45 protein-coding genes and 4 tRNA genes (2 of these 49 running past the window's edge) are annotated in these 57,671 nt (G+C 69.9%); 21 read left to right on the top strand and 28 right to left on the bottom strand.

Annotated features, from left to right (window positions below):
* Positions 1-775, top strand: the 3' portion of a protein-coding gene (locus ASF40_RS06060) for a hypothetical protein (protein WP_056367308.1). It extends 683 nt beyond the left edge of the window; only the last 775 of its 1,458 coding nucleotides appear in the window; its start codon lies off the left edge, out of view; the stop codon is at positions 773-775.
* Positions 776-816: 41 nt separating this feature from the next.
* Here the strand turns inward: ASF40_RS06060 and ASF40_RS06065 are convergent, their stop codons facing one another.
* From ASF40_RS06065 to ASF40_RS06080, 4 genes are read right to left on the bottom strand one after another with little or no spacing between them, the layout of a single operon-like run.
* Positions 817-1,701, bottom strand: coding sequence for an alpha/beta hydrolase (locus tag ASF40_RS06065; RefSeq protein ID WP_162239845.1), 885 nt, complete (start codon positions 1,699-1,701; stop codon positions 817-819).
* 16 nt (positions 1,702-1,717) lie between these two features.
* Positions 1,718-3,061, bottom strand: coding sequence for a cytochrome P450 (locus tag ASF40_RS06070; protein ID WP_056367310.1), 1,344 nt, complete (start codon positions 3,059-3,061; stop codon positions 1,718-1,720).
* Positions 3,062-3,063: 2 nt separating this feature from the next.
* The gene (locus tag ASF40_RS06075) at positions 3,064-3,534 is read right to left on the bottom strand and encodes a nuclear transport factor 2 family protein (RefSeq protein ID WP_056367311.1); all 471 of its coding nucleotides are present in this window, start codon (positions 3,532-3,534) and stop codon (positions 3,064-3,066) included.
* 12 nt (positions 3,535-3,546) lie between these two features.
* Positions 3,547-5,376, bottom strand: a complete 1,830-nt coding sequence (locus ASF40_RS06080) for a peroxidase family protein (RefSeq protein ID WP_200919439.1) — start codon at positions 5,374-5,376, stop codon at positions 3,547-3,549.
* A 366-nt stretch (positions 5,377-5,742) separates the two neighbouring features.
* On the opposite strand from ASF40_RS06080, the gene ASF40_RS06085 reads away from it, so the two are divergent.
* Together ASF40_RS06085 and ASF40_RS06090 are read left to right on the top strand one after the other, a co-directional pair.
* Positions 5,743-8,163 (top strand): GMC oxidoreductase, encoded by a 2,421-nt coding sequence (locus tag ASF40_RS06085; protein ID WP_082496899.1) that lies wholly within the window; start codon positions 5,743-5,745, stop codon positions 8,161-8,163.
* Positions 8,160-9,200, top strand: coding sequence for an alpha/beta fold hydrolase (locus ASF40_RS06090; protein WP_235560149.1), 1,041 nt, complete (start codon positions 8,160-8,162; stop codon positions 9,198-9,200). The genes ASF40_RS06085 and ASF40_RS06090 overlap by 4 nt, the downstream gene beginning before the upstream one ends.
* 84 nt (positions 9,201-9,284) lie before the next feature.
* On the opposite strand, the gene ASF40_RS06095 is transcribed toward ASF40_RS06090, so the two are convergent.
* From ASF40_RS06095 to ASF40_RS06105, 3 genes are all read right to left on the bottom strand, one after another.
* A tRNA-Val gene (locus ASF40_RS06095) sits at positions 9,285-9,359 on the bottom strand.
* A gap of 24 nt (positions 9,360-9,383) precedes the next feature.
* Positions 9,384-9,457: transfer RNA gene (locus ASF40_RS06100), tRNA-Cys, on the bottom strand.
* Between the two features lie 56 nt (positions 9,458-9,513).
* Positions 9,514-9,586, bottom strand: a tRNA-Gly gene (locus ASF40_RS06105).
* Between the two features lie 155 nt (positions 9,587-9,741).
* On the opposite strand from ASF40_RS06105, the gene ASF40_RS06110 reads away from it, so the two are divergent.
* Positions 9,742-9,817, top strand: a tRNA-Val gene (locus ASF40_RS06110).
* A gap of 42 nt (positions 9,818-9,859) precedes the next feature.
* Here the strand turns inward: ASF40_RS06110 and ASF40_RS06115 are convergent.
* The 3 genes from ASF40_RS06115 to zapE all read right to left on the bottom strand — a co-directional run bounded on the left by ASF40_RS06115 (position 9,860) and on the right by zapE (position 12,945).
* On the bottom strand, positions 9,860-10,381 hold the full coding sequence (locus ASF40_RS06115; RefSeq protein ID WP_082496900.1) for a type II toxin-antitoxin system PemK/MazF family toxin: 522 nt from the start codon (positions 10,379-10,381) through the stop codon (positions 9,860-9,862).
* A gap of 84 nt (positions 10,382-10,465) precedes the next feature.
* On the bottom strand, positions 10,466-11,707 hold the full coding sequence (locus ASF40_RS06120) for an ammonium transporter (RefSeq protein WP_056367312.1): 1,242 nt from the start codon (positions 11,705-11,707) through the stop codon (positions 10,466-10,468).
* 209 nt (positions 11,708-11,916) lie between these two features.
* On the bottom strand, positions 11,917-12,945 hold the full coding sequence (gene zapE, locus ASF40_RS06125; RefSeq protein WP_056367313.1) for a cell division protein ZapE: 1,029 nt from the start codon (positions 12,943-12,945) through the stop codon (positions 11,917-11,919).
* A gap of 161 nt (positions 12,946-13,106) precedes the next feature.
* Between zapE and ASF40_RS06130 the strand changes: the two genes are divergently transcribed.
* Positions 13,107-14,012, top strand: a complete 906-nt coding sequence (locus ASF40_RS06130; protein WP_056367314.1) for a sulfurtransferase — start codon at positions 13,107-13,109, stop codon at positions 14,010-14,012.
* A 33-nt stretch (positions 14,013-14,045) separates the two neighbouring features.
* Positions 14,046-14,486 carry a SufE family protein gene (locus tag ASF40_RS06135; RefSeq protein WP_056367315.1) on the top strand — a complete coding sequence of 147 codons (441 nt, stop codon included), beginning with the start codon at positions 14,046-14,048 and terminating at the stop codon, positions 14,484-14,486.
* A gap of 15 nt (positions 14,487-14,501) precedes the next feature.
* On the opposite strand, the gene ASF40_RS06140 is transcribed toward ASF40_RS06135, so the two are convergent.
* The gene (locus ASF40_RS06140) at positions 14,502-15,755 is read right to left on the bottom strand and encodes an alpha/beta hydrolase (RefSeq protein ID WP_082496901.1); all 1,254 of its coding nucleotides are present in this window, start codon (positions 15,753-15,755) and stop codon (positions 14,502-14,504) included.
* A gap of 25 nt (positions 15,756-15,780) precedes the next feature.
* Between ASF40_RS06140 and ASF40_RS06145 the strand changes: the two genes are divergently transcribed.
* The 4 genes from ASF40_RS06145 to ASF40_RS06160 all read left to right on the top strand — a co-directional run bounded on the left by ASF40_RS06145 (position 15,781) and on the right by ASF40_RS06160 (position 20,992).
* Positions 15,781-16,371 (top strand): DUF3000 domain-containing protein, encoded by a 591-nt coding sequence (locus ASF40_RS06145; protein ID WP_056367317.1) that lies wholly within the window; start codon positions 15,781-15,783, stop codon positions 16,369-16,371.
* The gene (locus ASF40_RS06150) at positions 16,364-17,563 is read left to right on the top strand and encodes a ribonuclease D (protein WP_056367318.1); all 1,200 of its coding nucleotides are present in this window, start codon (positions 16,364-16,366) and stop codon (positions 17,561-17,563) included. The genes ASF40_RS06145 and ASF40_RS06150 overlap by 8 nt, the downstream gene beginning before the upstream one ends.
* Before the next feature lie 72 nt (positions 17,564-17,635).
* A complete protein-coding gene (locus ASF40_RS06155; protein ID WP_056367319.1) occupies positions 17,636-18,841 on the top strand; it encodes a thiolase family protein in 1,206 nt (401 codons plus the stop codon).
* A gap of 6 nt (positions 18,842-18,847) precedes the next feature.
* Complete coding sequence (locus tag ASF40_RS06160) at positions 18,848-20,992, top strand: 3-hydroxyacyl-CoA dehydrogenase NAD-binding domain-containing protein (RefSeq protein ID WP_056367320.1); 2,145 nt, start codon at positions 18,848-18,850, stop codon at positions 20,990-20,992.
* Between the two features lie 176 nt (positions 20,993-21,168).
* Here ASF40_RS06160 and pepN read toward each other — a convergent pair whose 3' ends face one another.
* The 6 genes from pepN to dut all read right to left on the bottom strand — a co-directional run bounded on the left by pepN (position 21,169) and on the right by dut (position 30,600).
* Positions 21,169-23,676, bottom strand: coding sequence for an aminopeptidase N (gene pepN, locus ASF40_RS06165; protein ID WP_056367321.1), 2,508 nt, complete (start codon positions 23,674-23,676; stop codon positions 21,169-21,171).
* 74 nt (positions 23,677-23,750) lie between these two features.
* On the bottom strand, positions 23,751-25,709 hold the full coding sequence (gene dxs, locus ASF40_RS06170) for a 1-deoxy-D-xylulose-5-phosphate synthase (protein WP_056367322.1): 1,959 nt from the start codon (positions 25,707-25,709) through the stop codon (positions 23,751-23,753).
* A gap of 98 nt (positions 25,710-25,807) precedes the next feature.
* On the bottom strand, positions 25,808-28,636 hold the full coding sequence (gene acnA, locus ASF40_RS06175) for an aconitate hydratase AcnA (protein ID WP_056368268.1): 2,829 nt from the start codon (positions 28,634-28,636) through the stop codon (positions 25,808-25,810).
* Between the two features lie 133 nt (positions 28,637-28,769).
* Positions 28,770-29,555 (bottom strand): DUF3159 domain-containing protein, encoded by a 786-nt coding sequence (locus ASF40_RS06180; protein WP_056367323.1) that lies wholly within the window; start codon positions 29,553-29,555, stop codon positions 28,770-28,772.
* Complete coding sequence (locus tag ASF40_RS06185; protein WP_056367324.1) at positions 29,552-30,151, bottom strand: DUF3710 domain-containing protein; 600 nt, start codon at positions 30,149-30,151, stop codon at positions 29,552-29,554. The genes ASF40_RS06180 and ASF40_RS06185 overlap by 4 nt, the downstream gene beginning before the upstream one ends.
* On the bottom strand, positions 30,148-30,600 hold the full coding sequence (gene dut, locus ASF40_RS06190; protein WP_200919441.1) for a dUTP diphosphatase: 453 nt from the start codon (positions 30,598-30,600) through the stop codon (positions 30,148-30,150). The genes ASF40_RS06185 and dut overlap by 4 nt, the downstream gene beginning before the upstream one ends.
* A gap of 12 nt (positions 30,601-30,612) precedes the next feature.
* Between dut and ASF40_RS06195 the strand changes: the two genes are divergently transcribed.
* Positions 30,613-31,116 carry a DUF3093 domain-containing protein gene (locus ASF40_RS06195; RefSeq protein WP_056367326.1) on the top strand — a complete coding sequence of 168 codons (504 nt, stop codon included), beginning with the start codon at positions 30,613-30,615 and terminating at the stop codon, positions 31,114-31,116.
* On the opposite strand, the gene ASF40_RS06200 is transcribed toward ASF40_RS06195, so the two are convergent.
* The gene (locus ASF40_RS06200) at positions 31,091-31,384 is read right to left on the bottom strand and encodes a DUF4193 domain-containing protein (protein ID WP_045302586.1); all 294 of its coding nucleotides are present in this window, start codon (positions 31,382-31,384) and stop codon (positions 31,091-31,093) included. The two genes, ASF40_RS06195 and ASF40_RS06200, sit on opposite strands and share 26 nt — an antisense overlap.
* 262 nt (positions 31,385-31,646) lie before the next feature.
* Between ASF40_RS06200 and sepH the strand changes: the two genes are divergently transcribed.
* Positions 31,647-32,690 (top strand): septation protein SepH, encoded by a 1,044-nt coding sequence (gene sepH / locus ASF40_RS06205; protein ID WP_056367327.1) that lies wholly within the window; start codon positions 31,647-31,649, stop codon positions 32,688-32,690.
* A gap of 9 nt (positions 32,691-32,699) precedes the next feature.
* On the opposite strand, the gene ASF40_RS06210 is transcribed toward sepH, so the two are convergent.
* Positions 32,700-33,821 (bottom strand): alkaline phosphatase family protein, encoded by a 1,122-nt coding sequence (locus ASF40_RS06210; protein WP_200919442.1) that lies wholly within the window; start codon positions 33,819-33,821, stop codon positions 32,700-32,702.
* A 69-nt stretch (positions 33,822-33,890) separates the two neighbouring features.
* Here ASF40_RS06210 and ASF40_RS06215 point away from each other — a divergent pair, with 69 nt between their 5' ends.
* On the top strand, positions 33,891-36,350 hold the full coding sequence (locus tag ASF40_RS06215; protein WP_056367329.1) for a DNA gyrase/topoisomerase IV subunit A: 2,460 nt from the start codon (positions 33,891-33,893) through the stop codon (positions 36,348-36,350).
* A 64-nt stretch (positions 36,351-36,414) separates the two neighbouring features.
* Here the strand turns inward: ASF40_RS06215 and ASF40_RS06220 are convergent, their stop codons facing one another.
* The gene (locus ASF40_RS06220; RefSeq protein ID WP_056367330.1) at positions 36,415-38,496 is read right to left on the bottom strand and encodes a DNA gyrase/topoisomerase IV subunit B; all 2,082 of its coding nucleotides are present in this window, start codon (positions 38,494-38,496) and stop codon (positions 36,415-36,417) included.
* Between the two features lie 168 nt (positions 38,497-38,664).
* Between ASF40_RS06220 and ASF40_RS06225 the strand changes: the two genes are divergently transcribed.
* Positions 38,665-38,883 (top strand): DUF7455 domain-containing protein, encoded by a 219-nt coding sequence (locus ASF40_RS06225; protein WP_056367331.1) that lies wholly within the window; start codon positions 38,665-38,667, stop codon positions 38,881-38,883.
* Between the two features lie 31 nt (positions 38,884-38,914).
* On the opposite strand, the gene ASF40_RS06230 is transcribed toward ASF40_RS06225, so the two are convergent.
* Complete coding sequence (locus tag ASF40_RS06230; RefSeq protein WP_056367332.1) at positions 38,915-39,964, bottom strand: alanine racemase; 1,050 nt, start codon at positions 39,962-39,964, stop codon at positions 38,915-38,917.
* On the bottom strand, positions 39,961-40,686 hold the full coding sequence (locus ASF40_RS06235; RefSeq protein WP_056367333.1) for an alanine racemase C-terminal domain-containing protein: 726 nt from the start codon (positions 40,684-40,686) through the stop codon (positions 39,961-39,963). Before ASF40_RS06235 ends, ASF40_RS06230 begins: the two co-directional genes overlap by 4 nt.
* A 43-nt stretch (positions 40,687-40,729) precedes the next feature.
* Here ASF40_RS06235 and ASF40_RS06240 point away from each other — a divergent pair, with 43 nt between their 5' ends.
* Positions 40,730-41,752, top strand: coding sequence for a sugar-transfer associated ATP-grasp domain-containing protein (locus tag ASF40_RS06240; RefSeq protein WP_056367334.1), 1,023 nt, complete (start codon positions 40,730-40,732; stop codon positions 41,750-41,752).
* Positions 41,753-41,819: 67 nt separating this feature from the next.
* On the opposite strand, the gene ASF40_RS06245 is transcribed toward ASF40_RS06240, so the two are convergent.
* The 3 genes from ASF40_RS06245 to ASF40_RS06255 all read right to left on the bottom strand — a co-directional run bounded on the left by ASF40_RS06245 (position 41,820) and on the right by ASF40_RS06255 (position 45,022).
* Positions 41,820-42,515 carry a coenzyme F420-0:L-glutamate ligase gene (locus ASF40_RS06245; RefSeq protein ID WP_056367335.1) on the bottom strand — a complete coding sequence of 232 codons (696 nt, stop codon included), beginning with the start codon at positions 42,513-42,515 and terminating at the stop codon, positions 41,820-41,822.
* Positions 42,512-43,852 (bottom strand): RNA polymerase sigma factor, encoded by a 1,341-nt coding sequence (locus ASF40_RS06250; protein ID WP_056367336.1) that lies wholly within the window; start codon positions 43,850-43,852, stop codon positions 42,512-42,514. The genes ASF40_RS06245 and ASF40_RS06250 overlap by 4 nt, the downstream gene beginning before the upstream one ends.
* Before the next feature lie 249 nt (positions 43,853-44,101).
* A complete protein-coding gene (locus ASF40_RS06255) occupies positions 44,102-45,022 on the bottom strand; it encodes a proteasome assembly chaperone family protein (protein WP_056367337.1) in 921 nt (306 codons plus the stop codon).
* 85 nt (positions 45,023-45,107) lie between these two features.
* Between ASF40_RS06255 and ASF40_RS06260 the strand changes: the two genes are divergently transcribed.
* The 3 genes from ASF40_RS06260 (at position 45,108) to sucB (ending at position 49,812) form a co-directional block, all read left to right on the top strand.
* A complete protein-coding gene (locus ASF40_RS06260) occupies positions 45,108-46,595 on the top strand; it encodes a leucyl aminopeptidase (protein WP_056367338.1) in 1,488 nt (495 codons plus the stop codon).
* Positions 46,592-47,965, top strand: coding sequence for a dihydrolipoyl dehydrogenase (lpdA, locus tag ASF40_RS06265; protein WP_056367339.1), 1,374 nt, complete (start codon positions 46,592-46,594; stop codon positions 47,963-47,965). The genes ASF40_RS06260 and lpdA overlap by 4 nt, the downstream gene beginning before the upstream one ends.
* Positions 47,966-48,027: 62 nt before the next feature.
* On the top strand, positions 48,028-49,812 hold the full coding sequence (gene sucB / locus ASF40_RS06270; RefSeq protein ID WP_056367340.1) for a 2-oxoglutarate dehydrogenase, E2 component, dihydrolipoamide succinyltransferase: 1,785 nt from the start codon (positions 48,028-48,030) through the stop codon (positions 49,810-49,812).
* A 19-nt stretch (positions 49,813-49,831) separates the two neighbouring features.
* Here the strand turns inward: sucB and ASF40_RS06275 are convergent, their stop codons facing one another.
* Positions 49,832-51,145, bottom strand: coding sequence for a hypothetical protein (locus tag ASF40_RS06275; protein ID WP_056367341.1), 1,314 nt, complete (start codon positions 51,143-51,145; stop codon positions 49,832-49,834).
* Between the two features lie 124 nt (positions 51,146-51,269).
* Between ASF40_RS06275 and ASF40_RS06280 the strand changes: the two genes are divergently transcribed.
* Entirely contained in the window at positions 51,270-51,980 is a 711-nt protein-coding gene (locus tag ASF40_RS06280) for a DUF4191 family protein (RefSeq protein ID WP_056367342.1), read from the top strand.
* Positions 51,981-52,034: 54 nt separating this feature from the next.
* Here ASF40_RS06280 and ASF40_RS06285 read toward each other — a convergent pair whose 3' ends face one another.
* Positions 52,035-52,427: an RDD family protein gene (locus tag ASF40_RS06285; protein WP_235560150.1), complete on the bottom strand. Its 393-nt coding sequence runs from the start codon at positions 52,425-52,427 to the stop codon at positions 52,035-52,037.
* Positions 52,428-52,559: 132 nt separating this feature from the next.
* Here ASF40_RS06285 and glnA point away from each other — a divergent pair, with 132 nt between their 5' ends.
* Both glnA and ASF40_RS06295 read left to right on the top strand, forming a co-directional pair.
* The gene (gene glnA / locus ASF40_RS06290; RefSeq protein WP_056367344.1) at positions 52,560-53,984 is read left to right on the top strand and encodes a type I glutamate--ammonia ligase; all 1,425 of its coding nucleotides are present in this window, start codon (positions 52,560-52,562) and stop codon (positions 53,982-53,984) included.
* A 147-nt stretch (positions 53,985-54,131) separates the two neighbouring features.
* Positions 54,132-54,869, top strand: coding sequence for a hypothetical protein (locus tag ASF40_RS06295; RefSeq protein ID WP_056368270.1), 738 nt, complete (start codon positions 54,132-54,134; stop codon positions 54,867-54,869).
* Positions 54,870-54,894: 25 nt separating this feature from the next.
* On the opposite strand, the gene ASF40_RS06300 is transcribed toward ASF40_RS06295, so the two are convergent.
* Positions 54,895-57,671, bottom strand: partial view of a bifunctional [glutamine synthetase] adenylyltransferase/[glutamine synthetase]-adenylyl-L-tyrosine phosphorylase gene (locus ASF40_RS06300; protein ID WP_056367345.1) — the 3' portion only. It continues 226 nt past the right edge of the window; only the last 2,777 of its 3,003 coding nucleotides appear in the window; its start codon lies off the right edge, out of view — the gene reads right to left on this strand; the stop codon is at positions 54,895-54,897.

Consider the following 57,671-nt stretch of genomic DNA (forward strand, 5'->3'; position numbering starts at 1 on the left):
CGACTGGCGCACCTTCCACCCGAAGAACGCAGTGGAATGGATTGCCAAGATCGGCAGCGGCCTCGGGATCGGCCCCAAGATCCCCTACCACCCGATCGGCGGGCTGGACCGTGTGCGCAGCGGCTACGTCAACAAGGCGAGTCAGGCACCCCTCGGCTTCGGCGGAGCGCTGCGCACCGACTACGAGTCCTTCTTCTACTTCCAGAACCTGATGCTGCTGGGCCAGTCGATGGGGCTGGGCGGGTGGATCCACGGCTCGGTGTTCCCGCCGTACATCTGGCAGCAGGACGACGCCAAAGGGTGGCACGGGCTCGGGTTCCGGCTCGAGGAGCCGAAGAAGCACCACAAGTGGCCACCGGTGCCGGCGTCTCAGGCCAACCCGGTCGGGATCGACGGCATCCTCGAAGGCCTCACTCCCCCGTACGTGTCGTCGATGGACGAGGCCGTCGACCGCGTGGTCGAGTCCAAGTACAGCGCCACCGGGCCGGCGTACGGCAACGAGAAGGTCTTCTCGAGCCCCTACCGCAACTCCGACGACGCGCGCGCGTTCCTTGAGAAGGGGACGCGGTTCGGGCCCGACGAGATCGCGTACACGAAGGAGATCTGCAACTACATCTGGGACACCTACGGACGCTTCCCCGCGCACGTGGACGCCTTTTACACGCCCGGCATGTGGCTGCAGTTCTCGCATCTCGAGATGGAGTACTACGACCGCTTCTTCGACCCGCGACAGTACACCCGCCAGGCGGCCCACGACGGTCTCTGGCACCGCTGAGACGGGGAGCGGATGCCGGGCTGTCGGCATCCGCTCTGCCGTCATCCGTTCGCCGCGAAGAACGCCGCGACGGCGGCGGCTTCGTTGCTCACGTACTGGTAGCCCTCGTAGCGTCCGGTGGACGGATAGGCGAGCACTCCGAGCGAGCGCGGTGTGAGCGACGAGAACTCCTCGACGATCGCCATGTCGCCCCAGGGGTCACCGGTTCCCTGCACGTACTGGACGACGGTGGCCCCGAGGAGAGGGGCGACGTCCGCGGGGTTGTGACGGCTCGGAAGGGGCGCTCGGAGCAGGACGTAGAGGAGATCCGTGCTGCGCGCCGCCGCGGGGCCCAGCGGGCCGAGCACCTCTCGGGCGAAGTTGCGGTTGAACACGGGCAGGCGCGTGGGCTGGACCGCGAGCAGCGCTTTCACCGGCGGGCTGTCCGGGATCGCGTACATCACCGTGTTCGCGCCCGCCGACGTGCCGAGCGCACTGATGCGGTCGGGGTCGACGTCCTTCCGTGCTCGCAGGTAGGCCACGGCGCCCTGGAAGTCGCGGGCTTCCCACCGGCCCATCGTGAGGGGCGGGCGCTTGCCGCTTGCGCCATGGTTCGAGAGGTCGAGCAGCAGCACATGGAACCCGGCGTCGTGAAGTGCCTTCGTGGCCGGCAGGAAGTCCACGTCACGGTCGACGAACGGCACGCGGCCGGCAGTGTTGCCCGCGCGGTTCCAGAGCCAGCCGGGCACGACGACCACCGCGGGGCCGCGCTCGGCGCCGGAGGGCACGTACCAGGCTTTCAGCTCGACACCGTCGGTGGCGGCGAAGCCGACGTCCTCGAAAGCGAGGCCGTGCTCGGCGGGAGTGCGGGTGATCGGCTGCCGGTCGCCGTAGACCATGAGCTTCGTCAGGCGGAGCAGCTTCCGGATGCCGCGCTCCCCGCTCATCGGCACGGCATCGCCGTCAGAGCGCGACCGGGACATGCTGACGGAACTCCACCCGCAGGCCGCTCGCGGGCAGCGGGAACAGCTCGTTCGTGAGGCTGAGATCCTGTTCGGGGATCGACCACTCGGCCCTGCGCAGCAGCAGCGTCAGGTACATCTTGACCGCGACCGTCACGATGTTCTCGCCCGGGCATCGGTGGTGAGTGCTCTGGCCGTCGCCGTGCGGGACGTAGCTTCCCGGAGGGAGTGCCGCCTCGTGCTTCGCCTCGAAGCGATCAGGGTCGAAGCGATCCGGATCGGGGAAGACATCGGGGTTGCGCATGTTGATGTGGATGCCGCCCATCGCTCCCCAGCCCTTGGGGATGCGGTAGCCGCCCACCTCCATGTCGGCCTGGACGCGGCCGAAGAAGGTCGCAGAGTTCATCGCGAAGTACCGGCGCACCTCTTTCGAGATCTGCTCGAGGTACTCCATCTGCTCGATCTGCTCCATCGTGACGGGGCCTTCGGGCGACACGGCGAGGACCTCGGCGCGGGCGCGCTCCATGATGTCGGGGTGCTGGCCGACGATCATCGTGGTGAGGGTGAGCGGCACGAAGTAGCCGCCCTGCCCCGCGAAGATGAGGTGACGGATGTCGCCGCGCAGCGCGTCGACCGGGACGTCGGCGTCGTTCGCTGCGGCGATCATCCGCGACACGATGTCGTCGTAGCCGCCCTGCTGGTGCGTGGCGAGCGCCTCGCCGACGATCTCGTCCATGCGCTTGCGGCCGGCGATCGCCTTGCCGTACTTGGTGCCGGGGATCGGCACGGGCAGCGTCATGAACGCGTCGCGCATGTTCGCAAGGTGCCGATCGAGCTCGGCCGCGTGCTCCTCACTGCGGTCGCCTGTGTAGAGCGCGCCGGTGAGGCGGGCTGCGAAGCGCTGCAGATCGGCGCGCAGGTCGTGAGCGGTGCCGCGGGCGAGCCACGGGTCGATCGAGCGTTCGAGCAGCTCCTGCATCGTCGGCAGATACGACGCGATCGCCGATCGGAAGCCGACCGCTCGCAGCATGACCGCCTTGCGCGTGTGATGCTCCACGCCGTCGATCAGCGCGAGCGAGCTCATGAAGATCTGCTCCGCCGAGATCGGGTCGGCGTCGCCGCGCACGATGCGCTCGTCGATCGCGAAGGTGTGGAACGCCTCGTGACCGGAGAAGACCACGAAGCTGTTGCCGAACAGCCGCGTCTTGAAGATCGGGCCGTACTTGTCGAGGCGTTCCTTGTAGAACTCGTGGTTGTTGCGGAGGATCGACAGGGTCTCGCCCAGCCAGGGCAGCCCGAATCGTCCGGGCGGGAGCGGCTTCTGGTTCGTCTTCGATTTCGCCATCGTCACTTCGTCGTCTTCTTCTTGGGAAGCAGCTTCATCGTCCATCCGAACCAGCGTGACGAGCGGAAGACCCAGTTGATCATCTGCTGGTTCCACTCGTGAAGCCAGTACTCCTTGATCCGGTGGTTCTCGTCGAGGATGAAGATGCCCGTGGCGCGGCCGTGGAGCGTCTTGATCGGCATCCGGATCTCGTATTTCAGGATGACGGTCGTGAAGGTCTCGCCCGCGGTGATGTCCAGGACCTCGCCCACGAACATCCCGTCCTTGATGAACTGGGTGAGCCGGGTGTACAGACCGACGATGTCGTCGGTCGTCGTGTAGTCGCCCGACATGTGGTTCTGGCCCGGGTAGTGGATGACCGCATCGGGGGCGAGCAGGTCGCGGAAGGCGACCATGTCCGCGGCCATGAGCACGTCCCAGTAGGTGCGGATCAGGTTGAACCGCGCTTCGCGGTCCGTCTCGGTGATCGTCATGACGCTCCCTCCCTATCCCGCGGCGCTCGCCGCGGCCGATGCTGTGCTGGTGGCGTCTGCGGTCGCGGGGCCGACGACGTTCCACGGGGCGAATGCGTTCTTCACGCCCTCGAGCGACGGCGCGAGCTGCGGGTAGTGGCGATGGAGCACCGACGCCATCGTGTTGTCGGCGACCCACTGCATGCCGGTCTTCGTGTAGTACTCCTCGGTGTAGCAGTCGGTGATGAACCGGTCGCTCTTGAGCCGGCGGCTGGCCATGAGGATGAACACGCGGAACGCGGTGTCGCTGAAGCCGAATCCCGGCGGAGGCGTCTCGGCGTGCATGCCCACCTGCAGATCGACCTTCTCGACGTCGCCGTACATGTCCTCGAGTTCCCGAGCCCACGTCGGGTTGTCGGTGAGCTCATCGAACGTCGCGGCGGGCTTCAGGTGCAGCTGGCGGCGGAACTCGTTGTACCGCGGGACGCCGCGTTCGCGATCGCGCATGACGTCGAGGGCGGCAAGGTCGAGGCGCAGCCCGTCGGGCAGCGTGATGTCCTGCATCCAGCGCGGGAAGTTGTGCAGCTGGACGGCCCCCGGATGCTGCACCCCGAAGGAGTACCAGAGGTCCTGGACCTTCGCGCCCGAGGTGAGCACGCGGTGGGCGTTGAGCAGGATGATCTCCTGGAACTCCATGCTGTCCACCAGCGAGCCGTCGTCGAGCGCGTGGACCTCGAGGGTGTCGGGCAGAAGCGGGTGGAGACGGTACACCGCCGCGAACTCCTCGGTCAGCTGATACGGCGAACCGTGGTGGTCGAACCCGGATCCCGGGATGCCGCTGATGACGTCGCTCTTGCTCAGGCGGCCGAACATGCGGTGGAGCTTCTCCTCCGCGAGCCCCCACCAATTCGCGCGCATGGCGACCTTGAGCACGGGGTGCGCGATGATCGCGGGCGTCCACTCCACCGTGTGGATCTTGGCGAGGAGCGCTGAGACCACCAGCTGCGCGGTGCCGAAGAGCTCGTCCTCGGTCATGCCCGGGTAGTCCTTCTTCAGCCGATCGCAGATCGCGTTGTGCTCCAGGGTGAACAGCGTGTGCAGGAGCCCGAGGCCCACCCACCAGTTCTCGCTGAATCCGGTGAGCGCAACTCCGGTGGCGGGGTCGAGCGGCAGATTCCCGTCCTTGAGGACGAGCTTTCCGTCCACGTGGCTGCGCACCTGCTCGCGCCGCTCGGGAGTGCTGCCGTAGATCGACGAGGCGTCCCACCAGTGCGAGTTGTTGTTGATGAACGTCGGAGGCAGGTCGCGGTCGGCGTCTGTGCGGGTGTCGTCCGCCTTCGTGCGCGGGATGCGCATCGGCTGCTCGAACCAGTCGTCGCCGTCGGCGAGGTCGATCTCGATGACGTCGGCCGGTTCCCTGCCGTGCGCGAACCAGTCGTGCGTCTGGAACTGGATCCATGCGGCGGCGAGGAGGTTGATCGAGGTCGCCGGGGTGAACGTCTCGCGGCGCATCAGCTTCCGGCTCACCTCCCGCGGGTTCGGCGTCATGAGCTCGTCGCCCTCGGCGGGCCAGGCGTGCGCCAGCGGCACGTTGCGTGCGAACCGCGTGCCCGTCTTGCCCATGTCGGGATCGCTCAGATCGTTGAACGAGCCGTCGGCGGTGCGGAATCGCCGTCGCTCCTCGCCGGCCGTCGCCGGCGTGACGCCCGGTGCACGGCCGGCGCCGCCCGGCGTGCGGGTGTCGACGAGGTTGTCCTCCCGCAGCTCGTCGCGCAGCGCGATCAGGTTGAGCAGGCCCAGAAGGAAGGGAAGCCGATACCACGGCCTCGTGCGATTGATCCTTGCGTAGAAGCGTCTGAGCACCTTGGGTCTCCTCGTAGCCGGTGGTGAACGCGGGAGGGCAGGTCCGTGGATCTGCCCGAATCATAGTGAAGAGAGCACGCACCGGCCATCCTTCGTACATGCGCCGCCCAGATGTTTGGGAAGTCCGGTTCCGCACCGCGACTCGGGGGTGAGGCATCCGTTGCGGCGCCGCGGTGGGGATCACTAGTTTGAGTGCCGAGAGGGTGGTTCCGGGGCGACGTATCTTCTGCGGCGCGCGGGACTCCTCCGGTGTACGACCGTCTCCACCGAGTGTGTCGCCGAGCCCCGCAGAGAGGGAGTCGATGATCCGTACGCAAGACGAGAACGACCAGTGGCACGCCGAGCTTCGTGCGGAGGTGGACTGACATGCCCGCGGCCGAACACGTCGACGCGGTCGTGGTGGGCTCCGGATTCGGGGCATCGGTCAGCGCCTACCGACTGGCCGAAGCGGGCCGCTCCGTCGTGCTGCTCGAACGGGGACGCGCCTATCCGCCGGGGAGCTTCGCGCGCAATCCGTACGAGATGAGCCGGGCGTTCTGGGAGCCGAAGGACGAACTGCTCGGCCTCTTCGATGTGCGGTCCTTCCGCAAGCTTGAGGGCATCGTGTCGGCCGGCCTCGGCGGCGGGTCGCTCATCTACGCCAACGTGCTCCTGCGCAAGGACGAGCGCTGGTTCGTCCACGATTCGCCGCTTCCCGGCGGCGGGTACGAGCACTGGCCGATCGGCCGCAATGACCTCGACCGGCACTACGACGCCGTCGAGGCGATGATGACGCCGGTGCCCAACCCGTTTCCCGATCTCCCCAAGGCGCGGGCGCTGCGCGACGCCGCCGCAACCCTGGGGCTGCAGGCGTTCTCTCCCCCGCTCGCCGTGTCGTTCTCGTCGCGGCCCGGAGCCGAGGCGATCCCGAAGCAGGTGATCGATGTCCCCTCGTACGGCAACCTGCACAACGCGACGCGATTGACGTGCCGGCTGTGCGGCGAGTGCGACATCGGCTGCAACGAAGGGTCGAAGAACACGCTCGACCACAACTACCTCTCCGCCGCGGCCGCGCACGGCGCGGAGCTGCGCACCCTCTGCGAGGTCTACGGCGTCACGCCGCGGGACGGCGGCGGGTACGAAGTGCGCTACGTGCGGTACGGCGAGCCCGACGCGAGCGGCCGTCACGAGCGCACGCATCTGCGCATCACATGCGACCAGCTGTTCCTCGGCGCGGGCACGTTCGGCACCACCGCGCTGCTGCTGCGCAACAGAGTGGCGCTGCCCGCCCTCGGACGCGCGCTGGGAACGCGCTTCAGCGGCAACGGCGACCTGCTCACCTTCTGCTTCGGCGCGCAGTCCACGACCGAGGCCGGGCACACGAGGATGATCGACCCGGCGTACGGGCCGGTCATCACGACCGCGATCCGCAAGCCGGATGGGCTGGACGAGGAAGGACAGGGCCGCGGGTACTACGTGCAGGAGGCCGGCTTCCCCGAGTTCACCAGCTGGCTGGTCGAGACCGCCCAGGTCACGGCGTCGATGCGCCGTGCTGCCGGCGTCGTCTCGCAGATGCTCGCGCATCGGCTGACGAACAAGAACGAGTCCACCATCTCCGCCGAGGTGGCCAAGCTCGTCGGTCAGGGGCGGCTGACCTCCAGCTCTCTCCCCCTGCTCGGCATGGGCCGCGATACCCCCGACGGACGCATCACCCTCGTCGACGGTGAGATCGACGTGGAGTGGACGACCGCGACCAGCAAGGCGTACTTCGATGCCATGCGTGAGACCATGCAGGGCATCACCGAGTCGCTCGGCGGCAAGTTCCGCGACAACCCGCTCTGGTGGACCAAACGCGTCGTGACCGTCCACCCGCTGGGCGGCACGCCGATGGGACGCGCTCCCCAGGAGGGCGTCGTCGACAGCTGGGGCGAATCGTTCGGCCACGCCGGGCTGTTCGTCGTGGACGGCTCGGCCGTGCCCGGCCCCGTCGGACCCAACCCCTCGCTCACGATCGCCGCGATGGCCGACCGCGCTCTCGAGCACGCGCTCGAGAAGCCGAAGCCCCGGCGACGGCGCGCCGCGGCGGACTCGGCCCCCGTCCCCGTCGTCGATGCGCCCGCGGACCCGGTCGCCGGCCGCGGCATGGAGTTCACCGAGAAGATGAAAGGCCACCTGGCCCTGGGCGAGACCGATCCGCTCGCAGGCTGGGAGCTCGGACGCCAGCTCGCACAGCGATTCATGTTCCAGCTCACGATCACCGCACCGGATGTCGAGCGCTTCGCCGCCGGTGAGGATCACACCGCGATCGCCGAAGGGTACGTCGACTGCGACCTGCTCGGCGGGCGGCTGCCCGTGCAGCGCGGATGGGCCAACCTGTTCGTCACAGCAGACGCCGCCCTCACCCGCGAGATGCGCTACCGGCTCTGGTTCAGCGACCTGTCGGGCCAGCCGCTCACGATGTACGGCTTCAAGACGGTCCGCAACGACCGCGGGTTCGACATGTGGACCGACACCTCCACGCTGTACATCACCCTCATGCGCGGGCACGTCCCGCCGGGCGAGAACGGCGCGCAGGACGCTCCGGCGGACGTGATCGGCGCCGGCATCCTGCGCATCCTGCCGCTCGATTTCGCCCGTCAGCTGACGACCTTCCGCGGGTCGGGGTCGGGTCCGCTCGGTTCGATCGCACGCTTCGGGGCGTTCTTCGCGGGTTCGATGAAGGACGTGTACCTGCGCCCGGGACCGCCCGCACCGGGCACCGTTCCGGCTGCGGTCTCGTCGGCGCCGTCGCCGGAGGACGGATCGTGAGGGCGACAGCGCGTTTCCGGCATCACGACGAGGTGCACTTCATCGACGCGGGCGACGGTGCAGCGATCACCCTCATCAGGGTGCGCACCGACACCGAGCCCACAAAAGGGCCGGTGCTGCTGCTGCACGGCGTCGCGATGCGCGCCGAGTCGTTCCGCCCTCCGGTCGCCCGCACGCTCGTCGACGTGCTCCTCGACGACGGCTGGGACGTGTGGATGCTCAACTGGCGCGGCTCGACCGATCTCGACCCGCGGCCGTGGACGCTCGACGACGTCGCGCTGCACGACGTTCCCTCCGCGGTCCGCTTCGTGCTCGCGCAGACGGGCGCATCGTCGCTGCGGGCGGTGGCACACTGCCAGGGATCGACCGCGCTCAGCATGGCGGCGGTCAGCGGGCTCGTACCCGAGGTCGACGTGATCGTGTCGAACGGCGTCTCGCTGCATCCGGTCATGCCGACCTTCGCGCGGGTGAAGCTGCATGCGCTGCGACCCCTCGTTCAGCGGACGCAGTCGTACGTGGACGTCCCCTGGCGCGACGGACCCGAGGGTGCTCTTCCCCGGGTGACCCGCAACGCCGTGCGCCTGTGGCACGCCGAATGCGGCAACGCGAGCTGCAACATGGCGAGCTTCGCGCTCGGATCGGGGCATCCGGCGCTGTGGCGGCACGCGAATCTGGATGCCGCGACGCACGACTGGGTCGCCACCGAATTCGGCCGCGTGCCCATGAGCTTCTACGCGCAGCTCGCGGCCTCCGATCGCGCGGGGCAGATCGTGCCGATCCGCGCCAAGGGCGGACTCCCCGTCACATTCACTGCCACGGCTCCCCGGACGCAAGCCCGCTTCGCGCTGTTCACGGGAGCGGACAATCGCGCCTTCCTTCCCGAGAGCCAGAGGAAGACCCACGCCTACCTCGAGCGGCATCAGCCGGGCCGGCACTCGCTCACCGTCCTCCGCGGATACGGCCACGCCGACGTCTTCCTGGGCGCGCGTGCGCACATCGACGTGTACCCGCGGGTCCTCGCCGAGCTGAACGCGTGATCGGTGCGGCCCGTCCGCGTAGCCTGAAGCCGTGCGGTGAACGGGCGTGAACGGCGAAACCCCCGCCGAGGCGGGGGTTTCAGGTGGTGCGCGATACTGGGATCGAACCAGTGACCTCTTCCGTGTCAGGGAAGCGCGCTACCGCTGCGCCAATCGCGCCCGTGAAGGGCTATTCAATTCGAGTGGAGGTGGCGACGGGATTCGAACCCGTGTAAACGGCTTTGCAGGCCGGTGCCTAGCCGCTCGGCCACGCCACCGCGTGTGGTTTGACCCCACGTGCCGTGACCTCCTCGTAAAGAGATCCCTGCACTCGAGCGGATGACGAGACTCGAACTCGCGACCCTCACCTTGGCAAGGTGATGCGCTACCAACTGCGCTACATCCGCATTTTGTTTCCGGCTTGTTCACCCGGGCACTTGAAAGACTCTAACCGATCCTGAGCGTCCTGCAAAACCGAGTGCACCCCGCGCGTGTCTCGCCGATGTGGTTCGAGGCAGGCTCCGCCATCCGGTAAGGTTGTTACTCGTCCCCCTCGGGGAACGGGCGATTGGCGCAGTTGGTAGCGCGCTTCCTTCACACGGAAGAGGTCATCAGTTCGAGTCTGGTATCGCCCACCAACACAGAAGACCCGGTCACGAAAGTGATCGGGTCTTCTTGCGTCAGTTGCCGACGTCCCAGCCGTAGCGGCGATGGAGGGCGTCGGCCACACGCACGAACCGGTTCAGATCGAGAGCGGATGCCTCGCGCCGCATGCCGTCGCGATGCACGCTGTAGAGCTGCTCGATGTCGATCCACGACGGCCGGCCCTGCGCGTCCCAGTCCCCCGTGCCCAGCGCGAGGAAGTCCCGGTCGCCGTCGTGGGGCTTGCTGGTGAGGCGTACGGCGTAGACGCGGTCGGCGCTCTGGCGCGCGATCACGAGGAGCGGTCGGTCCTTTCCGCGGCCGTCGTTCTCGGCGTACGGCACCCAGGTCCAGATGACCTCGCCGGCATCCGGGTCGCCGTCGTGATCGGGGGCGTAGGCGATTCGCAGCGCTCCCCTGCCGGGAGGCGCGACCTCCACGGTCGCCGTCGGTCCGCTGCGGCCGCCCTCAGGCGCCGGCGCGGTCCTCGACGGCACCGTCGTCCTGCGGGGCCGGAAGATGGCGCTCAGGATGCCTCGCAGCCCGCTTCGCTGTGTCACATCGTCACCCTAGCCAACGCCCGAACACGGCGAAGGCGCCGTGGCGTTGCCACGGCGCCTTCGGATCCGGGGGATCCGTCAGGATCAGACGCGCTCGTCCAGGAGGTAGCCCTCCTCGCCGTGCACGACGGTGTCGACGCCGGCCAGCTCGTCCTCGTTCTTGACGCGGAAGCCGATGGTCTTCTCGATCACGAAGCCGATGACGAAGGCGACGATGAACGAGTAGAGCAGGACGCCGACGGCGGCGATCACCTGGACGATCAGCTGGTCGGGACCGCCGCCGAGGAAGAGGCCGGTCTCGGTCGCGAAGAAGCCGAGGTAGATCGTTCCGAAGAGACCGCCGACCAGGTGGATGCCGACCACGTCGAGCGAGTCGTCGAAGCCGAGCTTGAACTTGAGCTCGATGGCCAGGGCGCAGATCGCGCCGACGAGCACGCCGAGCAGGAGCGCCCAGCCCGGGGTCAGGTTGGCACACGCGGGGGTGATCGCGACGAGACCGGCCACCGCACCCGAGGCTGCTCCCACCGACGTCGGCTTGCCGTCCTTGAACTTCTCGACGACGATCCAGCCGATGACGGCCGCGGCGGTCGCGCCCAGGGTGTTGATCGTGATGAGGCCGACGTTGCCCATGTCCTCCGACAGCCACTCCGCGCCGCCGTTGAAGCCGAACCAGCCGAACCACAGCAGCGCGGCGCCGAGGAGGGTCAGCGGCACGTTGTGGGGCTTGAGGATGCCCTTCTGGAAGCCGATGCGCTTGCCGAGAACCAGGGCGAGCGCGAGGGCCGCGGCACCCGCGTTGATGTGCACCGCGGTGCCGCCGGCGTAGTCGATCACGGCCACGCCGCTCTCCTCGCCGAACATCGTCGTGCCGAGGTTGTAGATCCAGCCGCCGCCCCAGACCCAGGCCGCGACCGGGAAGTAGACGAGAGTGGCGAACAGGCCCGCGAAGATCATCCACGCGCCGAACTTGGCGCGGTCGGCGATCGCGCCCGAGATCAGCGCGACCGTGATGATCGCGAACGTCGCGCCGTAGGCGGTGCCCAGGAGGCCGACGTTCGCGCCCTCGCCGCTCGAGAGGCCCGAGAGGCCGAAATCGCTGAACGGGTTGCCGGCGAAGCTCCAGGTGCCGTCGACGACGCTCATGTTGGCGCCGTAGAGGATCCAGAGCACGCCGACGAGGCCCAACGCGCCGAAGCTCATCATCATCATGCTGACGACGGACTTGGCCTTGACGAGACCGCCGTAGAAGAACGCCACACCGGGCGTCATGAGAAGGACTAGGGCGGTTGCGGTGACCGCCCAGGCGATGTTGCCGGGTGCGTCCATGGGGTGATACCTCGCATCGGGTCAGTGACATTTCCACGAGGCGTCACGGGTGTCCGCCTTGTGCTGACCACAGTTTTGCGAGGGCCGGTTTCACCCGCCGTGCGTACCGTGTTTCGCGATGGTTACGTCGACCCCTCTGATGTAAACATCAGATTTCGGCGGGGCGAGAGCCCGCCGCGAAGAGGCCGGCCCCGGCTCGACCGGGCGCATCACGCGAGGGTCGATGCCACCAGCCGCGAGACGGCGCGCAGGTACTTCTTGCGGTATCCCCCGGCCAGCATCTCCTCGGGGAAGACGAGATCGAGCGACGAGCCTGTCGCGCGGATGGGCAGCTGGGCGTCGTAGACGCGGTCGATGAAGGCGACGAACCGCAGGGCCGCCGACTGATCCGTGAACGGGGCCACATCGCGCAGCCCCACGAGCGCCAGATCCTCGATGAGCCGGATGTAACGGGACGGGTGCACGTGCGCGAGGTGGGCGACGAGCGCGTCGAACGTGTCGTCCGACGCGAGGCCCGTCGCCGCAGCATCCGCGATCGCCGCCTCGTACTGCGGCTCCTCGAGCACGACGGCGTGCCCGTCGACCGCGCGATGGCGGAAGTCCGTGCCGTCGATGCGGATCGTCTGGAAGCTCGACGCCATCGCGTGGATCTCGCGGAGGAAGTCCTGCGCGGCGAAGCGCCCCTCGCCGAGTGCATTGGGAGGGGTGTTGGATGTCGCGGCCAGCCGCGTCCCCGAGGCCACGAGTTCGGCGAGCAGGCGTGTCATGACCATCGTGTCGCCGGGGTCGTCCAGCTCGAACTCGTCGATGCAGAGCAGGTCGGCGCCCCGGAAGAGCTCGACGGTGTTCTGGTAGCCGAGCGCGCCGACGAGCGCGGTGTACTCGATGAAGGATCCGAAGTACTTCCGGCGGGCGGGCATCGCGTGATACACGGACGCGAGCAGGTGGGTCTTGCCGACTCCGAAGCCGCCGTCGAGGTAGACGCCGGGCTTGAGCTCCGGGCGCTTCGCGCGCCGGAACAGGCCGCCCTTGACGGGCGCGGCTGCGCCCGAGAAGGCCTGGAGCAGATCCTTCGCGCCCTGCTGCGAGGGATAGGCGGGGTCGGCGCGGTAGGTGTCGAACGTCGCGTCGGCGAACTGGGGCGGCGGAACGAGTGCGGCGACCATCTCGGCGCCGGCGAGCTGCGGAGTGCGCTCCGCGAGGTGGACGACGCCGGTGCGGGTGGTGGAGACGGTCATGCGGATCCTGTGTCGGAGTCTTACGGAGGGGCTGTGCTGCCCCGCCCGGGAATCTAGGGTCGGAGGCGACGGTTCAACCCTAACCGTCAGCCGTGCGCGCCCGTCCTCGCTTGACGCGGGATGACGGCGGCCCGGGCCCATGCCCCGATCCAGGAGATGCCATGACCGTCGAGACCGACACGTCGTCCGAGAAGTTCGCCGAGTACTCCGCGCCGGGGCGCCTCGTGACGGGCGACTGGCTCCAGGAACACCTCGGCGAGGCGGGTCTGGTCGTGGTGGAATCCGACGAGGACGTGCTGCTGTACGAGACCGGGCACATCCCCGGCGCGGTCAAGGTGGACTGGCACACCGAGCTCAACGACCCTGTCGTGCGCGACTACGTCGACGGCGAGGGGTTCGCGGAACTCCTCAGCCGCAAGGGCATCTCGCGCGACGACACCGTCGTCATCTACGGCGACAAGAACAACTGGTGGGCCGCCTACGCGCTGTGGGTGTTCTCGCTGTTCGGGCACCAGGACGTGCGCCTCCTGGACGGCGGACGCGACAAGTGGATCGCCGAGGGGCGGCCGATCACGACGGATGCCTCGACCCCCGCGCCGACCGACTACCCGGTCGTCGAGCGCGACGACTCCGTGCTGCGGGCCTATAAGGACGACGTGCTCGCGCACCTCGGCAACGGCCCGCTCATCGACGTCCGCTCCCCCGAGGAGTACGACGGCTCCCGCACCTCGGCGCCGGCGTACCCCGAGGAAGGTGCCCTGCGCGGCGGGCATATCCCGTCGGCGCAGAGCGTGCCGTGGGCGCGCGCGGTCGCCGACGACGGCGGCTTCAAGCCCCGCGCGGAGCTGGACGCGATCTACCGCGGTGAGGTCGGGCTCGAGGACGGCGACGCGATCGTCGCGTACTGCCGCATCGGCGAGCGGTCGAGCCACACGTGGTTCGTGCTGAAGCACCTCCTCGGCTTCGAGGACGTCCGCAACTACGACGGCTCGTGGACCGAGTGGGGCAGCGCCGTGCGCGTGCCGATCGTGGCGGGTGCTGAGCCGGGCGAAGCGCCCGCACGCTGAGCGGCAGCATCCACCCGTGGGAAAATGGTGGGGATGACCGACACCGCCCTGCCCGACCGACTCGCCGAGATCCGTGACGAGTTCCTCGAGCTGCCCGAGCCCGACCGGCTGCAGCTGCTGCTCGAGTACTCCTACGAGCTGCCGCCGGTGCCTGAGGAGTACGAGGGTCACCCCGAGCTGTACGAGCGGGTGGTCGAGTGCCAGTCGCCGGTCTTCATCGTCGTCGACGTCGATGCCGACGGGACCGTCGCGATGCACGCGACCGCTCCGCCGGAGGCACCGACGACCCGTGGCTTCGCCAGCATCCTGGCGCAGGGTCTCACCGGCCTCACCGCCGCCGAGGTGCTCGCGGTGCCCGGCGACTTCCCCCAGACGCTGGGACTGACCCGTGTGGTGTCGCCGCTGCGCATCTCCGGCATGACGGGGATGCTCCTGCGCGCCCAGCGTCAGGTGCGCGCCCGGACGGCGGTCTGAACCGATCAGGGCTCGTCAGTCCGCGACGATCCCGTGGGCGGCGAGCCAGGTGCCGATGCCGGCGCTCCAGCGCTCCTGGTCGTAGTTCCAGAGCTTCGTGTGCCGCGCCACCTCGAACACCTGCATCTCGACCAGGTCCGGCCGGGCGGCGACGAGGTCGTGCGACGCGTCCGACGGCACGAATCCGTCGTCGTCGCTGTGGAGGATGAGGATCGGATGCCGCAGCTCGGCGGCCCGCGCGACGACGTCGAGCTGATCGAGGCGGATGGCCGCGCCGGTGCGGGTCAGCGGCGACGCCCACTCGGCCTGCAGTGCCTCGATCGCGAGTCGGCTGACCGCGCCGGGGACGCGCTCCGCTTTGGCCTGGTAGTCGAGCACGACCCGCCAGTCGACGACCGGCGACTCGAGGATGAGGCCCGCGATGGCGTCGCCGTGCGCAGAATTGAGGGCGAGCTGCAGCGCGATCGCGCCGCCCATCGACCAGCCCATGACGACGATCCTGCGCGCACCGCGGCGTCGTGCGAATCCGACCGCCGCGTCGATGTCGCGCCACTCCGTGGCACCCAGCGCATACGTGCCGTTGCGGCTGCGGGGCGCCTCGCCGTCGTTGCGGTACGACACGACGAGCGATGTGATGCCGAGGCCGTGGAACACCGGCACCGCCCGCAGGCACTCGGCGCGCGTGGTGCCGCGCCCGTGCACCTGGATGACCCAGGTGTCGCCATCGCCCGCCGGGAACAGCCACGCCGGGCACGGCCCCACCGTCGAGCCGATGAGCTCGGGGGTGAAAGGCAGGTGCAGCTGCTCGGGGTGGTCGTAATACCAGCCGCTGAACGCAGCCTCGGGAGCGAGGCTCGCGTCGGCGGCGACGTGCGTGAGCAGCTTGCGCTTGACGCTCGAGGCGTCCTCCGAGAGCACCGACCCGAGCTTGATGTAGTCGGACGTGCCGCTCGTGAAGAGGCCGTAGCGTCCGGGGAGCTCGGTGTCGGCCGTGCGCGACAGCGTGATCGTCTGCGCGGCCGTGTCGAGCGCCAGGATGCGTGTGTCGGCCTGTCGGCGCGCCGGCGTCACGACCTTTCGCGCCATCACGACGGAGCCCGCCGCGAGCGCTCCGAGCACGGCGGCCAGGGCCACGCTCAGCACCGTGAGCGCGGCCCTCACACCGGCGACGAGGGCGGGCGTCCTGCGCCTGCGGCGAGGAGCGAGAGCCTTCGGCCCTCCCGGGTAACTGCGTGCGCCGTCCCATGCGGCGCGCCTGGAGGCGACCATCGAGGCATCACTCTAGTCTGTCCGCGTGACTGAGCAGCGTCCCCCGGCGGCACCGGGCTCTTTCGAGCAGGCCGCCGAGGCGGTGCGGGCGATCTCCTTCCGTGACGATCTCACGGTCCGCGAGATCGCCGCGCCGCAGGGTCTCGCTCCGAACGCGTTCGCCATCGCGGGCGACGTCCGTCCTGAACCCGACGCCACCGACTCGCCGTACGGCACGGGCCGGCTGGTCCTCCTGCACGACCCGGAGGAGCCGGCGCCGTGGAATGGGCCGTGGCGCATCGTGTGCTTCGCCCAGGCTCCGCTCGAGCCCGAGATCGGGATCGACCCGTTGCTCGCTGACGTCGCGTGGACCTGGCTCACCGACGCGCTCGAATCACGACGAGCCGGCTTCCATTCGGCCTCCGGCACAGCGACGAAGACGCTCTCCAAAGGGTTCGGCACACTGGCCGCGGAGGGCGACGGGGCGCAGATAGAACTGCGCGCATCCTGGTCCCCGGAAGGCGCGATCGCCCCGCACGTGGAAGCATGGGCGGAGTTGGTTTGCATGCTGGCCGGGCTTCCGCCCGGCTCGGAAGGGATCGCGATGCTCGGTTCGCACAGGTCGCCACGTGGCTGAATACGCCGTGATCGACGAGGTCGCGCGCGTCGGAGAGGTCGCGCGGCGCCTGGCAGACGGGGAGGGTCCCGTCGCCGTCGACGTCGAGCGCGCGTCGGGGTTCCGCTACTCCCAGCGGGCGTACCTCGTGCAGGTGTACCGGCGCGGTGCGGGCGTGTTCCTCTTCGATCCCCCGCCGATCGGCGACTTCCGCGCCCTCGAGGACGCCATCGGCGGCGAGGAGTGGGTGCTGCACGCGGCGAGCCAGGACCTTCCGTCGCTGCGGGAGATCGGGCTCGAACCGGCTTCCATCTTCGACACCGAGCTCGCCGCCCGCCTTCTCGGTCATGAGCGCGTCGGCCTCGGCGCCGTCGTCGAGGACACGCTGGGCATCACGCTCGCGAAGGCCCACTCCGCTTCGGACTGGTCGACGCGTCCGCTGCCCCAGTCCTGGCTCGAGTACGCGGCGCTCGACGTGGAGCACCTCGTCGACGTGCGCGACAAGCTGGTCGCCGAGCTCGCGGAGCAGGGCAAGACCGAGTTCGCCGCGGAGGAGTTCCGCGCCGTGCTCGAGCGCGAGCCCAAGCCGCCGAGGGAGGAGCCGTGGCGCCGCCTGTCGGGCCTGCACACGGTGCGCGGCCGCAAGGCGCTGGCCGTGGCCCGCGAGCTGTGGACCGCCCGCGAGGAGTACGCGAGGCAGGAGGACGTCGCGCCCGGGCGCCTCGTCCCCGACCGCGCTCTGGTCGCCGCCGTCCTCGCGGATCCCCCGTCGAAGAGCGCCCTCGCCGCCGTCAAGGACTTCACGGGCCGTGCGAGCCGTTCGCAGCTGGATCGCTGGTGGGCGGCGATCGAGGCCGGCCGCGCCGTCACACAGCTGCCGCTGGAACGCGCCACCGGCGGCGACACGCTGCCACCGCCGCGGGCATGGGCCGATCGCAACCCCGAGGCCGATGCGCGTCTCAAGGCGGCACGTCCCGTCGTGGAGCAGCGGGCGGAGGAGCTCCACATGCCGACCGAGAACCTCCTCACGCCGGAGCTGTTGCGGCGCGTCGCCTGGACTCCCCCGCAGCCGCTGACGACGGCATCCATCGGCGAAGCCCTGGCCGCGCTGGGCGCGCGACCCTGGCAGATTGCGCAGACCTCACAGTTGATCGCCGATGCCTTTGTGGATTCCGTGCAAGCCGTGTCGGCGGCGTCGGAAACGGCTTCGTAGGTTTCCCCCACCCGATTCCGGCCGCTCCACGTGCCCTCCTAGGCTGGCGCCATCCCTACTTTTGGAGGCAGAGTGGCCGAGATCTCGGACGTCTTCTTCGTCGATGGAATGCGCACCCCCTTCGGGCGCGCCGGCGAGAAAGGCATGTACTGGAACACCCGCGCGGACGACCTCGCCGTCAAGGCGACGATCGGGCTCATGGAGCGCAACCCGGGCGTTCCCCAGGACCGCATCGACGATGTCGCCATCGCCGCGACCAGCCAGACCGGTGACCAGGGTCTGACCCTGGGCCGCAGTGTCGCGATCCTCGCCGGGCTCCCGCAGACCGTTCCGGGCTTCGCGATCGACCGCATGTGCGCGGGCGCCATGACGAGCGTCACCACGATGGCGGGCTCCATCGGCGTCGGGATGTACGACGTCGCTCTCGCAGGCGGCGTCGAGCATATGGGACACCACCCGATCGGCGGCAACGCCGATCCGAACCCTCGCTTCGTCGCCGAGAAGATGGTGGACCCGGGTGCGCTCAACATGGGCGTCACTGCCGAGCGCATCTTCGACCGGTTCCCGCACTTCACCAAGGAGCGCTCGGACCGCTACGGCATGCTGAGCCAGCAGAAGGCGCAGGCGGCCTACGACACCGGCAAGATCCAGCCCGACCTCGTGTCGGTCGCCACGAAGGACGCCGACGGGTCCTGGGGCCTCGCCACCGAGGACGAGGGCCGCCGTCCGCAGACCACGATGGAGGACCTGGCCGGTCTGAAGACGCCGTTCCGCCCGCACGGCCGTGTGACGGCGGGCACGTCGTCGCCGCTCACCGACGGTGCGACCATGTCGCTGCTCGCCGGCGGCGGGGCCGTCAAGGAGCTGGGCCTGAAGCCCAAGATGAAGCTCGTGTCGTTCGCCTTCGCCGGCGTGCAGCCCGAGATCATGGGCATCGGCCCGATCCCGTCGACCGAGAAGGCTCTCAAGAAGGCCGGCCTGACCATCGGCGACATCGGCCTGTTCGAGCTGAACGAGGCGTTCGCCATCCAGGTGATCTCACTGCTCGACCACTTCGGCATCGCCGATGACGACCCCCGCGTCAACCAGTGGGGCGGCGCCATCGCGCTCGGCCACCCGCTCGCGGCCTCCGGCGTGCGCCTGATGATCCAGCTCGCGGCCCAGTTCGCGGAGCGCCCCGACGTGCGCTACGGCCTGACCGCGATGTGCGTCGGCCTCGGCCAGGGCGGCTCGGTCATCTGGGAGAACCCGTACTTCGACGGCAAGAAGCGGAAGTAAGCACGAATGAGCAACTACGACGACATCGACTTCTCCCCCATCCTCGCCATGACGGAGGGCGAGGTGATCACGCACTCGCGGGTGCGCGACATCCGCCTGCGCTCGGGCAAGGTGCTGGCCCTCGTCACCCTCGACAACGGACGCGACCACACGCGCCCGAACACGCTCGGACCGGCCACGATGTTCCAGCTCGGCGAGACGCTCGACGCGCTGAAGGCGCGCGCGGCCGCCGGCGAGATCCAGGCGGTCGGCATCACCGGAAAGCAGTACATCCTCGCGGCCGGCGCCGACCTCAGCGACATCAGCAAGGTCGGCTCGAAGGACAACGCCCGCATGGTGGCGCAGCTCGGCCACAAGGTGTTCGGTCAGCTCTCCGAGCTGGGCGTGCCCACGTTCGCCTTCGTCAACGGGCTCGCGCTCGGCGGCGGTCTCGAGATCGCGCTCAACAGCACCTACCGGACGGTGGATGCCTCCGCCGCCGCGATCGCGCTTCCCGAGGTGTTCCTCGGCATCATCCCCGGCTGGGGCGGCGCCTATCTGCTCCCGAACCTCATCGGCATCGAGAACGCGCTCGAGGTCGTGATCTCGAACCCGCTGAAGCAGAACCGCATGCTGAAGCCGCAGCAGGCGTTCGACTACGGCATCGTCGACGCGATCTTCCCCGCCGCGAACTACCTCGAGGACTCGTTGGCGTGGGCCGACGGCGTGCTGGGCGGGAAGATCAAGGTCGACCGCAGGAACGAGCCGGGCAAGATCGAGCGTCTCACCAAGTGGCCGATCGCCATCAAGATGGCCCGCGGCATGCTCGAGTCGAAGATCGGCACCGTGCCGAAGTCCCCGTACGTGGCGCTGGACCTCCTCGACAAGGCGCGCAACGGTTCGAAGGCCGAGGGATTCGCACGCGAGGACGAGGCTCTCGCCGAGCTCGTCACGGGCGACCAGTTCGCGGCATCCATGTATGCCTTCGATCTGGTGCAGAAGCGCGCCAAGCGTCCGGTCGGCGCCCCCGACAAGGAGCTCGCGAAGAAGGTCACCAAGGTCGGCATCATCGGCGCCGGCCTGATGGCGAGCCAGTTCGCGCTTCTGTTCGTGCGCAAGCTGCAGGTTCCGGTGCTCATCACCGACCTCGACCAGGCGCGCGTCGACAAGGGCGTGGCGTACATCCACGAAGAGATCGGCAAGCTCGAGGCGAAGGGCCGCCTCGACGGCGACTCCGCCAACAAGCTGCGTGCCCTGGTCACCGGCACGACCGACAAGAGCCTCTACGCGGACTGCGACTTCGTCATCGAGGCCGTCTTCGAAGAGGTCGGCGTGAAGCAGCAGGTGTTCGGCGAGATCGAGCAGATCATCGCCGAGGACGCGATCCTCGCGACGAACACCTCGTCGCTGTCGGTCGAGGAGATCGGCGCGAAGCTGGCCCACCCGGAGCGTCTCGTCGGCTTCCACTTCTTCAACCCGGTGGCGGTCATGCCGCTCATCGAGATCGTGAAGACGCCGCACACCTCCGACGCTGCCCTGTCGACGGCGTTCGTCGTCGCGAAGAACCTGGGCAAGAACGCGGTGCTCACCGCCGACGCTCCGGGCTTCGTCGTCAACCGCCTGCTGGCCAAGGTCATGGGCGAGGCCGCGCGTGCTGTCTACGAGGGCACGCCGGTCGCCGACGTCGAGAAGGCGTTCGCGCCCCTCGGGCTGCCGATGGGACCGTTCCAGCTCATCGACCTCGTCGGCTGGAAGGTCGCCGCGCACGTGCAGGACACGATGGTGCACGCCTTCCCCGATCGCTTCTACGCGAACGAGAACTTCCACGCGCTCGCGGAACTGCCCGAGGTCGTCGAGAAGGACAAGGGCGGCCGCGTGACCGGCTGGACCAAGGCCGCGGAGAAGACGCTCAGGCCCGCGGTGGGCTCGTCGCCGGCTCCCGCCGCCGAGATCCTCCGCCGCGTGCAGGACGGCCTCGCGCAGGAGATCAAGCTCATGCTCGACGAGGGCGTGGTCCCCGAGGTCGAGGACATCGACCTCTGCCTCATCCTCGGCGCGGGCTGGCCGTTCATCGACGGCGGGGCGTCGCCCTACCTCGACCGCGAGGGCGCGTCCGACCGTGCGTTCGGCGACACCTTCCACCACCCGGTGATCAAGGGCATCGCGAGCTGACGTCCCCCCCCCACTGAAGGTTTAGCACTAGACTTCGCTTTCAGGGCAGCTGCCTTAGCAGAGCCAGGTTTGGCAGTAGGCACTGANAGGTCGTACACCGACGCCTGCTTGCGGTGCACGACGCCGAACCCGGGCGTGTGCCCGGGGTCGCCTGCGTCGTGGGAGGATTCCGATCCTCAGTGCGCCACCGGCTGCGCGGCGCGCACGCGCAGATCCCGTGCGAGGCCGTCGCGCTGCTCGATCACCAGGCGGCGCAGCGCGGCCGGGGCATCCTGATTCTGTGTCAGCCACGCATCAACCTGGTCGAGGGACTCCGCGGCGGGGAAGAGCCCGACCACGAGTCGGCGCGCGATCTCGATGCTGCGGGCGGCCCACGTCGGGCGGATCCGGGCGAAGTACTCGTCGTCCAAGTCGGCGATGAGGTCACGGCGGTCGCCTGCGCGCACGCCGGCGATCGTCGCCGCGAGGTGGTCGTTGGTCAGGCTCTCGTCGTCCCAGGCCGCGTACCAGGCCGCCGCGCGCACGGCTGCGTCCGGCCGGGCGGTCAGCACGGTCCGGTGCGCGAGGTGCCCCTGTGCCGACGGATCGCTTGTGAGTTCGGCGTTCGCATCCTCGGCCGACGCGTGCCCCGTGGCCGCAAGTGCGATGAGCCACGCCCAGCGCAGGTCGGGGTCGAGGGCAAGCCCCGCAGGCGCTGCCGCGGTGCCCGACAGCATGCTCCGGATCTCCCCTGCGCGGTTCGCGGACCGCGCTGCGGCGCCGCCGAGGGCACGGGCCCAGGCCAGCTGGGCGTCCGTGCCGGGGGCGGCGGCCCACAGCGCCGCCCAGCACGTGTCGAGCCAGGCCTCGGCGAGCGGAGTGCGCGCGTCCGATGCCGCGTAGCGTCCGATCGCGACGGCGGCGTGGGCGATCGCGTCCGTGGTCAGCGCGATGTTCGTCTCGCGGGTGGCGTGATCGCCCGCGATCTCGACGAATCGTGAGACAGGCAGGTTCCCGTCTCGGGCGGAGTTCCACAGGGCCGCCCAGATCACCGCACGGGCGACGGGATCCTCGATCGACGACAGGTGCGCCGCGACAGCGTCGGTCGACGGCGCGTCGAGTCTCACCTTCGCGTAGGTGCGATCGTCGACGTTGGCGAGGACGAGATCGATCCCCGCGGCCGTCGTGCCCTCCAGGGGTGTGCGAGCCTCGACGGCGTCGATCTGCAGCGTGCCCCGCCTCTCGAGACGCCCATCGCCGACGGCGAAGAATCCGCAGGTCAGCCGGTGCGGGCGCGGATCGGTCTGCGTCAGCACCAGGGCCCCGGCGTCGCCGCGTTCGATCGCGATCTCCGACACGCCGCTGGTCTGCAGCCACGCGCGGCTCCACGTCGTCAGATCGCGTCCGGACTCCGCCTCGAGCGCGGACAGCAGGTCGGGCAGCGTGGTGTTGCCGAAGGCGTGGTCCGCGAAGTAGCGCTGCGCGCCGCGGAAGAAGGCGTCCTCCCCCACGAAGGCCACGAGCTGCTTGAGCACCGACGCGCCCTTGGCGTACGTGATGCCGTCGAAGTTGAGCTTGGCGGCCTCGAGGTCGGTGATGTCGGCGACGATCGGATGCGTCGTCGGCAGCTGATCCTGTACGTACGCCCAGCCCTTGCGGCGGCTGGCGAAGGTCACCCAGGCGTCCGGAAAGCCACCGGCGGCCACGGCGGCGTGCGCGCCCATGAAATCCGCGAAGGACTCCTTCAGCCACAGGTCGTCCCACCAGCGCATGGTCACCAGGTCGCCGAACCACATGTGCGCCATCTCGTGCAGGATCGTGTTCGCACGGCCCTCGTGCTGCGCCGCCGTCGAGGCACCACGGAAGACGTAGCTCTCGGTGAAGGTCACCAGGCCCGGGTTCTCCATGGCGCCGAGGTTGTACTCGGGCACGAAGATCTGGTCGTACTTGCCCCACGGGTACGGGTAGGCGAACGCGTGCTCGAAGAACTCCAGGCCGCGCCGGGTGATGTCCAGGATCTCGTCGGCGTCGAGGTGGGGTGCCAGCGAGGCCCGGCAGAGGACGCCCAGCGGCACGGCACGGTCGTCGCTGCGCCACTCGCCATCGACCCGGTGATAGGGCCCCGCGGCGACGGCCGTGATGTAGCTCGACAGCGGCAAGGTCTCGGCGAACGCGACGCGCACACCGCCGGCGACGTCCTCGCGCGCGGTCTCCGCGCCGTTCGAGAGGAGCTGCCACCCGGACGGCGCGTTCACCGTGAACCGCCACCGCGCCTTCATGTCGGGCTGCTCGAAGACGGGGTACACGCGCCGCGCGTCGGCGGGCTCGTACTGCGTGTACAGGTAGACCTCGCCGTCGACCGGGTCGCGGAAGCGGTGAAGCCCTTCGCCCGACGTGCTGTACCGCCCGCGTCCCCGTACGGTCACGACATTGTGCGCAGCGAGGCCGTCGATGCGGACGCGGGCGCCGTCCCACTGCACGTCGCGCGCCACGCCGTTGACCGTCACGCTGTCGACGGACTCGCCGAGGAAGTCCAGCCACGTCGCGTCGGTGGCGGCCGTGAAGGTCAGTGTGGCGGTCGTCGGGAAGGTCTGCGTCGCCGGATCCTGCGCGTCACGCACGTCGAGGTCGACCTCGACGGTGTCCAGACGGATGGTGCTCGATCGGGCCGCGGTCTCGTCACGGGTGAGGTTCGCGGAGGTCATGCCCCCATGCTTTCACGCCGGCGCGGTCCCCCTCGGCCGGTCCGGGGCGGTGCGTCGGCAGGCAAGGCCTCGCTCTAGCCGCGCTCCTCGCGGCTGCGGGCGAGGTCCGGCAGCGTCGGGATCTCGGAGGTCTGTGCCCCCCGCGCGACCGGGATGCGGGTGCCCAGCACCTGTGCGACGACATCCTGGGCGATCTTCGCCGGGGTGAGGCCGGCGTCCTCGAGGATCTGCTCGCGACTCGCGTGGTCGATGAACTCGTCGGGCACGCCCAGCTCGTCGACTGCGGTGTCGACCCCCGCCTCGCGCAGCACCTGGCGCACGCGCGTGCCGATGCCGCCCACCCGGATGCCGTCCTCGATGGTGATGACGAGGCGATGGGATGCTGCGAGCTCGATGATCGACGGCTGCACCGGGACCACCCAGCGCGGGTCGACGACGGTGGCGCCGATGCCCTGCGCGCGCAGACGCTCGGCGACGTCGACCGCGGTGTGCGCCATCGGGCCGATGCCGACGAGCAGCACGTCCTGTGCGTCGGAGCGCACCAGCACATCCACACCGTCCTCCAGGCGCTCGAGGGCAGGGAGCTCGGGGCTCACGCCGCCCTTCGGGAAGCGGATGACGGTGGGGGCGTCCTCGACGGCGACCGCCTCGTGCAGCTCCTCGCGCAGTCGCGCCTCGTCGCGGGGCACCGCGATGCGGATGTGCGGCACGATCTGCAGCATCGCGAGGTCCCAGATGCCGTGGTGGCTCGGGCCGTCGGGGCCGGTGACGCCGGCGCGGTCCAGCACGAAGGTGACACCCGCGCGGTGGAGCGCGACATCCATCAGCACCTGGTCGAATGCGCGGTTCATGAACGTCGCGTAGATGGCGACGACCGGGTGCAGGCCGCCGAACGCGAGGCCTGCGGCCGATGCGACGGCGTGCTGCTCGGCGATCCCGACGTCGTAGACGCGGTCCGGGAAGCGCTGCGCGAACGGCAGGAGGCCCGTCGGCCGCAGCATGGCCGCGGTCATCGCGATGACGTCGTCGCGCTCGTCGCCGACGTGCACCAGTTCGTCGGCGAACACATCGGTCCAGGCGGTGCCGCCCGCGGCGCCGAGCGCCTCGCCCGTGATCGGGTCGATCTTGCCGACGGCGTGGAACTGGTCGGCCTCGTCCTCGAGGGCCGGCGCGTAGCCGCGGCCCTTCTCGGTGATCGCGTGGACGATCACGGGGGCGCCGTACTCCTTGGCGAGCTCGAGGGTCTCGATGAGGGTCGGCAGGTCGTGCCCGTCCACCGGGCCGAGGTACTTGATGTCGAGGTTCGAATAGAGCGCCGCGTTGTTCGTGAATCGCGACAGGAATCCGTGCGTGCCGCCGCGCACACCCCGGTAGACCGCGCGGGCCGCGGGACCGAGCTTGCGGAACACGGTGTCGGAGCCGCGGTGGAGGTTGCGGTACGCGTCGGCCGTGCGGACGCGGTTGAGGTAGCGCGCCATGCCGCCGATGGTCGGGGCGTAGGAACGTCCGTTGTCGTTGACGACGATGACGAGGTTGCGGTCGTTGTCGTCGGAGATGTTGTTGAGCGCCTCCCACGTCATGCCGCCGGTGAGCGCGCCGTCGCCGACGACGGCGACCACGTGCCGGTCCTTGCGGCCGGTGCGCGTCAGCGCGCGCGAGACGCCATCAGCCCAGCTCAGCGAGCTGGAGGCGTGGGACGACTCGACGACGTCGTGCGGGCTCTCGGAGCGCTGCGGGTAGCCGGCGAGGCCTTCGCGCGCGCGGAGCTTCGTGAAATCCTGGCGCCCGGTGAGCAGCTTGTGCACGTAGGACTGGTGGCCCGTGTCGAAGATCATGGGATCGTTCGGCGAGTCGAACACGCGGTGCAGCGCGATCGTGAGCTCGACGACCCCGAGGTTGGGGCCCAGGTGACCGCCCGTGCGTGCGACGTTCTCGACGAGGAAGCCGCGGATCTCATCCGCGAGCTGCTCGAGCTGATCGAGGCTCAGCGCGTCGAGGTCGCGGGGTCCGGTGATGGACGACAACAGCGACATCCCCGCTCCTTTCCGGCCCCGGAAGGGCCCTGCAAGTCTACCCGGGGCATGAAGGGGGGACCGGATGCCGCGGCATCCGGTCCCCCGTGAATCACCTGTCAGACCAGCGAACGCAGCACGTACTGCAGGATGCCGCCGTTGCGGTAGTAGTCGGCCTCACCGGGCGTGTCGATGCGGACGACCGCATCGAACTCGACCGTCTGCTTGCCCTCGGGCGAGAACTCGCTGGGCTCGGCCGTGACCTTTACGGTCTTCGGCGTGACGCCCTCGTTGAGCTGCTCGAGACCCGAGATCGAGACGATCTCGGTGCCGTCCAGACCCAGGGACTTCCAGCTCTCGCCGGCCGGGAACTGCAGCGGCACGACGCCCATGCCGATGAGGTTCGAGCGGTGGATGCGCTCGAAGCTCTCGGCGATGACCGCCTTCACGCCCAGCAGGCTCGTGCCCTTGGCCGCCCAGTCGCGCGACGAGCCGGAGCCGTACTCCTTGCCGCCGAAGATCACGAGCGGCGTGCCCGCGGCCTGGTAGTTCTGGCTGGCGTCGTAGATGAACGACTGGGGGCCGCCCGCCTGCGTGAAGTCGCGCGTGATTCCGCCCTCGACCTCTGCGCCGTTGTTGACCTCGCGGACGAGCTGGTTCTTCAGTCGGATGTTCGCGAACGTGCCCCGGATCATGACCTCGTGGTTGCCACGGCGGGAGCCGTACGAGTTGAAGTCCTTGCGGTCCACGCCGTGGGCCGCGAGGTACTGACCGGCGGGGCTGTCGGCCTTGATGTTGCCGGCAGGGCTGATGTGGTCGGTTGTGACCGAGTCCAGCAGCGTCGCCATCACGCGGGCGCCTGAGATGTCGGTGACCGGGGTCAGCTCCATCGTCATGCCGTCGAAGTACGGGGGCTTGCGCACGTACGTCGAGGCCTCGTCCCATTCGAACACGTCGCCGGTGGGCGTGGGCAGCGTCTGCCAGCGCTCGTCGCCCTCGAAGACACTCGCGTACTGGTGCGTGAACATGTCCTTGTTGATGGACGAGTCGATCGTCGCCTGCACCTCGGCCGAGTCCGGCCAGATGTCGCGGAGGAACACGTCGTTGCCGTCCTGGTCGGTGCCCAGCGCGTCGGTCTCGAAGTCGAAGTTCATCGATCCGGCGAGCGAGTACGCGATCACGAGCGGCGGGCTCGCGAGGTAGTTCATCTTGACGTCGGGGTTGATCCGGCCCTCGAAGTTGCGGTTGCCCGACAGTACGGCCGTCACGGCGAGGTCGTTCTCGTTGATCGCCGCGGAGACCTCTTCGATGAGCGGCCCGGAGTTGCCGATGCACGTGGTGCAGCCGTAGCCGACGGTGTAGAAGCCGAGGTCCTCGAGATCCTGCGTGAGGCCGGCCTTCTCGTAGTAGTCGGTGACGACCTTCGAGCCGGGTGCGAGCGTGGTCTTCACCCACGGCTTGGCCTTGAGGCCCTTCTTGACCGCGTTGCGGGCGAGGAGGCCCGCAGCGAGCATCACCGACGGGTTCGACGTGTTGGTGCACGACGTGATCGCGGCGATGGTGACGGCACCGTGGTCCAGCACGAACTTCTCGCCGCCCTCGAGCGTCACCTGCGTCGGCTTGGAAGCGGTCGCCGGTGCGTGGCTGCGGTGGTGGTGCTGGTGGGTGCTGTGCTCGTCCTCCGGGGAGTTTCCCGGCGGGTCGGACGCCGGGAAGGACTCGGCCCCCTCGAGGTCGACGAGGTCGTGGTCGACCTCGGCGTAGTTGGTGAGGTCGCTCTCGAACTGCCGCTTGGCCTCGGAGAGGACGATGCGGTCCTGCGGGCGCTTGGGGCCGGCGATCGAGGGCACGACCGTCGCGAGGTCGAGCTCCATGTACTCGCTGAAGACAGGCTCGCGCGAGGCGTCGTGCCAGAGCGCCTGCTCCTTGGCGTAGGCCTCGACCAGTGCGAGCTGCTGCTCGTCGCGGCCGGTGAGGCGCAGGTAGTCGATCGTCACGGCGTCGATCGGGAACATCGCGGCAGTGGAGCCGAACTCGGGGCTCATGTTGCCGATCGTGGCGCGGTTGGCCAGCGGCACGGATGCGACGCCCTCGCCGTAGAACTCCACGAACTTGCCGACCACACCGTGCTGGCGCAGCATGTCGGTGATCGTGAGCACGACGTCGGTCGCGGTCACGCCGGTGGGGATGGCGCCCGAGAGCTTGAACCCGACCACCTTCGGGATGAGCATCGAGACGGGCTGGCCGAGCATGGCCGCCTCGGCCTCGATGCCGCCGACGCCCCAGCCGAGCACGCCGAGGCCGTTGACCATCGTGGTGTGCGAGTCGGTGCCGACGCAGGTGTCGGGGTAGGCCCGCAGGACGCCGCCCACCGTCCGGTCGTAGATCACCTTGGCGAGGTGCTCGATGTTCACCTGGTGCACGATGCCGGTGCCCGGGGGGACCACCTTGAAGTCGTTGAAGGCGGTCTGGCCCCAGCGGAGGAACTGGTACCGCTCCCCGTTGCGCTCGTACTCGATCTCGACGTTGCGCTCGAGGGCGTTCTCCGTGCCGAACAGGTCCGCGATGACCGAGTGATCGATGACCATCTCGGCGGGCGAGAGCGGGTTGATCCTGGTCGGGTCGCCGCCCAGGGCGCCGACGGCCTCGCGCATGGTGGCGAGGTCGACGATGCACGGGACACCGGTGAAGTCCTGCATCACGACGCGGGCGGGCGTGAACTGGATCTCGGTGTCGGGCTCGGCGGCGGCATCCCACGATCCGAGGGCTTCGATCTGGGCCCTCGTCACGTTCGCGCCGTCTTCGGTGCGCAGCAGGTTCTCGAGCAGCACCTTGAGGCTGAACGGGAGCTTCTCGTAGCCCGCGACCGTGTCGATGCGGAAGATCTCGTAGTCGGTGCTGCCGACCGTCAGGGTGCTCTTCGCACCGAAGCTGTCAACCGTGGACACGTCTGTCTCCTTCGTCGGCGGCGGGATCGTGCCGGAGTCCGGCATCCCCATCTTCCCCCGCTCCGAAGTCCTCGGCTAGTGAGGTCGACCTAACGGTTCGGGAGAAATTTATCTTGATGTCGAGATAAATGTATCACTTCGTGGCGCGCGGGTAGAGCGCGCGCACGGCGAGCCATGTGACCGCGACCAAGGGCGCGAACAGTGGCAGGCCCATGATCAGCTTGATCGTGCCGAGCGCGGCGACGTCGCCCGCGAAGTACAGCGGGAGCTGCACGATCAGGCGGAGCGCGAAGAGGCCTGCCCACGCGATCGACAGCCAGAAGAAGACGCGTCGCTTGCGCTTGTCGGCGCGCCAGGCGGTGCCCTCCCCCATCAGGAAGCCGACGGCCAGGCCGATGAGCGGCCACCCGATGAGAGCCGACACGAGGAAGGCGGTGCCGTACAGCGTGTTGGTGAGGAAGCCGGGGATGAAGCTGTCCTCTCCCCTGCCGGTCCACAGCGACAGGCCCGCCGCCGCGGCCGCGGCGATCAGGCCGCCGATCGCGGCACTCGCGGACTGCCGCTGGATCAGGCGCACGATCGTGAAGACGGCGGCGAGACCGACCGACAGCGCGAGGCTGAGGGGCAGGTTCCCCGACTTCGCCTCGGCGTCGTAGGTGACCGTCCACGCGACGAGGAACACGACGCCCGGGAGGACGGACTCGAGGATGCCGCGCCAGCCGCCCATCGCGGCCCACACGACGTGCCCGGTGGTCTTGCCCTCGGCCGGGTCGAGGCCGGCGCGACGCGCGGCCCCGCCCAGGGCGGCGCCGAGCATCTCGGACGCGGAGGGTGCGGCATCCGGTGTCCCCTCGGAGGAGCGGGCCGCACCGTTCGCGGTGGATTCCGACGCGTCGTCGGGGCGCGAAGGGTCGCTCACGCGGAGCCCGGCGTCGCCGGCATCTTCAGCGGGATGAGGTCGCGGGGCGGCATCGGCGAGCCGCCGCGGACCACGACGATCGACCGGAACAGGTCCTCGACGGCGGCCGCCGCCTCGACATCGGCCGTCGCCGCACCGCCGATCACGCCGCGCAGGAACCAGCGCGGGCCGTCGACGCCGACGAAGCGTGCGAGGCGCTTGCCCGCGGCGCCGTCGGGGCCGGCGATCACGGGCACCTCGGCGAGGAGCTCCGGACCCAGCGGCCCTTCGCGCTCCTCGACGCGGCCGCCCTGCTGGCGGATCTGCTGGCGGATCTGCTCGCGCGTCTCCTCCCACAGGCCCGCCGAGCGCGGCGCCGCGAACGGCTGCACCTGGAGGGTCGAGTCGGCGTAGTCGAGGCCGACGGCGACGATGCGCTTGGTCTGCTCCTCGACTTCGAGGCGCAGGTTCAGGCCCTCACGAGGGAGGATCTTGATCCCGCCGAGATCGATGTAGGGGCGGACCGGGTTGGCCTCGGACTCGTCGAACGGGCCGGTCGTGGCGCGGTCGTCGGGTGCGACCTTGCGCGGGCCGTCGACGGATGAGGGGTCGGTCATGCGAGGACTCCGTCCTTCTGGTAGCCCGTGGAGCCGAAGCCGCCCTCGCCGCGCACGCTGTCGGGCAGGGTTTCCACGGGGATGAATACGGCGCGCGGCACCGGCATCACGATGATCTGCGCGATGCGATCGCCCACGGCGATGTCGTGTGCCAGTGTCCGATCGGTGTTCAGCAGGATCACCTTGATCTCGCCGCGGTAGCCGGCGTCGATCGTCCCGGGCGCGTTGACGACGGTGATCCCGTGCTTGGCCGCCAGGCCGCTGCGCGGGACCACGAAGGCGACATACCCCTCGGGCAGCGCGATCCGCACGCCGGTGCCGACGAGGGCGCGCTCGCCGGGCTCGAGGCGCACCGCCTCGGCGGCGACGAGGTCGGCTCCGGCGTCCCCAGGGTGCGCGTACACCGGGACGTCGGGGGCGATAATGGGGACGTCCACCGTTTCAGTCACCCAACGAGGGTAATGCAGAACTCAACGCCTCACGCCGGTGCCCGAACCGGCCGTGCCGACGCCTATCGCGAGCGGCTCGGCCCGTCGCTGTGGATCCTGGTCGCTGCGGGAATGGCGGCGCCGATGGCGGCGCTCGTCGTCACGCCGATCGACACGACCATCGCCCTCATCGTGGGCGCCTGCGTCGGCATCCTGCTCATCGCGCTGCTGATCCTGGCGGCACCCGTCGTCGAGGTCCGCGACGGCGAGCTGCGGGCAGGGCGCGCGCACATCGGCGTCGAGTTCCTCGGCGACGGCGAGGTTCATCTCGGGGAGGACGCGCGCCATGCGCGCGGTGCGGGTCTCGACCCGCGGTCGTGGCATCTCATCCGGGGCGGGATCGACGGAGTCGTCGTTCTCCCGGTGACGGATGCCGATGATCCGACGACCGCGTGGGTCATCTCCTCGCGGACGCCGGACCGGCTGGCCGCCGCAGTGCGGCGGGCTCAGATCACGCGGCGCACTCAGTACAGATAGGGCCGTCTGCGGTCTCGTGATCGAGCTGCGAGCGGTGCTTCACGAGGAAGCAGTTCGAACAGGTGAACTCGTCCTCCTGTGCAGGGAGAACGACGACGTCGAGCTCGAGGTCCGACAGGTCGGCACCCGGCAGCTCGAAGCCCGACGGGTTGTCGGCGTCCTCCACGTCGACCGAGCCCGAGAGCTTGTCGGGAACGCGCTCCTTGAGCGCCTCGATCGACTCGCTGTCGTCCTCGGTCTTGCGGGGGGCGTCGTAATCGGTGGCCATGCGTGAAGATCTCAACTTCCGGGTATTCGCGGTTGCGCTCGCCCTTGCGGGCGGCGATAGTTTGCACGACCATTCCCCTTTTCGCAAATGCGATCGGGCGCCGTACTGACCGTGCGTCCGCGTGAAACTCGCGCCACGCGCGGGATATTCCCGGTCGTCGTGGCGCGCTATGACACCATGGGGCGGACAGGCGGGCTCTGAAGCCGTGAGTCCGCCGGGAAAGCGCAGCCAAGAGCCGGCTCGAGAAGCAGGGAGCGTCCGCATGGAACAGCTCAAAGTCATCGGAACCGAGGACGACAAGCTCATCCTGGCGACGGAGTCCGGCGAGAGATTCACGCTCGACGTCGACGACGTCCTCCGCGGCGAGCTGCGCAAGGCGCGCCGCGAGCGCGAGTCCGACGTGCAGACCCCACGCCCCAGCCCCCGCGAGATCCAGGCACACATCCGGTCGGGGCTGTCCGCGCGGGAGGTCGCGGAGCTCCTCGGTGCCCGCGTCGAGGACATCGTGCGCTTCGAGGGCCCCGTGCTCGCCGAGCGTGAGCACATCGTCGGTCAGGCACTGGCGGTTCCGGTGCTGCTCGGCGGCGATTTCGAAGGCGACGGGCAGACGACGTTCGGCTCCGCGGTGCGCGCCAAGCTCGCCGAGGCCGGCGCGATCGGCGAACGCTGGACCAGCTGGAAGGAGCCGACCGGCTGGACCGTGAAGCTGGAGTTCACCTCGAACGACATCGGCCACGACGCCCGCTGGGGCTTCGACCCGCGCCGCAGCACGCTGTCGCCGCTGAACGCCGACGCCATCCAGTTGTCCCGCCAGGGGTCGCTCCCCGAAGGGCTCATCCCCCGGCTCCGCGCCCTCGACGCGGCACCCCCGAAGGACGACTCCCGCTTCGACAGCGGTGCGTTCGGCCCGCGCCGCCTCCCTGACGCCGACATCGAGTCGCCCGAGATCCCGTCCCCCGCAGCCCCTGCCGTGCAGGAGGCCGCCATCAAGCGCGCCACCGAGCCCGCCGTCGTGACATCGGCCGAGACCGCCGACCTGCTCGAGGCGCTGCGTCGACGGCGCGGCCAGCGCGAGCCGCTTCCGGGGGCCGAAGAGGTCGCTTCGGCGCCCCGCTCGCCCGCCCCGGTCGCGCTGTTCGACGCGCTCGAGCCGGGCTACGACGAGTCCGCGTCCGAAGACGAGCCGACGGCGTCCGATTATCAGGCCCCCACTCCGGCTGCGGTCGCCGAGGCCGGCCGACGCAAGGGGCGCACGTCGATGCCGTCGTGGGACGAGATCGTCTTCGGCGCCCGCTCCGACGACTGAAGCCGGGATTCAGGCCCCGGCGAACGCGCCGAGCCGGATGAGCGGAACGACCCGCTCTTCGTCGGTGAGGGAGCCGTGCTGCCCGATCATCTTCTGCGGTGCCTTGTCGGCGAGGCGGTCGTCGTAGTACGCGATTCCTGCGCGCGCCGCGACGATCACGTCGCCGATCCGGGCATGCACCTCCGGGTCGACCCGGCCCACCAGACCTGACGCCTCGAGTTCGGCGCGCGAGAACACCCACGAACGGGATGCCTCGGCCTCGCGCCATCGCGTGAGCACGGCATCGGCCTCACCGGGCTCCGTGTAGAGGTGGAGCATGCGGGGCTCGCCGCCGATGAGGCGGACGCCGTCGAGCAGCTCGTCCCCTTCTCCGAGGAGGAGATGCCGATGCCGGGGCACGTCGATCATGCCGTGGTCGGACGTCACCACCACCCCGGTGCCGCGATCGAGGGATGTCGAGAGCGTCCGGGCCGCGGCATCCACCCGCTCCAGCACCGCGACCCATTCGTCGGACTCCCAGCCGCGCTTGTGGCCGATCGCGTCGAGATCCGGGGCATAGAGGTAGATGAGGGACCCCGGATGCTGCGCCGCGAGGTCGGCGGCGAGGCTCACGCGCTCATCGAGGTCGTCGGCGCCGTGGAACTCGGCGTTCCCGAGGGTCGCCGCCGTGAAGCCGGTGCCGGCGTACTCGTTGCGCGAGACGGCGAAGAACGGCCGGCCGAGCGTGGCGGACAGCGGGGCGGCGCGCTGGAACTCGAGCGGAAGGCCGTCGGTGTCCCAGCCGCGGAGCAGATTCACCACGTCGTCGGTGCCGGGAATGCGCGCGCGGTACCCGACGATGCCGTGCTCCCCCGGCAGTGCCCCGGTGAGCAGACTGGTCAGCGCTGCGGCGGTGGTCGAAGGGAAGACCGAGCGCGCGACGTCCTTCTTCGCGCGAGCCTCACTGAGGAAGCGGGCGTGGCCGGCGCGGGCCGAGAGGTTGTGGACGCCGAGGCCGTCGAGCACCCACACGATCGCACTTCGCGCGGGGGCGAACCACTCCGAGCCGCCGTCCAGCGCCGCCGACATCTCGGTCACGACACGGGTGAGGCTCCGGGCGCGCGGCGGGTCCACGGGTAGGCTGAGGGTCATCGGGGCCAGTCTCGCACACGCGGCCGCGCCCCCCTCGCTCTCCGCCGTCACCCGAGGCTTCTTCGACACATGCCCGCTTCCCGCACCGATTCCTCCCCCGCCGACCACGGACGCATCGAGGACGTCGACGTCTCTTCGGAGATGCAGACGTCGTTCCTCGAGTACGCGTACTCGGTCATCTATTCGCGTGCGCTGCCCGACGCGCGCGACGGGCTCAAGCCGGTGCAGCGACGCATCCTGTTCCAGATGGCCGACATGGGGCTCAGGCCCGACCGCGGCCACGTGAAGAGCGCCCGCGTCGTCGGCGAGGTGATGGGAAAGCTGCATCCGCACGGCGACGCCCCGATCTACGACGCGCTCGTCCGCCTGGCCCAGCCCTTCTCCCTGCGCGTGCCCCTCGTCGACGGGCACGGCAACTTCGGCTCGCTCGACGACGGCCCCGCTGCGCCCCGGTACACCGAGGCCCGCCTCGCCCCGCCGGCGCTCGCGCTCACCGAGAACCTCGACGAAGACGTCGTCGACTTCATCCCGAACTACGACGGCCAGTTCCAGCAGCCCGAGGTGCTGCCGGCCGCCTTCCCCAACCTGCTCGTCAACGGCACCACCGGCATCGCGGTCGGCATGGCCACCAACATGGCGCCGCACAACCTCATCGAGGTCGTGGGCGCCGCGACCCACCTGCTCGAGAACCCCGAGGCGACGGTCGAAGAGCTCATGGAGTTCGTGCCGGGCCCCGACCTCCCCGGCGGCGGCATCATCGTCGGCCTCGACGGCATCAAGGACGCCTACACGAACGGCCGCGGCAGCTTCCGCACGCGGGCGAAGGTCTCGATCGAGTCGCTCGGCCCGCGCCGCACCGGCCTCATCGTCACGGAGCTGCCCTACCTCGTCGGCCCCGAGCGCGTCATCGAGAAGATCAAGGACGCCGTCAACGCGAAGAAGCTCCAGGGCATCGCCGACGTCGTCGATCTGACCGACCGCCACCACGGCCTGCGTCTGGTCATCGGCATCAAGACCGGCTTCGACCCCCAGGCGGTGCTCGACCACCTCTACCGCCTGACGCCACTCGAGGACTCGTTCAGCATCAACAACGTCGCTCTCGTCGAGGGGCAGCCGCAGACGCTCGGGCTGCGCGAGCTCCTGCGCGTCTACCTCGACCACCGCGTCAGTGTCGTCACGCGCCGGAGCCGGTACCGCCTCGAGCGGCGCAAGGAGCGCCTGCACCTCGTCGAGGGCCTCCTCATCGCGATCCTCGACATCGACGAGGTCATCCAGGTCATCCGCACGTCCGACGACAGCGAGCAGGCGCGCACGCGCCTCATGAGCGTCTTCGACCTGTCCGAGCCGCAGTCCGAGTACATCCTCGAGCTGCGACTGCGTCGCCTCACGAAGTTCTCGCGCATCGAGCTCGAGACCGAGCGCGACAACCTGAAGAAGGAGATCGCCCAGCTCGAGGAGCTTCTCGGCAGCGACGTGCTGCTGCGCGCGCAGGTGTCGCACGAATTGGATGCCGCCGCCGAGGCGTTCGGCACGCCTCGGCGCACGCTTCTGCTCAACGGTGGTCCGGTGCAGCCGCGCTCGCGCGCCGCGGCGGCGGTCGCCGACCTGCAGATCGCGGACGCGCCGTGCCGTGTCTTCCTCTCCGCCACGGGACGCATGGTGCGTGCCGAGGTCGCGGCCGACGCCCCGGGCGGCGGCATCGTCGCACCGGCACGGCGCTCGAAGCATGACGCCATCCGCTCATCCGTGGACACCACCACACGCGGCGACATCGGGGCCGTGACGAACCTCGGCCGCCTGGTGCGGTTCTCCCCCGTCGACCTGCCGTCGGTGCCCGGCAACTCGGTGCAGCTCGCGGCCGGCACCCGCGGCGACCAGTACCTGGGTCTCAGCGGCGGCGAGCACATCGTCGCGCTCGTGCCGCTCGTCGAGGGCCCGCCGATCGCGATCGGCACGGCGCAGGGCATCGTGAAGCGCGTCGCCGCGAGCGAGATCGCGAACAAGCACGACATCGAGGTCATCGCCCTCAAGGACGGGGACCGCGTCGTCGGCGCCGCGCCCGCGTCCGACGGCGCCGAGCTCGTGTTCGTGGCGAGCGACGCCCAGCTGCTCCGCTTCGACGCGTCCTCGGTGCGCCCGCAGGGTCGCTCGGCCGGCGGCATGGCCGGCATCCGTCTCACCGACGGCGCGCAGGTCATCTCGTTCGATGTCGTCGGGCCCTCCGAGTTCGACGCCGTCGTGGTCACGATCGCCGGCTCGACCACGGCGCTCGCGGGCACCGACGCCGGCAGCGCCAAGGTGTCGCTGTTCAGCGAGTTCCCCGCCAAGGGGCGTGCGACCGGCGGCGTGCGCGCCCAGCGCTTCCTGAAGGGCGAGGACGCGCTGACGATCGCCTGGGTCGGCACCGATCCCCGTGCCATCGGCTCGGACGGCGCGACCCGCGCTCTTCCGGAGTCCGGCGCGAAGCGCGACGCATCGGGCACCGCGCTCGACGGCGTCATCGGCGCGGTCGGCACCAGCATCCGCTGAGCCCCCCTGCACACGAGAGGCGCACCGGCTCAGCCGGTGCGCCTCTCGTTGCAGCGGGATCAGATCACGCGTCGATGCGCTCGCGCCCCAGCCGGTCGCTCGAGTCGATGATGAACTCCTTGCGCGGCGCCACGTCGTTGCCCATGAGCAGTTCGAAGACGGATGCCGCAGCCTCGGCATCCTGCATCCGCACGCGTCGGAGCGTCCGGCCGTTTCGATCCATGGTCGTGGTCGCGAGCTGGTCGGCGTCCATCTCGCCCAGACCCTTGTAGCGCTGGACGGGCTCCTGCCAGCGCTTGCCGGCCTTCGTGAGCTTCGTGAGGAGGCCGTGCAGCTCGGCCTCGGAGTACGTGTAGATCGTCTCGTTGGGCTTTGAGCCGGGGTTCATCACGACCACGCGGTGCAGCGGCGGGACGGCGGCGTAGACGCGGCCCTCGTCGATGAGCGGTCGCATGTACCGGAAGAACAGGGTCAGCAGGAGCGTGCGGATGTGTGCGCCATCGACGTCGGCGTCGCTCATCAGGATGATCTTGCCGTAGCGGGCGGTGTCGAGGTCGAACGATCGGCCCGAGCCGGCGCCGATCACCTGGATGATCGCAGCGCACTCGGCGTTGGACAGCATGTCGCTGATCGACGCCTTCTGGACGTTGAGGATCTTGCCGCGGATCGGCAGCAGCGCCTGGAACTCGCTGTTGCGTGCGAGCTTCGCGGTGCCCAGGGCCGAGTCGCCCTCGACGATGAACAGTTCCGACTCGGCGACGTCGTTCGACCGGCAGTCGGCGAGCTTCGCCGGCAGCGACGAAGACTCGAGTGCGTTCTTACGGCGCTGCGTCTCTTTGTGGGTGCGCGCGGAGATGCGCGCCTTCATCTCGGAGACGACCTTGTCGAGCAGCAGCGAGGTCTGCGCCTTGTCGTCGCGCTTCGGCGACGTGAACCGCGCGGTGAGCTCGCGCGTGACGACGTTCGACACGATCTGGCGGACCGCCGGCGTGCCGAGGACCTCCTTGGTCTGACCCTCGAACTGCGGCTCGGCGACACGCACGGTCAGCACGGCGGTGAGCCCGGCGAGGATGTCGTCCTTCTCGAGCTTGTCGCCTCCGACCTTCAGGCGACGCGCGTTCTGCGCCACCTGATCGCGCAGCACCTTCATGAGGCCCTGCTCGAACCCCTGCTGGTGCGTGCCGCCCTTGGGCGTGGCGATGATGTTGACGAACGAGCGCGACACCGTCTCGTAGCCGGTGCCCCACCTGACGGCGACGTCGACGTGGCACTCGCGCTCGACCTCGGTCGGCACCATCGCGCCCGAGGGCTGCAGCACCGGGACGGTCTCGGTGAACCTGCCCTCACCGGTGAGGCGCCACGTGTCGGTGACGCCGGAGTCGGGGGCGAGGTAGTCGGCGAACTCGGAGATGCCGCCGTCGAACCGGTAGCTCGTCTCGACAGGTTCGCCGGCCTCGGTGCCGGGTCGCTCGTCGCGGATGACGATCTCGAGGCCCGGGACCAGGAAGGCGGTCTGGCGCGCACGCTGCTCGAGCTCCTGCAGGTTGAACGCGGCGTCCTTGGTGAAGATCTGACGATCCGCCCAATAGCGGATGCGCGTGCCGGTCACGCCCTTCGCGGCGCGGCCCGCGACCCGCAGCTCGCTGCGCTCCTCGAACGGGGTGAAGCCCGAGTCGGGGCTGCCGTTCGAGAAGACACCGGGCTCGCCCCGGTGGAACGACATCGCCCACGTCTTGCCGCCGCGGTCGACCTCGACGTCGAGGCGCTCCGAGAGCGCGTTGACGACCGATGCCCCGACACCGTGCAGACCGCCCGATGCGGCGTACGAGCCGCCGCCGAACTTGCCGCCCGCGTGGAGCTTGGTGAAGACGACCTCGACGCCGGTCAGCCCCGTGCGCGGCTCGATGTCGACCGGGATGCCACGGGCGCGGTCGCGCACCTCGACGCTGCCGTCGGCGTGGAGAACGATGTCGATGCGCGAGCCGTGGCCGGCGAGCGCCTCGTCGACGGAGTTGTCGATGATCTCCCACAGGCAGTGCATGAGGCCGCGCGAGTCGGTCGAGCCGATGTACATGCCGGGGCGCTTGCGGACCGCTTCGAGCCCTTCGAGCACCTGGAGATGATGGGCTGAGTACTCGGCGGTCACAATCTCCCATCGTAATCGGGGCGCCCGACAGCCCCGCACAGACACGCTTCAGCGCCGGCATGCGTACGCGCTCAGCGAAATGTCGTCTCTTCGCGGCATTCTCGAAACATCGGCGTGGTTGTATTTCATGACCGGGAAAGAGTTCTACCAGTACGAGGAGGCACCGAGATGAACACGCTATCGACACCGACCGAGACCGGCGCCGTCCTCGAGCACCGCCTCACGGCGATGGATCGCTGCGATTCGTGTGGCGCACAGGCCTACATCGCAGCCGAGGTCAACGGCAGCGAACTGCTCTTCTGCGCCCACCACGGCCGCAAGTACGAAGAGAAGCTCCGCGCCATCGCGACCTCGTGGCACGACGAGACCGCTCGCCTGGCCGAGTAGGCGCCCGTTCGGCAGACTCGCACCCGTCGCTTCAGCGGCGGGTGTATCTGCGTTCCACGAGGGGCGACACGCGCAGGGCGATCTCTTCACCGATCGTGCCGATGATCTCCGCGAGATCCGTCGCCGTGCTCTCCCCGGCTGCGCCGGGCCCGTAGACCGTGACGACGTCGCCGACGACCGCGTCCGGCCACGCGGCGACCAGGGAGTCCGTGGCGCCGACGGCCACGAGTGAGCGGGTGCCCGCCGGTGTGCCGACGGTCGCGCGCCGCTGGAGCGATGACGGCAGACCGTCCAGCGCACCCAGATCGATCCGGACGAACTCCTCGCCGACCTCGACGACGTCCGCGTCGAGCCGGCCGATCGGGCGGAGGCCCAGGTGATCGGCAGAGGGTCCCCCGGCGGAGCGGATGCCGTAGCAGAACGCCCCCACGCGGACCATGTCGTAGCGGAACTCGGGGCGAGCGAAGGACGCGGCGCTCGCGGCGAGGTGACGCATGGCCGGGCGCAGACCGGCAGCCGTGGCCTGGTCGAGCGCCCACTCGTAGACGGCGCGGGCGTCGTCGTCCTCGGAATCGGAAGCCTCGGCGATGTGGCTCCAGACCCCCGCGACCTCGATCAGGCCCTCCGCCTCGAGGACTGCTGCGCGCGACACGAACGCCGGCCACTGCTCCGGCCGCACGCCGTTGCGATGCAGTCCGGTGTCGATCTTGAGATGCACACGCACCGACGCGCGGGCGGCGCGGGCGGCTTCCGCGAGCTCCTCCAGCAGTTCGGCGTCGCCGATCCCGAGGTCGATGCGCGCCGCGACGGCGGCGTCGAGGTCACCGCGCGAAGCGGCGATCCACGCGAAGATGCGGGCATCGTCGCCGACGGCGTCTCGCACCGCGCAGCCCGTCCGCACGTCGAAGGCGCCGAACCAGCTCACGCCCGCGGCGGCTGCCGCCAGCACGACGGGCTCCAGCCCGTGGCCGTAGGCGTCGTCCTTGACCACGAGCATCAGCTCAGCGGGTGACACCGTCGCGCGCACGTGCGCGATATTCGCGACCAGGGCATCGAGGTCGACGTGGAGTCGCGCGGTCATGAGGTCTCCTCGCGGCCGGCGCGCAGCCCGACCATGGTGACGAGCTCGCCGGCGGTGAGCCCTGCCGCGCGCACCCACTCGACGAGCGACGGCTCGCCCTCCGCAGGGTCGCCGAGGAACAGGACCTCGTCGCCGCGCCGGACCGCGGCATCCGTGATGTCCACCACGCACACGTCCATGGCGACGCGTCCGACGACGGGATGCCTCTCCCCCGCGACCGCGACGTCCACCGCGCCGCCGAGAGCGCGCACGATGCCCTGCGCGTAGCCCCCCGTGACGAGCGCGACGCGCGTGTCCGCGGACGCGCGGTACGCGTAGCCGTACGACACGCCCTCGCCCTCGCGGAGGTCCTTCACCGAGAGCACGGTCCCCGTCAGCCGCAGGGCGGGCACGGCGGGGTGCTCGGCACCGGGGAGCCCGAAGAGTGCGATCGCCGAGAGCATGTCGGTCCGCGACGCGACCGGCACCGAGTCGGCTGAGGTCACCCCGACGTGGTGCGTGCGGGCTTCGAGGCCGATGGTCGCCAGGACGTCGCGAACGAGCTCCACGCCGTGGCCCCAGGCATCCGCGTCGAGGATCGACGCGTCGTAGGCACGGATGCCGCGATCCCACGCGGTGCGCGCGTTCGCGGTCAGCACCGCCCGCGAGATCCGCGCGACGGGGGCGCTGCGAGCATCTGATCCCGGCACGGCGTGGTCGTGCCCAGGGATCGCGGAACTCACGCCTCTAGACTATCGGGGTCCCCGAACCGAACCCGGAGCACGCATGTCTTCTCAGGGCCTCGCCCTCTCGAACCGTCTTCGCTACCTCGCCTGGCGTGTCCGTCGCATCGATGTCGGATCCGTGCTGGAGCGCGCGAAAGAGACCGCGCACGCGCACGGCAAGTGGACCCCCGCGGTCCTCGTCGACATGCTCTGGTCGGCCGGGTTCCAGCAGGTCGGCTTCCAGGACTACGTCGACTACGACTTCGCGATCCTGAACCGAGCCGAGCGGGCGACCTATATGACGCACCCGGTGTCGAACGAGATCTCGCAGAAGTACGACCACCCCGACTATCGCGGCCTGTTCCAGGACAAGGTCGAATTCGACCGCACGTTCAGCGCGTTCCTGCGCCGCGACTGGATGGTGGTCGAGGAGGGCAACGCCGACGCGGTGCGTGCCTTCGCCGAGAAGCACGGCACGATCGTCACCAAGGAGCCGGTGGGCCAGGCGGGCACGGGCGTGCATCGCTACCACGCTGCCGACGTCTCGGACTGGGACGAGTTCCACCGCGGTCTGCTCTCCCGCGGCGAGCTGCTCATCGAGGAAGTCATCCGCCAGCACGCCGACCTCGCGGCGGTGTGCCCCGGAACCGTGAACACGACCCGTGTCACCGCATTCTTCGACGGTGAGAAGACCCACATCCTGGCGATGGCGCAGAAGTTCGGACGAGGAGCCGTGAGCGACCAGATGACGTTCGGCGGCTTCTACACGATGCTCGACGAGAACGGTCATGCGGTCGGACCGGGCTACGACTCGCACAGCCATGTGCACGAGAAGCACCCCGACAGCGGCTTCGTCATCGCCGACTTCCAGCTGCCGATGATCGACCAGGTCAAGGAGTTCGTCGACCAGGTCGCCCGGGTCGTGCCGCAGATCCAGTACGTCGGCTGGGACATCGTCGTCACGCCCGACGGTCCGGTGCTCGTCGAGGGCAACTGGGGCGCCGGGGTGTACGAGAACAAGCCGAGCGTCACCGGTATCCGCACCGGTCACAAGCCGCGGTACCGCGCGGCGATCGGGTTCTGAGGCGGACTCACCGCATACGCGAAAGGCGCGGCATCCGCAAGGATGCCGCGCCTTCGTGCTGAATCCGTCAGATCGTGCGGACGATCCCGAGCGGGGTCGACTGGTGGCCCTGCCCCAGCGGGTTGTCCTTGAGGATCGAGACGAGCCGCTTCTCTTCGCCCTTGTCGAGCGTGGAGCCGAGGATGTTGCCGCCGAGGTCGTTGATGTCGACCACGGCCACCTCGGGCACGCCGCCCAGCAGCGCCTTGAGGTGCGTCGCGACCTCGCGCGGGCGCTCGGGTCCGAGAACGACCGCCTTGTTGTACGGCGGGATCGTGCCCGACGTCGGTCCGTCGATCGCCCGGGCCTTGTCGCCGGCGATGCGGTAGAAGTCGCCCTTGCGTCCGAACAGCTTGGTGACGGCGGAGACGGCAGCCGCGAACAGGATGCGGATCGTGCCGCACTCGCGCAGGGCCATCTCCATCGTCTCGGGCATGCCCAGGCCGATGCCGTAGGGCGTGCGCGTGACGTACTTCGAGAGGAAGAGCGCGAGCTTGCGGGGCTTGATGTCCTCCACGAGGTACGAGCGGCCCTGCGTGATCGCGACGATCTTCTCGGTCACGAACAGCAGGTCGCCCTCGCGCACGACGTCGGCCGCGTACTCGCGGACGAACTCGTCGAGGTCGTCGCCCGGCATCACGACCCGCGTGCGGATCGGGATGCGCGCGAACGACGAGCCCTCGACCTGGACGGTGAGCGCCTTGCCGGCGTTCGCCTCACTCACTCGAGGTAGTCCCGCAGCGACTGCGAACGCGACGGGTGCCGCAGCTTCGCCATCGTCTTCGACTCGATCTGGCGGATGCGCTCGCGGGTGACCCCGAACGTGTCGCCGATCTGGTCGAGCGTCTTCGGCTGGCCGTCGCCGAGGCCGAAGCGCATGCGGATCACGCCGGCCTCGCGCTCCGAGAGCGAGTCGAGGAGCGACTCGAGCTGACGCTGCAGCATCGTGAAGCCCACCGCGTCGGCGGGGACCACGGCCTCGGTGTCCTCGATGAGGTCACCGAATTCGCTGTCGCCGTCCTCACCGAGGGGCGTGTGCAGCGAGATCGGCTCGCGGCCGTACTTCTGCACCTCGATGACCTTCTCGGGGGTCATGTCGAGCTCGCGGCTGAGCTCCTCGGGCGTGGGTTCGCGGCCGAGGTCCTGCAGCATCTGACGCTGCACGCGCGCGAGCTTGTTGATGACCTCGACCATGTGCACCGGGATGCGGATGGTGCGAGCCTGGTCGGCCATGGCGCGGGTGATGGCCTGACGGATCCACCACGTCGCGTAGGTCGAGAACTTGAAGCCCTTGGTGTAGTCGAACTTCTCGACCGCGCGGATGAGGCCGAGGTTGCCCTCCTGGATCAGATCCAGGAACTGCATGCCGCGGCCGGTGTATCGCTTGGCGAGCGACACCACGAGGCGCAGGTTCGCACCGAGCAGGTGGCTCTTCGCGCGCTGGCCGTCGCGGGCGACCCACTGCAGGTCGAGTCCGAGCTGCGAGGTCTTCTCGGCCGCCGACATGTGCGACAGCTTCTCTTCGGCGAACAGGCCCGCCTCGATCCGCATCGCGAGCTCGACCTCTTCGGCCGCGTTCAGGAGCGGCACCTTGCCGATCTGCTTGAGGTAGTCCTTGACGGGGTCGGCCGTCGCGCCCGTGATCTGGGTCGAGTAGACCGGGACGTCGTCCTCGTCGCTCGACGAGATGACGATCGCGCCGGTGGGGAGAGGCTCGGTGAACGCCGGCTTGGTGCTCTCCTCCTCTTCCTCCTCGTCGTCGGTCGCGTTGGCGTCGTCGCCCGACGCCTTCGCGCCCTTGGCCGCCGCGCCGGCTTCCGCCGTGTCGCCCTCGGTGTCGTCGCCGTCTTCCTCGAGTTCGACGTCGTCGTCGAGCTCCTCGACGTCGTCCTCGAAGTCGTCGTCCGACTTCTTCGCGCGCTTGGACGCGGTCTTCGGAGCGGCCTTGGCCTTCGCGGCGCCCTTGGCCGCCGGAGCCTTCTTGGCGGCCGCCGTCGTCGCCGGGGCCGTCTCGGTGTCCTTCGCGGCCGAGCGAGCCTTGGTGTTCGTGCCTGGAGTCACGTTTCGCCTTTCACCGGTCGAGGCGCCCTGCGCCTCTCCGGTCGGTTTCGGACACTAGTAAGACCCTTGTCAAGTCCACATCTTCGAGGGGATGCCCTACGAAGACGGTTGACAACGGGTCAGAGCGTCTAGTATCTCATACTTGCCGTGCGCCGCCAGCATCGCCCTGCCGAGACCGGCGCACCTCCATCCCTGGTGTCAACACGCCGGTCCGGCGTCGAATTCCGCCGACGCGCGGTGTGTGCACGATCACGAGCCGCGCTTGTCGTCCTCGCCGGGGCGCGTCGCCAGGAACCGCTCGAGTTCGGCCGCCAGTTCATCGGCGCTGGGCAGATCGCCCGTGTGGATCATCGGGGTCGCCAGAGTGGATCCCGCCATGTAGGCGTCGTAGCGCTCTTCCAGGCCCTGCACCATGCGCGCGAGCTCGTCGCTGCCCTCGATCTGCTCGGTGACCTTCTCGAGGTACTCGCGGTTCTCCTCGCGCAGCTCGTCGCCCGCGAACACGAGTCCCGTCGCGACGGTGAGGCTGTCGAGGGCGGCCAGAGCCGCTGCCGGGTACTCGGTGTCGCCGAGATAGTGCGGGATCAGCAGTACGAAACCCGCGACGCGCGCGCCCGCGGTGGCGAGGCGGTACTCCAGCAGATGGCCTGCCGTCGCCGGCACCTGGGTGTGGGGCTGCCACACCGAGTGCGCCTCGGTGAGCTCCGACCGCGTTCCGCTCACCGTCGTGCCGATGGGCCGGGTGTGCGGCACGGGCATCGGGATCGCGTGGACCCACGTCACCGTAGAGACGCCGTACACCTCGGTGAACTCGAGGACCGCCTCGGTGAAGGCATCCCACGCGAAATCGGGCTCGTAGCCGGCGAGCAGCAGGAACGGCTGCCCGAGGGCGTCGTGGGCGAACGACAGCTCCAGGCGCGAGGGCCGGTAGTCGGTGAGGTGGTCCTTCTCGAACGACACGATCGGGCGGCGCGCGCGGTAATCCAGCAGCGTGTCGTTGGAGAACACGGCGAGCGGCGACGGCGAGAGGTCCTCACGGAAGTAGTCGATCACGCGGCTCACGGCGCTGCCGGCATCGGTGAACCCGGTCAGGGCGATCACGAGCGGCAACCCGCGCGGGACGGGCGGCGCTGAAGCCGCACGCTCGAACAGCGGGCCGGGAAAAGGCATGCACCCATGCTACGAGCCGTCCGCCGAGGTCGGGTCGCGATGGTCGCGCTCAGAGCGAACAGTCGTCGTCCCTAGGATGGAGACCATGTCGTTCCCCGACCTCGAGTACCGCACTGCACCTGTCCGAGAGTCCGACGCCGACCTTCTTCTCCTCGCGCTCCCCCCGCTCGACGCCGAGGGATCCCCGGATCTCTCCGACTGGCCGGGCCTGCGCGAGGCGCTGTCGGGGGTGGGCTTCACCGGCGCCGCGGGCTCCTGGGTGCGCGTGTACGCGCCGGACGCGACGACGCTGCCGCTGGCCGTCCTCGGGACCGGTTCGGCTCCGGGTGCCGCGGCCCTGCGCGACGCTGTGGGCGCGGCGATCCGCGCCATCACCGGCTTCGCGACCGTCGCCGTGGCCGCCCCGTACGCCGACCCCTCGCTGTGGACCGCCGCCGCGGAGGGCGCCGCCCTCGGCGGCTACCGCTTCGAGGGCTACAAGACCGAGGCGCCGAAGCCGCGCGCGCAGCGCGTGGTCGTCCATGGCAGCGCCGAGCCGGACGACGCGGCGCTGAAGCTGGTCGTCGAGACCGCGGCATCCGTCGCCCTCGTCAAGGACCTCGTCAACACCCCGGCCGAATGGCTCGGCCCCGCCGACGTCGCGCAGCGCGCCACCGAGTCCGTCGCGGACCTGCCGGTCACCGTCGAGGTGCTCGACGAAGAGGCGCTGCGCGAGCAGGGCTTCGGCGGCATCCTCGGCGTGGGGCAGGGGTCGGACCGTCCGCCGCGCCTCGTCCGCCTCGAGTACGCGCCCGAGGACGCAGACAGGCACGTCGCGCTGGTGGGCAAGGGCATCACCTTCGACACCGGAGGCCTGTCGCTCAAACCCGCCGCCTCGATGGTCGGCATGAAGTACGACATGGCGGGCGCCGCCACGGTCCTGGGCGTGCTGCGGGCCGTGGCGTCCGTCGGCGCTCCCGTGAAGGTGACGGCATGGCTCTGCATGGCCGACAACATGCCGTCGGGCCGCGCCACGCGCCCCGGCGACGTGCTGCGCCTGCTCGACGGCACGACCGTGGAAGTGCTCAACACCGACGCCGAGGGCCGTCTCGTGCTCGCCGACGGGCTGGTCGCCGCCAGCCGCGAGAACCCGGACGTGATCGTCGACGTCGCCACGCTCACCGGGGCGATCCTCGTCGCCCTCGGCACGCGCCACACCGGTGTGATGGGCGACGACGGCGCCGTGGCCGCCTACCTCGCCGCAGCCGCCGAGACCGGCGAGCCCGCGTGGCAGCTGCCCCTTCCCGCCCACATGGTGGAGGAGCTCGATTCCCCCATCGCCGACCTGCAGAACGCCAAGATCGGCGACCCTGCGGGCGGCTCGCTCTTCGCAGGACTGTTCCTGCGTCACTTCGTCGGCCGCACGGCCGACGAGACGGATGCGCCCCGAATCCCCTGGGTGCATCTCGACATCGCCGGCAGCGGGACCCACAAGGGCGCGCCGTACGGCTTCACCGACAAGGGACCGACTGCCGCCACCGTGCGCAGCCTGATCCGCTTCGTCCTGGCAGACCTCGATGAGGAGGCACGATGACCGACCACTCCTTCGATCTCGTCATTCTCGGCGGTGGAAGCGGCGGCTATGCAGCCGCGCTCCGCGCCGCGGAACTCGGCAAGACCGTAGCCCTCGTCGAGAAGGACAAGGTGGGCGGGACGTGCCTGCACCGCGGCTGCATCCCGACGAAGGCCCTGCTGCACGCGGCCGAGGTGGCCGAGACGGCACGGGATGCCTCGGCCATCGGCATCCGCGCGACCTTCGAGGGCGTCGACCCCGCGGGCGTCCGCGCGTACCGTGAGGGCATCGTCGCGAAGAAGTACAAGGGGCTCGAGGGCCTGGTCAAGGCGCGCGGCATCACCGTGGTGAACGGCGAGGGACGCCTCGAGGCCGGCCCGGCCGTCCGTGTCGGCGACGACCTCTATCGCGGCACCGACGTCGTGCTGGCCACCGGCTCGTACAGCCGAACACTGCCCGGCCTCGAGATCGGCGGCCGCATCCTCGCCAGCGAGCACGCACTCGAGCTGGACGAGGTCCCCGGCAGTGTCGTGATCTTGGGCGGCGGCGTCATCGGCGTCGAGTTCGCGAGCGTCTGGCGCTCGTTCGGCGCCGACGTCACGATCGTCGAGGCGCTCGATCACCTCGTGCCCAACGAGGATCTGTCGCTCAGCAAGGGCCTCGAGCGCGCGTTCCGGCGCCGCGGCATCCAGTACTCGCTCGGCGTGCGTTTCCAGACCGCGACGCAGACCGCCGACGCCGTGACCGTCACGCTCGAGGACGGCAAGACCTTCACGGCCGACTACCTGCTCGTCGCCGTCGGGCGCGGCCCGTCGACCGCGGGTCTCGGTTACGAGGAGGCGGGCGTGACGATAGACCGCGGCTTCGTCATCGCCGACGAGCGGCTGCGCACCGGCGTCGACCACGTCTGGGCCGTCGGCGACATCGTCCCGGGCCCGCAGCTCGCGCACCGCGGCTTCCAGCAGGGCATCTTCGTCGCCGAGGAGATCGCCGGGCTCTCCCCCGTCCTCATTCCCGACGCCCACATCCCGAAGGTCACGTACAGCCACCCCGAGGTCGCGTCCGTCGGCCTCACCGAGGCGCAGGCGGCCGACGCGCACGGCGCGGACGGCATCGTCGCGTACGAGTACAACCTCGCGGGCAACGGCAAGAGCGAGATCCTCGGCACGAGCGGCATCGTCAAGGTCGTCCGCGCGAAGGCGGGGCCGGTCCTCGGCGTCCACCTGATCGGCGACCGCGTCGGCGAGCTCATCACCGAGGGACAGCTCGTCGTGGGCTGGGAGGCCCACCCCGAAGACATCGCGCCGTTCATCCACGCGCACCCGACCCAGTCCGAAGCGCTCGGCGAGGCGTTCCTCGCTCTCGCCGGCAAGCCCCTGCACGCGCTGTGACCCTTCGGGCCGCGCCCCATCACTAAGCTAGATCCGATATTTCTTCAGAAGGAGACATCCTCATGAGCACATCCGTGGTCCTCCCCGCTCTCGGCGAGAGCGTGACCGAGGGAACGGTCACCCGCTGGCTCAAGAACGTCGGCGACACGGTCCAGGCGGACGAGGGCCTGCTCGAGATCTCCACGGACAAGGTGGACACCGAGATCCCCTCGCCGGTCAGCGGCGTGATCGAGGAGATCCTCGTGCAGGAGGACGAGACCGTCGAGGTCGGCGCCGTGCTGGCGAAGATCGGCGACGGCTCCGCAGCCCCCGAGGCCGCCCCGGCGCCCGAGGCCGCTGCCGCCGAGGCCGCCCCCGCAGCCCCCGCCGAGGCTCCGGCCGCCGAAGCTCCCGCCGCCGAAGCTCCCGCCGCCGCTGAGGCCGCGCCGGCGCCGGCGCCGGCGGCCGAGCAGCCCGCCGCACCCGCAGGCGGCGGGAAGGACGTCGTCCTCCCCGAGCTCGGCGAGAGTGTGACCGAGGGCACCGTGACGCGCTGGCTCAAGCAGATCGGTGACGAGGTCGCCGTGGACGAGCCGCTCCTCGAGATCTCGACCGACAAGGTCGACACCGAGATCCCGTCGCCGTTCGCCGGTGTGCTCACCGACATCCTGGTCCCCGAGGACGAGACGGTGGCCGTCGGCGCCGCGCTCGCCCGCATCGGCGAGGCCGGCGCGGCGCCCGCCGCGGCCCCGGCCGCCGAGGCGCCCGCGGCTGCACCGGCTCCCGCTGCCGAGGCACCGGCTCCTGCGGCTCCGGCCGCTGCGCCCGCGCCCGCCGAGGCCCCAGCCCCGGCTGCCGCACCTGCCCCCGCCGCGGCTCCGGCACCGGCTCCCGCCGCCGCACCGGCACCGGCTCCCGCCGCCGCACCGACACCGGCTGTTCCGGCGCTCGTCGCCGAGGAGGACGGGATCACGTACGTCACGCCGCTCGTCCGCCGCCTGGCTCAGCAGCAGGGTGTCGACCTCGGCTCGGTGAAGGGCACGGGAGTCGGTGGTCGCATCCGCAAGGAGGACGTGCTCAAGGCTGCGGAGGCCGCATCCGCTCCCGCGGCTCCTGCTGCTGCCGCCGCGCCCGCGCCGCTCGAGGTCTCGCCGCTGCGCGGCACGACGCAGCCGATGTCGCGCCTGCGCAAGGTGCTGGCCTCTCGTGCGGTGGAGTCGATGCAGTCGACGGCGCAGCTCACGACGGTGGTCGAGGTCGACGTCACGAAGCTTGCGACGTTCCGCGACAAGGTGAAGAACGACTTCCTGGCCAAGACCGGCGACAAGCTGTCGTTCCTGCCGTTCTTCGCGCTGGCCGCCGCCGAGGCGCTCCAGGCGTACCCCGTCGTCAACTCGACGGTGGACGGCGACCAGATCGTCTACCCGGCGAGCGAGAACCTGTCGATCGCCGTCGACACCGAGCGCGGCCTGCTCACCCCCGTGCTGCGTGACGCGGCGAGCAAGAACCTCGCTCAGATCGCGCACGAGATCGCCGACCTCGCCGCGCGTACCCGCGACAACAAGCTGAAGCCCGACGAGCTCGCGGGCGGCACGTTCACGCTGACCAACACCGGTTCGCGCGGCGCGCTGTTCGACACCCCCGTCGTGTTCCTGCCCCAGACCGCGATCCTCGGCACCGGCGTGGTCGTCAAGCGCCCCGGTGTCGTGACGGTCGACGGCAAGGACGCGATCTCGGTGCGCTCGTACGTCTACCTGGCGCTGTCGTACGACCACCGCGTGGTCGACGGTGCGGACGCCGCTCGTTTCCTCGGCGCCGTGAAGACGCGCCTGGAGACTGCCGCGTTCGAGGGCCAGCTCGGCATCTGATCCGGAGCGGTTCCCGCTTCTAGGGCTGCTGCGCGACGTCGGAGACGTCGCGCAGCAGCCAATTCTCGTCTCTGCGCAGGATCACGACCATCTGTGACGGGGCGGATCCGTCGTTCGCATCGACCCGCAGCACCGCGATGTCGCCGAAGTCGTCGAGGAGCGTGACCGTCCGCTCGGCCGCGCGGCGGCCGATGGCGCCGCCGGGCAACGGTGCCCCGTCGACCGTCACGGTAGAGAGGCAGGAGGCGTCGCCGGCGCACGCGATCCGTGCGTCCAGCAGTTCGCCGGTGACGAGGGCGAGGTCGGCCGGCGCGCCGGGTGGAGAGTCGCTGCCGGGTGTCGCGGACGGGTCGGCATCCGCCGGGACGTCTGGCGCGGACCCGGGCGTCGCTGTGGGCGAAGCCCCCGGTCGCGCATCGGTCGCGACCCCGCTCGCGGTCGGCCAGAGTGCGCCGCCGGCCAGCACCGCGACCGCCACGGCCCCTCCGACCAGCCACGGCGCGCGTCGCGTGCCGGCTCTCGGTGCGTCGCCCGTGCGTCGCAGCCGGCGCCACACCGCTGTCGTGGCGCGTGACAGGGTGTCGGAGAGCTCGTCGTCCACGCCGGCCACGAGCGTCTGCCACATCGACCGCGGCGCGGGGTCATGCGGCACGTCCGCCGCCCGGCGCGTCTCGGCGTGCGCACGTGCGACCCCATCGCTCGCACTGCGGGGGCTGAGGCTGACGGTGCTGAGCGGCTCCGCCTCGGCGAGGGCGAACAGCGCCTCCTCTGCCGCCTCGAGCTCATGGACCGAGATGCGCTCCGCGGTGACGGCTCGCAGCGCGGTCTGCCAGGTGCGCTGCGCGGACGGGTCGACGCTCACCTGCTCGAGGACGGCGGCGGATGCCTCGAACACGCGCCGAGCCGAGGCATCCGTCGCCAGCACCGGCCTGCCGGCATCGTCGAGCCACCACTCGCCCTCGGCATCGGGGGTGCTCGCGACCTCGGTGCAGCCGCGCAGCACGCTCACGCCCAGCGTGACGGCCTCGCCCAGGCTGAGGGGCATGCGTGCGGACCTCCGCCGGACGAAGTCCTCGAGGCGCTCGGAGCACACCGGCAGCAGCGCGTCGTGGCCGTCGACGCGTCGCACGATGTCGTCCGGAGCCAGCACGTGACCGCCGGGTGCGGCATCCCATCCCCTCCAGTGCGGGCCGAGGACGTCGGCGTCGACCAGCACGCAGGCGTCGCCGGCGGCGGTGCGGACGAGGGTGCCCGGCCACGGGCCGTCCTCTCGCGCCCGCACCGCGCGGATCGCGCGGTAGGGGCTCCCGAGCGAGCCGTCGGCGGTCGTCATGACGTCAGTGTGCGACGGTGCGCGAGGCGATGGCCTCGACCGGGGGTCGTCTGTGGAGGAACGGCTCCGGTGCCCGACTGTGGAGGAGCCGAGCAGGAGCCCGCGAAAAGGTAGGCTGGAAGCTATGGCCGCGCGCAGTTCCGCCCCCGAGAAGGGCCCGGGATTCTTCTCCCAGATCCGCACCCTCTACACCTTCACCCAGAAGGAGTTCCGCTGGCTGCCGTTCCTCCTGGTCGGCATCCTCCTCCTCGGCATCGCCGTGGGTGTGGGCATCGGGTTCCTCATCCCGCCCGTCGCCGTCTGGAGCGTCATCCTGTGGGGCGTGACCGGCCTCATGCTCGGCGTCCTCGCGTCGATGATGACGATGACCCGGCTTTCGACCCAGGCGATGTACAAGAAGATCGACGGGATGCCGGGGGCCACCGGCCACGTCATGTCGACGTCGCTCGGCCGCAAGTGGCAGGCCAGTGAGATGCCGGTCGGCATCAACCCCAAGACGCAGGAAGCGGTCTACCGCGCCGTCGGGCGCGGCGGCGTCGTGATCGTGGGCGAAGGCGCCCGCGGCCGGCTCACGCGCCTCGTCAACGACGAGCGCTCGAAGGTCCAGCGTGTCGCGTCGGGGGTTCCCGTGACGGTGCTCTACGTCGGTCACGGCGAGGGAGAGACGCCGATCTCGAAGCTCGCGCCGACCATCAAGTCGCTGCCCACCAAGATCGACCGGGCCACGATGGCCGCGGTCATCAAGCGCATCGAATCGGTCTCGCAGTCGCTGACGTCGCTGCCGATCCCGAAGGGCATCGACCCCACGAAGGTGCGCGCGCCGCGTCCGCGCTGAGCCGCGCGCACGTGAACCCGGTCCGGCCCGCACGTCGGGCCGGGTCCTTCCGTGTCACGAGCGGATGAGCACCGTGCCCGCGGCCTTGTCGTGGAGGCCCCGCTGGTCGGCGTCCCAGATGACCGCCGGGATCGCGAGGATCAGGAGCGCGGTGCGGACGACGGGCCGCCACAGGCCCACCCACGCGCCGTCGAGGCGCACCAGGCGCAGGCCGAAGATGCGGTGACCGGGGCTTCCCTGGAGCGTCGGCAGGAACACGATCTGGATGGCGGCGAAGATCGCGAGGATCGCGAGCGGATCCCATCCGAAGAAGCCCGAGATGAGATACGCGGCGCCGTAATCGAGGCAGAGAGCGCCGACGCGGCGGCCCAGACGGCCGATGGATCCGGTGCCCTCGCGGGGCAGTCCGAGGCGTTCGCCGGGGTAGTCCTGGGTGCTCTGCGTCACTTCCCCAGCGTACCCAGGTCGTCGTAACATCCCTGAAACACAAGTGATACTGGAGGGCAATGCCCTGCGGGTACCGTGCCAGAGTGCCCGGCCCGTACGGGCGGATCCGAATGCCCTACCTCTGGAGTCTTCATGTTCAAAGATTCATCCGAGGTGCTGAAGTTCATCAAGGACGAGGACGTCAAGTTCCTCGACATCCGTTTCACGGATCTTCCTGGCGTGCAGCAGCACTTCAACATCCCGGCCTCCACCGTCGACGAAGAGTTCTTCACGGTCGGCCAGCTGTTCGACGGCTCCTCCATCCGGGGCTTCGCGAACATCCACGAATCGGACATGCAGCTCATCCCGGACGTGTCGACGGCGTACCTCGACCCGTTCCGCGAGGCGAAGACCCTCATCATGGTCTTCGACATCTACAACCCGCGCAACGGCGAGATCTACTCGAAGGACCCGCGCCAGGTCGCCAAGAAGGCGGAGAAGTACCTCGCCTCGACCGGCATCGCCGACACCGCGTTCTTCGCGCCCGAGGCAGAGTTCTACATCTTCGACGACGTCCGCTACGAGGTGAAGCAGAACTCCAGCTTCTACTCGGTCGACTCCGAAGAGGGCGCCTGGAACACCGGCCGCGCCGAAGAGGGCGGCAACCTCGCGAACAAGACCCCCTTCAAGGGCGGCTACTTCCCGGTCTCCCCCGTCGACAAGACGGCCGACCTCCGCGACGACATCAGCCTCCGCCTCATCGAGTCGGGCCTGCTCCTCGAGCGCGCGCACCACGAGGTCGGCACCGGCGGCCAGCAGGAGATCAACTACCGCTTCGACACCATGGTGCACGCGGCCGACGACATCCTGAAGTTCAAGTACATCGTCAAGAACGTGGCGAACGAGTGGGGCAAGGTCGCGACCTTCATGCCCAAGCCGCTCTTCGGCGACAACGGCTCGGGCATGCACACGCACCAGTCGCTGTGGCTCGAGGGCAAGCCCCTCTTCTACGACGAGAAGGGCTACGCGCAGCTCTCCGACCTCGCGCGCTGGTACATCGGCGGCATCCTGGCGCACGCGCCTGCCCTGCTCGCCTTCACCAACCCGACGCTCAACTCGTACAAGCGCCTGGTCAAGGGCTACGAGGCGCCGGTCAACCTGGTGTACTCGGCCGGCAACCGTTCGGCGGCCATCCGCATCCCGATCACGGGCTCCAACCCCAAGGCCAAGCGCATCGAGTTCCGCGCGCCCGACGCCTCGGGCAACCCGTACCTCGCGTTCGCCGCGCAGCTCATGGCCGGCCTCGACGGCATCCAGAACCGCATCGAGCCGCACGAGCCCGTCGACAAGGACCTGTACGAGCTTCCCCCCGAGGAGGCGAAGAACATCCCGCAGGTGCCGAACTCTCTGCTCGACTCGCTCGACGCGCTGCGCGCCGACCACGAGTTCCTGCTCAAGGGCGGCGTCTTCACGCCCGAGCTGATCGAGACGTGGATCGAGTACAAGATCGAGAACGAGATCCAACCGCTCAACGCACGTCCGCACCCGTTCGAGTACGAGCTGTACTTCGGCGTCTGACGTTCCAGCACCGCAAGCGGGCCCCGGGAGACCGGGGCCCGCTTCTGTGTTCGCTGGGAGAAGGATGCCGCGACCCGGGGCGCGGCCTAGGCTGAACGAGCGCTCCGCGCCCGGAACGACAGCGTGCACCGACAGAAGGCGAAGACGATGCCCAGCCGCACCACCGCGACGACACGACGGCGCAGCGCCCGTCGGTCGCCGCCGGCGCGGAGGCGCAGGCCGCAGCGACACGCCCGCCGGCGCGGCCGGCGGACGGGAGTCGCGCTGGCGATCGCCGTACCGGTGATCCTGTTCGCCGCGGTCCTGGTCGGGGCGGCATTCCTCGCCGGGAGCTTCCGGATGTCATGGGCGGACGAGATCGCACTCGCTCCGGACGATCGTGCGCCCGCGCCGCCGCCGATCATCGAGCCCGCGGTCGCCGGGTACCGGTTCGAGCAACTCACGAACGCCTGCACGATCCTGGCAGCCGGCAGGGACCTCGGATTCGACGCGCGGGATCAGACCATCGCCGTCATGACGGCGATGGGCGAGTCGTCGCTGCGCAACATCGACTACGGCGACTGGGAGACGAGCGGCGTGACCAACCCCGACGGCTCTCGCACCACCTCGATCGGCCTCTTCCAGCAGCAGGACTCCTGGGGCACGCGCGAAGCGCGCCTGGATCCGTACACGGCCGCGACGGTGTTCTACCGCGCCATGGCAGAGCGTGTGCCCGACCGGGCCGCGGTGGAGCCGACCCTCGTCGCGCACCGCACCCAGATCAACTCCGACCCGAACCACTACGCCCGCTATTGGGATCGTGCGGTCCGCGTGGTGGCCGCCGTCACCGGGTACCCGCTGGAGGGCGACCGCATCGACGGCATCCCGCACTGCCCGGGCGCGTGAACTGCCGCGGGGCGCAGCATCCGGATCAGCCGTAGAAGAGCTTCTCGAAGACGCGACGTGCCCGGCGGGTGGTGCCCAGGTAGTCCTCCTCGACCTGTGTGGCCGAGCGGGGCGGGTACTCCAGCAGTCGTCCGATCCCGTCGAGCTTCTTGCGGTCCACGGGGAGGACGTCGCTCGTCTGACCCGACAGGAGCGTGTTCGCCGAGCGGAGGCGGCTCGCGAGACGCCAGGCCTCCGCCAGGCGATCCGCGGCGCTGGCAGGGATCAGCCCCGCGCTCTCCGCGGCGCGGAGCGCACCGAGGGTCGAGGTCGTGCGCATCTCGGGCACCGCGTGGGCGTGCTGGAGCTGCAGGAGCTGCACGAGCCACTCGACGTCGCTGAGCGAGCCCGGGCCGAGCTTGAGGTGCCGCGAGGGGTCGACGCCCTGCGGCAGGCGCTCACTCTCGACGCGTGCCTTGATGCGCTTGATGTCGCGGGTGGCGGCGAGGTCGACGCTCTCGGGATAGCGCACGCGGTCGGCGAGCTTCATGAACTCGCCGATGAGCTTGACGCTGCCTGCCACGCCGCGTGCCCGCAGCAGCGCCTGTGCCTCCCACGAGAGCGCCCATCGCCGGTAGTACTCCTCGTACGCCTCGAGGGAGCGCGCGAGGGGGCCGTTGCGGCCCTCCGGGCGCAGATCGGCGTCGAGCTCGAGCGGGACGCGGTGGTCCTCGGAGTGGGTGCGCAGTGCGGCGACCAGCTTCAGGGCGAGCTCATGAGCACGCTGCGGATCCACACCGTTCGGGCGGTAGACGTACATGACGTCGGCATCCGAGCCGAAGCCGAGCTCCGCCCCGCCGAAGCGCCCCATCGCGATGACGGAGAAGTCGAGCGCCGCATCCTCCGGAGGCACGACCTCGCGGCGCACCGCCCGCAGCGTCGCCTGGATCGTCACCTCGGTGATCGTCGTGAGCGCGTCCGCGACCTCTTCGATCGTGACGCTGCCGAGGATCGCTCCCATCGCGATGCGCAGCTGCTCGCGGCGCCGGAGCGCCCGCACGGCGCGCATCGCGTCGAGGACCGTCTTGTGCCGGGTCTGGATGGCCCGCGCCTCCTGCTGCAGCGCGACACCGGAGCGCGGACGCAGCAGATCGGGGTCGTCGAGCCACGCGGCGGACTCGGGGATCCACTCGATGAGCTCGCCGACGTAGCGGGAGCCCGACAGCACGCGGGAGAGGCTCTCCGCGGCCCCTGAGGAGTCCCGCAGCATGCGCAGGAACCAGTGCGTGTCGCCGAGTCGCTCGCTCAGGCGGCGGAAGGCCAGGAGGCCGTAGTCCGGATCGACGCCGTCGGCGAACCAGCGGATCATGACGGGCATCAGGTGGCGCTGGATCGTCGCCTTGCGGCTCAGACCGGTGGTGAGGGCCGCGATGTGCCGCAGCGCCCCCGCGGGGTCGGCGAAGCCGATGGCCGCGAGACGGTCGTGTGCCTGCGCGGTCGACAGCACCCGTTCATCGGCGGGGAGCGCCGCGACCGCCGAGAGCAGCGGCCGGTAGAAGAGCCGGACATGGATGTCGCGCACCTCGCGCTTGACCGACTCCCACAGGCCCCAGATCCCCTCGCCGGTGTCGGCGAGGCCCGTCGCGCGCGCGAGGACGCGCAGCTCCTCCGGACGCGACGGCATGAGATGCGTGCGGCGCAGCTGCCGCAGCTGCACGCGGTGCTCGAGGAGCCGCAGGACGCGGTAGTCGCGCGAGAAGGCGGATGCCTCGGCACGGCCGATGTACCCCTCGGCGACCAGGGCGTCCAGCGCCTCGAGTGTGCCACGCTGGCGGATGCGGTCGTCCGAGAGGCCGTGCACCAGCTGAAGGAGCTGGACCGTGAACTCGATGTCGCGGATGCCGCCCGGGCCGAGCTTGAGCTGGTACGGCACATCGGCAGGCGGGATGTGCTCGGTGACTCGCTCGCGCATGCGCTGCACGCTGTCGACGAAGTTCTCGCGCGCGGCGCTCGTCCACACCTTCGGCTGCACCGCTTCGATGTAGGCCTGCGCGAGGTCCGCGTCGCCCGCGATGGGCCGAGCCTTCAGCAGTGCCTGGAACTCCCAGCTCTTCGCCCATCGGTCGTAGTACGCCCGGTGGGAGTCGAGCGTGCGCACCAGCGCGCCCTGCTTGCCCTCAGGGCGCAGGTTGGCGTCGACCTCCCACAACGGAGGCTCGATCTCGACGCCGGAGATGCCGCGCATCGTCTGGACCGCCAGCCGCGTCGCGATGTCCACGATGCGGCTCTCGCCGAACTCTTCGACCGCGTCGTCGTCTCCGCCGCCCACGAAGATGACATCCACGTCGCTGACGTAGTTGAGCTCGCGGGCGCCGGTCTTGCCCATGCCGATGATCGCGAGCTTCGTACGCGCCACCTGCTCGTGCGGGAACAGCCCGACTCCGACCGCGCCGCCCGAGACTCGGGTGCGGGCGACCGCGAGGGATGCCTCGAGCGCCGCGCCTGCGGCATCCGCGAGTCGTGCCGACACGGCTGCCACCTCGTCGACCGGTTCGGGGCTCAGGAGATCGTACGCGGCGATGCGCGCGAGCATGCGGCGATACCGCACGCGCAGCGCCACCCAGGCGCTCTCGCCGCCGTCGGCGGCGAACCCGTCCACCGCACCGATCGAATCGAGCAGCTCCGCACGCAGCTCGTCGGGCGTGGGCAGCCGCTCCCCCGCATCGGCGAGCTGGTCGATCTCGGCGGGGTGGCGGAAGAAGAACTCTCCGAAGCCGGTCGATGCGCCGAGCAGCGCCCACAGTGCGCGCCACGCCTCGGGGC

It is taken from the genome of Microbacterium sp. Leaf288 (assembly GCF_001422925.1).
GTDB lineage: Bacteria > Actinomycetota > Actinomycetes > Actinomycetales > Microbacteriaceae > Microbacterium.

What these genes read in the sequence shown, in the direction of transcription:
- ASF40_RS06065 (WP_162239845.1), bottom strand. Translation starts at nt 1,701, where the DNA reads ATGAGCGGGGAGCGCGGCATCCGGAAGCTGCTCCGCCTGACGAAGCTC.
- ASF40_RS06070 (WP_056367310.1), bottom strand. Translation starts at nt 3,061, where the DNA reads ATGGCGAAATCGAAGACGAACCAGAAGCCGCTCCCGCCCGGACGATTC.
- ASF40_RS06075 (WP_056367311.1), bottom strand. Translation starts at nt 3,534, where the DNA reads ATGACGATCACCGAGACGGACCGCGAAGCGCGGTTCAACCTGATCCGC.
- ASF40_RS06085 (WP_082496899.1), top strand. Translation starts at nt 5,743, where the DNA reads ATGCCCGCGGCCGAACACGTCGACGCGGTCGTGGTGGGCTCCGGATTC.
- ASF40_RS06120 (WP_056367312.1), bottom strand. Translation starts at nt 11,707, where the DNA reads ATGGACGCACCCGGCAACATCGCCTGGGCGGTCACCGCAACCGCCCTA.
- zapE (WP_056367313.1), bottom strand. Translation starts at nt 12,945, where the DNA reads ATGACCGTCTCCACCACCCGCACCGGCGTCGTCCACCTCGCGGAGCGC.
- ASF40_RS06130 (WP_056367314.1), top strand. Translation starts at nt 13,107, where the DNA reads ATGACCGTCGAGACCGACACGTCGTCCGAGAAGTTCGCCGAGTACTCC.
- ASF40_RS06135 (WP_056367315.1), top strand. Translation starts at nt 14,046, where the DNA reads ATGACCGACACCGCCCTGCCCGACCGACTCGCCGAGATCCGTGACGAG.
- ASF40_RS06140 (WP_082496901.1), bottom strand. Translation starts at nt 15,755, where the DNA reads ATGGTCGCCTCCAGGCGCGCCGCATGGGACGGCGCACGCAGTTACCCG.
- ASF40_RS06160 (WP_056367320.1), top strand. Translation starts at nt 18,848, where the DNA reads ATGAGCAACTACGACGACATCGACTTCTCCCCCATCCTCGCCATGACG.
- pepN (WP_056367321.1), bottom strand. Translation starts at nt 23,676, where the DNA reads ATGACCTCCGCGAACCTCACCCGTGACGAGACCGCGGCCCGATCGAGC.
- dxs (WP_056367322.1), bottom strand. Translation starts at nt 25,709, where the DNA reads ATGTCGCTGTTGTCGTCCATCACCGGACCCCGCGACCTCGACGCGCTG.
- ASF40_RS06185 (WP_056367324.1), bottom strand. Translation starts at nt 30,151, where the DNA reads ATGACCGACCCCTCATCCGTCGACGGCCCGCGCAAGGTCGCACCCGAC.
- ASF40_RS06195 (WP_056367326.1), top strand. Translation starts at nt 30,613, where the DNA reads ATGCAGAACTCAACGCCTCACGCCGGTGCCCGAACCGGCCGTGCCGAC.
- ASF40_RS06200 (WP_045302586.1), bottom strand. Translation starts at nt 31,384, where the DNA reads ATGGCCACCGATTACGACGCCCCCCGCAAGACCGAGGACGACAGCGAG.
- sepH (WP_056367327.1), top strand. Translation starts at nt 31,647, where the DNA reads ATGGAACAGCTCAAAGTCATCGGAACCGAGGACGACAAGCTCATCCTG.
- ASF40_RS06210 (WP_200919442.1), bottom strand. Translation starts at nt 33,821, where the DNA reads ATGACCCTCAGCCTACCCGTGGACCCGCCGCGCGCCCGGAGCCTCACC.
- ASF40_RS06215 (WP_056367329.1), top strand. Translation starts at nt 33,891, where the DNA reads ATGCCCGCTTCCCGCACCGATTCCTCCCCCGCCGACCACGGACGCATC.
- ASF40_RS06225 (WP_056367331.1), top strand. Translation starts at nt 38,665, where the DNA reads ATGAACACGCTATCGACACCGACCGAGACCGGCGCCGTCCTCGAGCAC.
- ASF40_RS06230 (WP_056367332.1), bottom strand. Translation starts at nt 39,964, where the DNA reads ATGACCGCGCGACTCCACGTCGACCTCGATGCCCTGGTCGCGAATATC.
- ASF40_RS06240 (WP_056367334.1), top strand. Translation starts at nt 40,730, where the DNA reads ATGTCTTCTCAGGGCCTCGCCCTCTCGAACCGTCTTCGCTACCTCGCC.
- ASF40_RS06255 (WP_056367337.1), bottom strand. Translation starts at nt 45,022, where the DNA reads ATGCCTTTTCCCGGCCCGCTGTTCGAGCGTGCGGCTTCAGCGCCGCCC.
- ASF40_RS06260 (WP_056367338.1), top strand. Translation starts at nt 45,108, where the DNA reads ATGTCGTTCCCCGACCTCGAGTACCGCACTGCACCTGTCCGAGAGTCC.
- lpdA (WP_056367339.1), top strand. Translation starts at nt 46,592, where the DNA reads ATGACCGACCACTCCTTCGATCTCGTCATTCTCGGCGGTGGAAGCGGC.
- sucB (WP_056367340.1), top strand. Translation starts at nt 48,028, where the DNA reads ATGAGCACATCCGTGGTCCTCCCCGCTCTCGGCGAGAGCGTGACCGAG.
- ASF40_RS06275 (WP_056367341.1), bottom strand. Translation starts at nt 51,145, where the DNA reads ATGACGACCGCCGACGGCTCGCTCGGGAGCCCCTACCGCGCGATCCGC.
- ASF40_RS06280 (WP_056367342.1), top strand. Translation starts at nt 51,270, where the DNA reads ATGGCCGCGCGCAGTTCCGCCCCCGAGAAGGGCCCGGGATTCTTCTCC.
- glnA (WP_056367344.1), top strand. Translation starts at nt 52,560, where the DNA reads ATGTTCAAAGATTCATCCGAGGTGCTGAAGTTCATCAAGGACGAGGAC.
- ASF40_RS06295 (WP_056368270.1), top strand. Translation starts at nt 54,132, where the DNA reads ATGCCCAGCCGCACCACCGCGACGACACGACGGCGCAGCGCCCGTCGG.